The organism is Paraburkholderia sp. EG286B, assembly GCF_040965655.1.
Classification (GTDB): domain Bacteria; phylum Pseudomonadota; class Gammaproteobacteria; order Burkholderiales; family Burkholderiaceae; genus Paraburkholderia.
In genome coordinates, this window is record NZ_JBFRCF010000002.1 from 227,781 (window position 1) to 285,172 (window position 57,392).

Consider the following 57,392-nt stretch of genomic DNA (forward strand, 5'->3'; position numbering starts at 1 on the left):
GCGTCGCGATACTGCGCGAAGCCAGCCATCGGCAGATACGGCTTCGGACCCGGCTCTTCGAGGATTGCCGCCTCGGCCGCGTGAACGGCCTTCATGACGGGCAGACGGCCTTCGTCGTCGAAGTAGATGCCAATGCTCAGATTGACCTTGTTCTGACGCGGGTCCTTCTGGAAGTTCTCGTTGAGCGAGAGGATCGGGTCGCCGGGGTAGGCATCGATGTGTTCGAACATGCTGTTTAACTCTCTGGACGAAATTCGGGACGGTAATGGCGGGCAGCGGTTACGGTGCCGGCACGCCGCGTTGCAGCGCCGGCGCCGACTTGCGGCACCACAGGCGGTAGGCGAGCCCAAGCACGCCCAGCCAGACCGGAATCAGGTACACGGAAATGCGCAGATCCGGAATCAGATACATTACAACGAGAATGCCGCCGAGGAACGCGAGACACACGTAATTCGTCAGCGGATAGCCGAGGCTGCGGAACGTGGTCGTCTGCTCCACGCGTGCCTTCTCGCGGCGGAACTTCAGGTGAATCAGGCTGATCATCGCCCAGTTGATGATGAGCGCGGATACGACGAGCCCCATCAGCAGTTCGAACGCCTTGCCGGGCATGAAGTAGTTGATGATCACGCAGGCGGCCGTGACGAACGCCGACACACCGAGCGCCGCCAGCGGAATGCCGCGCCGGCTCACCTTGAGCAGCGCCTTCGGCGCATTGCCCTGCTGCGCGAGACCATAGAGCATGCGGCTGTTGCAGTACACGCCGCTGTTGTAGACCGAGAGCGCCGCGGTCAGCACGACGAGGTTCAGCACGTTGGCCACGAGATCGCTGTTCATCGCGTGGAAGATCAGCACGAAGGGGCTGCCGCCGGCCACGACCTTCTGCCACGGGTAGAGCGAGAGCAGCACGCCGAGCGCGCCGATGTAGAAAATCAGGATGCGGTAGATCACCTGGTTCGTCGCGCGCGGAATGCTGTGCGACGGATCATCGGCCTCTGCCGCGGTGATGCCGACCAGCTCCAGCCCGCCGAACGAGAACATCACGACCGCCATGGCCATGACGAGACCCGAGACGCCGTGCGGAAAGAAACCGCCGTTGCGCCAGAGGTTCGACACACTCGCTTCAGGACCCGCCGAGCCCGAGAACAGCAGCCAGCCGCCGAAGGCGATCATGCCGACGATCGCGAGCACCTTGATGATGGCGAACCAGAACTCGAGTTCGCCGTACGACTTGACGCTCGTGAGGTTGATGGCGTTGATCACGACGAAGAACACCAGCGCCGAGACCCATGTGGGCAGCGTCGGCCACCAGTAATGCATGTAGATGCCGACCGCCGAGAGCTCGGCCATGCTCACGAGGATGTAGAGCACCCAGTAGTTCCAGCCCGACAGAAAGCCCGCGAACGGGCCGAAATACTTGTCGGCGAAATAGCTGAACGAACCGGCGACGGGCTCGTCCACGACCATCTCGCCCAGTTGCCGCATGATGAAGAACGCAATGATGCCGGCGACGCCGTAGCCGAGCAGCACCGAAGGGCCGGCCGTCTGAATCGTCTGCGCAATGCCGAGGAACAGGCCCGTGCCGATCGCCCCGCCCAGCGCAATGAGCTGGATGTGGCGATTCTTGAGGCCGCGTTTTAGCTGGCCGCGATTTTCACGCGTGTCGTTTGAAACCATGTCTCGTCCTGTCTCCGACTTATCTGCGCGGGGCCGAAGCATCTGGGTAGGACGCCGGCTCCGCTCCACGAAATAAAATTGCGCGCACAACGTTCTGCATCGGCGCGCTGCCGGGCTTGGCGGTATTGGCCGCCAGCCCGATCGGGTGCGCCCAGTGTATAGTTGACGCGGAAAAATATGATTTCATCTCGTACGCAGGCAAACCCTGATTGATACAATTCCCTCTCGCCTCAAACCCATCTCACGCAAGATAAATGCAAAATCTCGCGCTCGATACGATCGACTTGCGGCTTCTCGCCGCACTGCAGGAGCGCGGCCGCGCTTCGAACCTCGAACTCGCGGCCGCGATCAAGCTCTCCCCCGCGCAGACGCTCAGGCGTCACCGGCGGCTCGAGGAGCTCGGCGTGATCCGGCGCTACGAGACACGCCTCGACGCGCAGGCACTCGGCTTCGGCGTGGTCGCCTTCATTCAGGTAACGATGGAGCGCGGGCACATGCGCGAGCTCGTCAAGTTCAAGGAACTCGTCGCGACGTTGCCGCAGGTGCAGGAGTGCTACTCCGTGACTGGCGATATCGACTACGTTCTGAAGGTCGTGGCGCGCGATCTCAAGGCGCTTTCCGAGTTCCTGCTCGATACGCTGATGCGCGCGCCCGGCGTGAACAGCGTGCAGTCGATCGTCTGCCTCGATGAACTCAAGGGGACGAGCGCGATGCCGCTGGAAGCCTGAGACAAGCGCACCAGGTCCGTCTGGCGGGGTTTTTCGGCGAAAACGCAATTTTATCTCATCGGCGGCCCGCTGGCGGCGCCGCAGGACCGGCTGATGAAATAGTCTTGCTAAAAGGCCCATCGTGCTCTAAAAAACAGGCTAGTTAGCATGTCTCCCGGCCACCCTGGACACTGCAACGGGCGGCCTCACAAGCGCGAGCGCGACAGTCCATGAGTCTTCTTGAACTCAGAGGCATTTCCAGGCATTTTGGCGCCATTCAGGCGCTGACCGACGTAACGTTGAGCCTGGAACCCGGCCAGGTGGTCGGACTCATGGGCGACAACGGGGCCGGAAAATCGACGCTGGTGAAGGTCATCGCCGGCAACTTCCCGCCTTCTCACGGCGAAGTCCTCATCGACGGCAAGCCCGTTCATTTCAGCCGCCCCGTGGATGCCCGCGCCAAGGGCATCGAGGTCGTCTATCAGGATCTCGCGCTCTGCGACAACCTCACGGCGGCGGCCAACGTCTTTCTCGGGCGCGAGCCGCGCATCGGCATATGGCCCTTTCGCGTGCTCGATCACGCGGCCATGTACCGGCGCGCCGCCGAATTGTTCAAGGAACTGAAGTCCGAAACGCGCCCGCGCGATCTCGTCCGGCAGATGTCGGGCGGCCAGCGCCAGGCCGTGGCGATTGCGCGCACGCGACTGTCCGAAGCGCGGCTCGTGCTCATGGACGAACCCACCGCCGCGATCAGCGTGCGCCAGGTGGTGCAGGTGCTCGACCTCATCAAACGCCTGTCCGAACACGGTATTGCCGTGATTCTTATCAGTCACCGCATGCCTGACGTTTTCGAAGTCGCCCACCGCGTGGTCGTCATGCGGCGCGGGCGCATGGTTGCGGACAAGCAGATCGAAGCCTCGTCGCCGGAGGAAGTCACCGGCCTGATCACCGGAGCCATCGCCGCCGCGTAAAGCGGCCCGCGCGACAGCGTTGCATGGGGCCGCACCAAGCGCTAAAGCGCTAAGTGCGGCCGACAGGAGACCCGAAATTGAACGATGCGCCGCAAAGGCCGAACCCGATGCCAACACTGTTTGACGATCCCCAATCCGCGAAGACCCATACCCGCTGGAGCGGACTGCTCGCAAGCCAGGTGTTCTGGGTGGTGCTCGCGACGCTCGCGGCCTGCGTCCTGCTCTCGTTCGTCACCTCGACGTTCGCCACCCAGCAAAATCTATTCAACGTCACGCGCAACTTCGCCTTCGTCGCCATCGTCGCGCTGGGGATGATGGCCATCATCATCACGGGCGGGATCGACATTTCGGTCGGCTCGACGATTGGCCTGAGCGGCATCGTGCTCTCCGTCACGATGAACGCGGGCTACCCGATCTGGGCCGGCATCGGCCTCGGCCTGCTCACCGCGGGGGTAGTCGGCCTCGTGAACGGCCTGCTCATCGCGTATCTCAACATGCAGCCGTTCGTCGTGACGCTCGGCATGCTGAGCGTGGGCCGCAGCCTCGCGCTCGTGATCTCCGGGAGCCGGACCATCTTCGAATTCGGACCCGACGGGCACAAGCTCCTCGTGCTCGGTGGCGGAAAAACGCTCGGCGTGGCCAATCCCGTGTGGTTTCTGATCGTCCTCGGCCTGCTGTTCTGGTTCGCCTTCGCCTTCACGCGCTGGGGCCGCTATGTCTTCGCGGTCGGCGGCAACCGTCATGCGGCCAATCTCACGGGCGTGCCGGTTCGGCGCGTGATCTGCTCGGTTTATGTGCTGGGCGGCCTGATGGCAGGCGTCGCGGCCATTCTCGAGGTGGGCTGGCTCGGCGCGGTGACGACAGGCCTCGGCACCGGCGACGAACTACGCGTGATCGCCGCCACGGTGATCGGCGGCACCAATCTCGCGGGCGGCGTGGGCAGCGCGTTCGGCACGATCGTCGGCGCCGCGCTCATCGAAGTGATCCGCAACAGCCTGATCCTGCTCGGCGTCGATTCGTTCTGGCAGGGCACGGTCGTGGGCGGCTTCATCATCATCGCCGTGCTGTTCAACCGGCTAGGCGGCGAGCGGCAAGAAGACTGAACGGAATTCAGGGAGGCGCGGCCGGACTGCATGCGGAACCGCCGGCCGTCAGCCATCACAACAAGCGCGACGCGTCGCGCGAGGTTCCGCAGAAAGCCCAAGGCACGGGCGCGGGCTTTCCTTCCGATGACGAAAACTGTAAGAGACACGCGCGCCGCACACCCGGCGCCGAACAGGAGGAAACCATGAAGAATGCGTGGAAGTATCTCGCTGCGATCGGAGGGCTCGCCATGCTGGCCTCTTCCGCCTATGCAGCCGACAAGACCCTCGCGCTGGTCGTGAAGGGCCTCGACAATCCGTACTTCGACCTCATGCACCAGGGCTGCGACCGGGCCAACAAGGAGCTCAGCAAACAGGGCTACAACTGCTACTACACGGGCCCCGCGACGGCCGCGGACGAAAGCGCCGAAGTGCAGATCGTCGACGACCTGCTGACCAAGGGCGTCGCGGCGATTGCGATTTCGCCGTCGAACGCGCCGGCCATCGCCGAAGTGATCCGCCGCCGTAACGCGAAGATCCCGATCATCACCGCGGACGCCGACCTGCTGCCGAAGGACCAGTCGTTGCGCAAGGCGTATGTGGGCACCGACAACTACGAGCTGGGCGTGAAGCTCGGCGAGCAGCTGAAGACGCTGATGCCCAAGGGCGGCAACATCTGCCTCGTGATGGGCAACCCCGCGGCCGAGAACATCAACCAGCGCGCCCAGGGCACGCGCGACGTGCTCTCGGGCAAGAAAGGCATCAAGAAGCTGGCGGGCGAAAACAACTGGCATGAGATCAGCGCGTGCCCGCTCTACGTGAACGACGACGCCGCGAAAGCGAACCAGATGATGCAGGACACGCTCACCGCGAACGCCGGCACGCTGCGGGCGTTCGTGTTCGAGGGCGGCTGGCCGCTCTTCGCACCCGAGGCGTATTCGCAGGTCGTCGCGCCGATCATGGACAAGATCAGCAGCGGCCAGTTCGTGATCGTTTCAGCCGATACGCTCGGGCCGGAGCTGCAGGCCCTCAAGGACCACAAGGTCAATGCGCTGGTCGGGCAGCGACCCGAGGAAATGGGCTATCAGGCGGCGATGGTGATGCGCGACCTCGCCGAAGGCAAGACGGTGAAGCCGATCGTTCACACGGGCCTCGACGTTTGCACCTGGAAGAATGCGGATACGTGTCTGAAGCATTGAGTGCCGGAAGTAAAAAACCCGCGCCGGCACAACGTGCCGAACGCGGGTTTTTTGCATCGCCAGCAGGCTAGCGGGAAAGCATCATTCCCATTCGATCGTCGCGGGCGGCTTGCCCGAGATGTCGTACACCACACGGTTGATGCCGCGCACTTCATTGATGATGCGGTTCGACACGTGGCCCAGCAGTTCGTGCGGCAGGTGCGCCCAGTGCGCCGTCATGAAGTCGAGCGTCTGCACCGCGCGCAGCGCAACGACATACTCGTAGGTGCGGCCGTCGCCCATCACGCCCACGCTCTTCACCGGCAGGAACACGGCGAACGCCTGGCTCGTGAGCTCGTACCACGACTTGCCGGTTTCCTTGTCGATCGTGTTGCGCAGCGTCTCGATGAAGATCGCATCGGCACGGCGCAGCAGATCCGCGAAATCGCGCTTCACTTCGCCGAGAATGCGCACGCCGAGGCCCGGGCCCGGGAACGGATGGCGATAGACCATTTCATGCGGCAGGCCGAGCTTCACGCCCAGTTCGCGCACTTCGTCCTTGAAGAGTTCGCGCAGCGGTTCGAGCAGCTTGAGGTTGAGCGTCTCCGGCAGGCCGCCCACGTTGTGGTGGCTCTTGATCGTGTGCGCGGCCTTCTTGCCCTTGCCGGCCGACTCGATGACGTCCGGATAGATCGTGCCCTGCGCGAGCCATTTGGCGTCGGTGAGCTTGCCCGCTTCGGTCTGGAACACTTCGACGAACTCCGCGCCGATGATCTTGCGCTTCGCTTCCGGATCGGTCACGCCCGCGAGCTTCGACATGAACGCTTCGCTCGCGTCGACATGGATCACCTTCACGCCGAGGTTGTCGGCGAACATCGACATCACCTGCTCGGCTTCGTTCAGACGCAGCAGGCCGTGATCGACGAACACGCAGGTCAGCTGGTCGCCAATCGCACGATGCAGCAGCGCCGCCGCCACCGACGAATCCACGCCGCCCGAGAGGCCGAGAATCACGTGCTCGTTGCCCACCTGCTTGCGGATCGTCTCGACGGCTTCGTCGATGTAGTGGCCCATCTCCCAGTCGGCCTTCGCGCCGCAGATGCCAAGCACGAAGCGCTCGAGCATCGCGCGGCCCTGCACCGTGTGCGTGACTTCCGGGTGCCATTGCAGGCCGTAGAAGTGGCGCGCTTCGTCGGCCATGGCCGCGATCGGGCACGATTCCGTCGATGCCATCAGCTGGAAGCCCGCCGGCATCTCCGTGACCTTGTCGCCGTGGCTCATCCACACCTTGAGCATGCCGTGGCCTTCGCTCGTGCGGAAGTCTTCGATGCCTTCGAGGAAGCTCGTGTGGTTGCGCGCGCGCACTTCGGCGTAGCCGAACTCGCGCAGGTGGCCGCCGTCCACCTTGCCGCCGAGCTGCTCGGCCATCGTCTGCATGCCGTAGCAAATGCCGAGAACCGGCACGCCCAGTTCGAACACGGCTTGCGGCGCGCGCGGCGTGTCGGTGTCGGTGACCGAGTTCGGGCCGCCGGAGAGGATGATGCCCTTCGGCGCGAATTCGCGCACGAACGCGTCGTCCACATCGTACGGATGGATTTCCGAATAAACGTGGGCTTCGCGCACGCGGCGCGCGATGAGCTGGGTGACTTGCGAGCCGAAGTCGAGGATCAGGATTTTGTCGTGCATGGCTGCGGACGAGACCTAAAAAAGAACGGATACGGAAAGCCGCGCGACAGTTCAAACGCGCGCAGCGTGAATTCATCAGGCCCGGAGCGCCGTGCTACGGCGGCACCGGGTGGCGCAAGTTCGGGTGTGCTTCGGGCGCACTGCGTCTGCTGTTTGGGAGGCCGGGTTTGCGCGCGGCCTCAGCCACGCAGCGGCGGCCTCGGTGCGTCGGCCGCTTCGTCGCGAGCCGTCTCGCGAGCCTGCGCCGGACTGGCGGGCGGCGGCGTAACCGGCGCTGGACGGGGCGTAACCGGCGGAACCGCTGCGGGCGTCACGGTCGGGACCTGCACAACGGGTTCGACCGGCGCTGCCGGCCGCTTTGCCGCTTGCGCACCGCCCCACGCCATCGTTCGCAGAAAGCCCGGCTTCGCGTACGACACCGGCTCTTCGCGACGTTCGGGCTGCGCCTTCTCCGCCTTGCGCTGCTGCGCGGAACTGCCGCTCGCCTGCCCTTTCTGGCGCTTGCGCACCGCGCCCGCGAGCCGGACGCCGCCCAAGCCGAGGACGATCAGCCACACCCCAACCGCACCTGCCACCAACTGGCCAAAACCCGTGAGCTGCGGCGCACGCAGCCCGATCAGCCAGACCAGCATCAGCACGCCGGCAATCCAGTTGACGTGCCCCACGGTGCGGCCCACAGGCAGTGTCATCTCCCCGTGGAAGGCCGCGCGCAGCGCAAGCCACGCGAAACCCAGCAGCACCACGCCGAACGCCTGCCCAACGAGCGCCGGCTGCGTTTGCACCAGTTGCAACGCGTTGTAGACGAGGGTCCAGGGCGTGAGAACGAACAGCACGCCGAACCCCAGCAACGTCAACGCATCGACAATCAGCAGCACGCGCAGCAGCGGCTTCATCGGGGCTTAGTCCACGTGATAGTTGGGCGCTTCCTTCGTGATCTGCACGTCGTGCACGTGCGACTCGTGCAGGCCGGCGCCGGTAATCTGCACGAACTCCGCCTTCGCATGCAGGTCTTCGATCGTACGGCAGCCGCAGTAGCCCATCGAGGCGCGCACGCCGCCGATCAGCTGGAACAGGATCGCGTTGATGGGACCCTTGTAGGCGACACGGCCTTCGATGCCTTCCGGCACGAGCTTGTCGATGTTCGCCGAGTTGTCCTGGAAGTAGCGGTCCGCGGCGCCGTCCTTCATCGCGCCGACCGAGCCCATGCCGCGATACGACTTGTACTGGCGGCCCTGGTACAGGAACACGTCGCCCGGCGACTCTTCGGTGCCCGCGAACATGCTGCCCATCATCACGGCGTTCGCGCCGGCGGCCAGCGCCTTCGAAACGTCGCCCGAGTAGCGCACGCCGCCGTCGGCGATGCACGGCACGCCCGTGCCCTTGAGCGCTTCCGAGACGTTGGAGATCGCGCTGATCTGCGGCACGCCCACGCCGGCCACGATACGCGTCGTGCAGATCGAGCCCGGGCCGATACCGACCTTCACGCCGTCCGCGCCGTATTCGACGAGCGCGCGCGCCGCGTCGGCCGTGGCGATGTTGCCGCCGATCACTTCGACGTGCGGGAAGTTCTTCTTGACCCAGCGAACGCGCTCGAGCACGCCCTTGCTGTGGCCGTGCGCCGTATCCACGACGATCACGTCCACGCCGGCTTGCACCAGCAGCTCGACGCGCTCTTCGTTGTCCGGACCGACGCCGACCGCCGCGCCCGCGCGCAGCTTGCCGTGCTCGTCCTTACAGGCGGCCGGGTGCTCGGTCTGCTTGGTGATGTCCTTGACGGTCATGAGGCCGCGCAGCTCGAACGAGTCGTTCACGACCAGCACGCGCTCGAGGCGGTGGCTGTGCATGAGCGCCTTGGCTTCGACGAGCGGCGTGCCTTCCTTGACGGTGACGAGGCGTTCGCGCGGCGTCATGATCGAGCGCACCGGCTCATCCAGACGCGTTTCGAAACGCAGGTCGCGGTTCGTGACGATGCCGACCAGTTGTGCGCCTTCGACGACCGGGAAGCCCGAAATGCCATGCTGCTGCGAGAGCGCGATGACGTCGGCGACCTTCATTTGCGGCGGAACCGTGATCGGATCGCGCACGACGCCCGACTCGAAGCGCTTCACCTTCGCGACCTCGCGCGCCTGCTCGGCCGGCGTGAGGTTCTTGTGAACGATTCCGACACCCCCCTGCTGCGCCATGGCGATTGCCAGACGGCCTTCCGTGACGGTATCCATAGCGGCCGACACGAGCGGAATGTTCAGGGAGATATTGCGGGTCAGCCGGGTCTTCAGGCTGGTGTCGCGCGGGAGAACGTCGGAAAAGGCGGGGACGAGGAGCACGTCATCGAACGTGAGTGCTTTCTGGATCAGACGCATGGCAAATCCTATAGGCGCAAAAGCAGATTATACGCGATAGCGCCCTGGAAATCATCAGCGCTAACAGTAGCTTAGCGCCGTTTTCGGGATTATTTCCACGCTCCGGCCCTGCCGGTGCGAACCGTGCGGGCGAGCCGCGCCTCCGACCCGAATATCGGACGGCCGATGCAGGATTGAACAAGACGGGTGCGCACGCCTCCAGTTATGCTTCGGGCCGTCCTGTTAATACGGCCCGCCTGGGCCACCCGAAGTTTCTGGAGGCATTACAAATGCAGCGTGGTGTGTTGTACGGCGTGCTCGCCGGCGCATTGTGGGGAACGGTGTTCGTCGTGCCCCGGCAACTGGCGGAGTTCTCGCCACTGCTCCTGAGCGCGGGCCGCTACGCGATGTATGGACTCGTCTCGCTCGCCGCGCTTTTGCCCATGCTGCGCCGCGTCTGGCCGCGCATGACTCGTGCCGATCTCGTCGCGCTCGTGAAGCTCGCGCTGGTGGGCAACGTGCTCTATTACCTGTTTCTCGCGAGCGCCATCCATCTGGTGGGCATCGCGCCTGCCTCGCTGATCGTCGGCGTGCTGCCCGTCACGGTCACGCTGCTTGGCCGCCGCGACCATGGCGCCGTGCCCCTTTCACGTCTGGTCTGGCCGCTTGCGATGATCGCGGCCGGCATCGTCTGCATCAACGTGGACGTGTTCAGCGCAGCCAGCGAGGCAGGCGGCGCGAGCGTCCTCACGCGCATTGCGGGCATTGGTTGCGCCGTCGGCGCGCTCGTGTGCTGGACCTGGTTCGCGGTCGAGAACGCTCGCTATCTGCAGCGCAATGCGCACTTCAGCGGCAACGAATGGTCGGTGCTCTGGGGCGTGGTCACGGGCGCGCTCGGCGGCCTGCTCTGGCTCGGCATTCTCGTCGTGCCGTCGCACTGGGTGCAGGCAACCGTGGCCGCCGGCCGCTGGACCACGTTCTGGCAGTTGAATCTGGTGCTCGCGATCGGCGCCTCGTGGCTCGGCAACGGCCTCTGGAACGCCGCCGCCAAGCGCTTGCCGCTCACGCTGTCTGGCCAGATGATCGTGTTCGAGACGCTGTTCGCCCTGCTCTACGGGTTTATCTACGATCACCGGCTGCCGCGCGGGCTGGAAATCGCGGCGATCGTGCTGCTGGTGGCGGGCGTGAGCTGGTCGGTGCGCCAGCATTCCGGCGGTCCGGAAGACACCGCGCACGGCGACGGCATCGTGCCGGACGGCGATCTGCCAGGCATCGGCAACGAAACCCGCCTCGCGCAACCCGACGTCGACGCCAAGCGAGCCGGCCGCACGACCACCGCCTGAGCGCGCCGGGCCGCAAAAAACCGAATGGGCGAGACAGCGCAAGCTGTCCCGCCCATTGCATTGGTGCGGCAAATCCTTGGCAACCTGGCTCGACGCTTACCGCGAATCCTTGGGCAGCCACTTGCGCCCTTCGATCGAGCCTTCCTTGCGGGTCTTGTCGACGCGGCGCTGGCGCGCCATCTTCGGGTCGACGATCAGCGGCCGGTAGATCTCCACGCGGTCGTGGTCGGCGAGCACGGTGTCGAGCGGCTTGAGCTTGCCGTACACGCCCACCTTGAGCTTCGCCAGATCGATCTCGGGGTGGCGCGCGAGAATGCCGCTCGCGTCGATGGCCTGCTGGACAGTCGCGCCCGCGGGCAGCTCGATGCTGATGAGCGTCTGCGTATCCGGCAGTGCATAGCAGACGTCGATGGAGAGATTCGCGCTCATGGCTTGCCGTAGCGCTGGTCGGCGCGCTTCACGAAGGAGTCGACGAAGGTGTTCGCGATGTGATGGAACACCGGCCCGATGAGCTTTTCGAGAATGATGTTTGAAAACTCGTAATGCAGCGCAAACTCGATCTTGCAGGCGTCGGCGCGCAGCGGCGTGAAACGCCAGTAGCCCGTGAACTTGCGGAACGGGCCATCGGCGAACTCCATGTCGATACGCTCGGGCCGCTTTTGCGAGTTGCGCGTGGCGAAGTGTTGCTTGATGCCCTTGAAGTTGATGTCGATCTTCGCCTCCATGCCGCTCTCGTCCTGACGGCGAATCTCGACGCCGCCGCACCACGGCAGGAAGTTGGGGTAGTCGGCGACGTCGGTGACGAGGTCGAACATTTGTTCCGCCGAATGGCGAATCAACACGGTTTTCTGGACATCCGCCATAAATTGCGCAATGCGTGGCTAGGGTGAAAGCGCCACGGGCTTTCGGAAGCCCGCTTTGCTAAAATCGTAATTTTAAACGAGTTGGGCCAATCCCATTTTCCTATGAGCATCATCGACAACAGAAAAGCGTTCTTCGATTACTTCATCGAAGAACGCCACGAGGCCGGGCTCGTGCTGGAAGGATGGGAAGTCAAGGCCATGCGCGCCGGGCGAGCCAACATCAAGGAAAGCTACGTCGTGATCAAGGACGGCGAACTCTACCTGATCGGCACGCACATCAGCCCGCTGCCCGAGGCCTCGACGCACATCCAGCCGGACCCCACGCGCACCCGCAAGCTGTTGCTCCATCGCGAGGAAATCGACAAGCTGATCGGCAAGGTCGAGCAGCGCGGCTTCACGCTCGTGCCGCTGAACTTTCACTACAAGGGCGGCCGCGTGAAGTGCGAAATCGGCCTCGCCAAGGGCAAGAAGCTGCATGACAAGCGCGAAACCGAGAAGAAGCGCGACTGGGAGCGCGAGAAGGCGCGCCTGATGCGCTCGCCCACCTGATTCTTCCGCAGCAGCAAGCGTTCAGATGGACAACGGGCCGCTCATGCGGCCCGTTGTCATTTGCAGCGGCCTGAGCGCTCATGCGCCCTTCGCCGCCCCGGCCCCGCTGATCTGCCCCTCGCGCAGGCCTGCCCGGTTCACGATCGTCAGCGCTGATGCGATCATCGAGCTTAAGTCGCCCATGTTGCCCGGCACGATCAGCGTATTGCCCTGCTTCGCCAGATTGGCGAAAGCATTCACGTACTGTTCGGCCACCTTGAGGTTGACGGCGTCCATCCCGCCCTGCGCCTGGATCGAATTGCCTATCTTCTGGATGGCCTGCGCGTTGGCCTCGGCCACTGCGAGAATGGCGGCCGCCTGACCCTGCGCCTGGTTGATCGCCGCCTGACGCTCGCCTTCCGACTTCTGGATCGCCGCCTCGCGCGCGCCGGCTGCCAGGTTGATCTGTTCCTGCTTGCGCCCTTCCGAGGCCGCGATGAGCGCGCGCTTTTCCCGCTCGGCGGTGATCTGCGCCTGCATGGCGTGGAGGATTTCCTTCGGCGGCGTGAGATCCTTGATTTCGTAGCGCAGCACCTTCACGCCCCAGTTCGACGCGGCTTCATCGAGCGCCGACACGACGCTATGGTTGATGAAGTCGCGTTCCTCGAAGGTCTTGTCGAGTTCGAGCTTGCCGATCACCGAGCGCAGCGTGGTCTGCGAAAGCTGCGTAATCGCGAACACGAAATTGCTCGAGCCGTACGACGCCTTCATCGGATCGGTCACCTGGAAGTACAGCACGCCATCGACCTGAAGCTGCGTGTTGTCGCGCGTGATGCAGACCTGGCTTGGCACGTCGAGCGGAATCTCCTTGAGCACGTGCTTGTAGGCCACGCGATCCACGAACGGCAACACGATCGTCAGCCCCGGCGTAAGCGTGGCGTGGTACCGCCCAAGCCGTTCGAGCACCCAGGCATGCTGTTGCGGCACGATCTTGATGGTCTGCGCGATCAGCACGACGACGATCACGAGCAGAATCAGGCCGACGACTGGGACTTGCATACGGGACCTCCGTTCGCTTCTGTGTGGTGTATTGGTGTGATTCTGGATTCGGTCCGTCACGCTTGGCGCGCGTCGTCGCGAGCGGCGCCGGGCGCATTGGCTTCGCGCCGCTCGCGCTTCGCCGCCACGACGAGGCAGCTGCCGCGCACCGCCTTGATTTCATAGAGCGGCGCGTCTTCGGGCTCGCCGGGCGCGAGTTCGACGTCCCATTCGGCGCCGCGATACATCGTGCGCGCGCGGCCGTCGCGCCATGCGGCGACGACAAGCGTCGCGCCAATATCGAGGTTCACGCCCGGATCGGTCGAGGCGTCGGTCTTGCGCCGGCGGCGGCCAAAACGCGAGCGCCGCAGCGTGACCACGGCCGCGAGCCCGACCGCCGCCGCGACGAGCAGCTGCACGTCGAGCGGCCAGCCAAGCTCATAGCTGAGCGCGCCGGCGAGAAAGCCGAGCGCGATCATCAACAAGTAGAAGGTGCCGGTCATCAGCTCGGCGACGATGAGCACGCCAGCGGCAATCCACCAGAACAAACCATGCGGACCCACGACGACCTCCCAAAGTAAAACACCCCGGATAGACCGGGGTGTTATAGCACGAAGCTGACACTTTTTTCCGCAGCGTGCAACGACGCACGGGAAGCTGCATCAAGCTCCGTATGCGCCGAGGATTGAATCCCCCGGCACCGCGTTTACTTCGACTGCGACTTCGCCAGCTGCTGCCACGTCTCGACAACCGAGTCCGGGTTCAGCGAGATCGAAGCGATGCCCTCTTCCGCGAGCCACTGGGCGAAGTCCGGATGGTCGGACGGCCCCTGACCGCAGATGCCGACGTACTTGTTCAGACGGCGGCAGGTTTCGATCGCGCGCTTGAGCATGAACTTCACGGCCGGATCGCGCTCGTCGAAGTCGACGGCCAGCAGTTCCATGCCCGAGTCCCGGTCGAGGCCGAGCGTGAGCTGCGTGAGGTCGTTCGAGCCGATCGAGAAGCCGTCGAAGTACTGCAGGAACTCTTCGGCGAGGATCGCGTTCGACGGCACTTCGCACATCATGATCAGCTTGAGGTCGTTCACGCCGCGCTTGAGGCCGAACTTCTCGAGCAGGCCGACGACGCGCTCCGCCTGCTTGAGCGTGCGCACGAACGGCACCATGATCTCGACGTTCGAGAGCCCCATTTCTTCACGCACGCGCTTGAGCGCCAGGCACTCCATTTCGAACGCCTGCGCGAAGTCTTCGGCGATGTAACGCGACGCGCCGCGGAAACCCAGCATCGGGTTTTCTTCGTCCGGCTCGTAGCGCGAACCGCCGATCAGCTTCTTGTACTCGTTCGACTTGAAGTCCGACAGACGCACGATCACAGGCTTCGGATAGAACGCCGCCGCGATCGTGGCGATGCCTTCCGTGAGCTTGTCGACGTAGAACGCGCGCGGCGAGGCGTGGCCGCGTGCCACGCTTTCCACGGCCTTCTTCAGGTCCGCGTCGACATTCGGGTACTCGAGAATCGCCTTCGGGTGCACGCCGATGTTGTTGTTGATGATGAACTCGAGACGCGCGAGGCCAACACCCGCATTCGGCAGTTGCGAGAAGTCGAACGCGAGCTGCGGGTTGCCGACGTTCATCATGATCTTGACCGGAATGGCCGGCAGATCGCCACGCTGCACTTCGCTGACTTCGGTTTCGAGCAGCCCGTCGTAGATGCGGCCTTCGTCGCCTTCCGCGCACGAAACCGTCACGAGCGCGCCGTCCTTCAGCACGTCGGTCGCGTCGCCACAGCCCACCACGGCCGGCACGCCCAGCTCACGCGCGATGATCGCGGCGTGGCAGGTACGGCCGCCACGGTTCGTGACGATCGCCGAAGCGCGCTTCATCACCGGCTCCCAGTTCGGGTCGGTCATGTCGGCGACCAGCACGTCGCCCGGCTGCACGCGTTCCATTTCGGACGGGTCGTGAATCACCTTCACGCGGCCCGCGCCGATCTTCTGGCCGATCGCGCGGCCCGTTGCGAGCACCTGCGACTGGCCCTTGAGCTTGAAGCGCTGCTCGACCTTGCCGGCGGCCTGGCTCTTCACGGTCTCCGGACGCGCCTGGAGAATGAAGATCTTGCCGTCGAGGCCGTCCTTGCCCCACTCGATGTCCATCGGACGCTGGTAGTGCTTCTCGATGATGACGGCGTACTTGGCCAGCTCGATCACGTCTTCGTCGGTGATCGAGAAGCGGTTGCGCTGTTCGTGCGAGACGTCGACCGTCTTCACGCGGCCCGGCTCGCCCGGCTGCGTGAATTCCATCTTGATGAGCTTCGAACCGATCGAGCGGCGGATGATCGGCGCCTTGCCCTGCGCGAGCGTGGTCTTGAAGACGTAGAACTCGTCCGGATTCACCGCGCCCTGCACGACCGTCTCACCGAGGCCGTAGCTCGACGTGATGAAGACGGCGTCCTTGAAGCCCGATTCGGTGTCCAGCGTGAACATCACGCCTGCGGCGCCGCGGTCCGAGCGGACCATGCGCTGCACGCCAGCCGACAGCGCGACTTCGGCGTGGGTGAAGCCCTTGTGGACGCGATAGGAAATGGCGCGGTCGTTGTAGAGCGACGCGAACACGTGCTTGAGGCGATCGAGCACGTCTTCGATGCCGACCACGTTGAGGTAGCTTTCCTGTTGACCGGCAAACGATGCGTCGGGCAGGTCTTCCGCCGTTGCCGACGAACGCACGGCGAACGAGAGCTCAGACGGCGAACCGTTCTGCAGCGTCTCGAAACCGGCGCGGATGTCCGCTTCGAGTTTGGGCTGCAGCGGCGCGTCGATGATCCATTGACGGATCTCCTTGCCAGCTTCGGCCAACGCCTTCACGTCGTCGACGTCGAACGTCTCCAGACGAGCGGCGATCCGTTCGGTCAGGTTGTTATGTTTCAGGAAGTCGCGGAAGGCGAGCGCGGTCGTCGCGAAGCCCGTGGGCACACGCACGCCTGCTTCAGCCAACTGGCTGATCATTTCGCCGAGCGAGGCGTTCTTGCCGCCCACGATCTCGACATCGGTCATCCGCAACTGCTCGAAAGGCACTACATACGCCTGATCCTTGGCAACGGTGTTAGTCATACAAGCCCCTAAGTGTGAAAAAAATTCACGATTGCGCAAGTGGGCTCGAACGCGGTCCGCCCATTGGAAGCGGATTCGCGTCTTGCGCAACCTGTTGGAGAAGCAATCGCTCACGGGGCGCGAACGAATTTCCATTCAATGGAAAAGCACGAAGATGCGCGCGATTCCATGGAGTTAGACGGAATCGCTGCAAATTGACACCAGAATGCACCGCGATAGGCGGCTGTTTGGCGCGGTTGCACTGCAATTGCTTATCCAACAGGTTGCCGCTATTCTACCGTGCCGACTCTGGAATTTGTGCCAGTCGGCGAGAATTGCCCCTCGGTCCCGCCGTACGGGGCTTTCCGGGCGCCCAAGCCTGTCCCGAGCGGCCCTGCAGCTCACGTACCCAGCCTCAACCGATGCCGCCTACCGTATTCATCGTCTCCGACGGTACCGGGATCACTGCCGAAACTTTCGCGCATTCGATCCTGTCGCAGTTCGACCAGAAATTCCGCCTCGTGCGCGTGCCCTTCGTCGATTCGTCCGAAAAGGCCTACTCGACCGCCGAGAAGATCAACGAAGCCGCCGTGCAGGAAGGCCGCCGCCCGATCGTGTTCACGACCCTCGTGGACAGCAACTCGAACGAGATCGTCAAGCGCGCGAATGCGCTCGTGATGGACATGTTCCAGACCTTCGTGGAACCGCTCGAGCAGGAGCTGGAGCTCAAGTCGAGCCACGCCATGGGCCGCGGCCACCAGAACGCCGACACCGACGAATACAAGAACCGTATCGAGGCGATCAACTTCTCGCTCGCGCACGACGACGGCCAGTCGGACCGCAATCTCGCCGACGCCGACGTGATCCTCGTAGGCGTGTCGCGCAGCGGCAAGACGCCGACCAGCCTGTATCTCGCGATGCAGTACGGTGTGAAGGCCGCGAACTACCCGCTAATCCCCGACGATTTCGAGCGCGGCAAGCTGCCGAATGCGTTGCTTTCGCATCGCACGAAGATCTTCGGCCTCTCGATCGATCCGCAGCGCCTCACCGAGATCCGCAACGAGCGGCGCCCGGGCAGCAAGTACGCCGCACTGGAAAATTGCCGCTATGAGGTCAACGAAGCCGAGGCGATGATGCGGCGCGAAGGCATCAAGTGGCTCTCGTCGACGCACAAGTCGATCGAGGAAATCGCCACCACGATCCTGCAGGAAATCCGCATCGACAAGCCGTCGTATTGAAACGCCCGGCCTGAAACGAAAAAGCCCGCGTCCGAGCGGGCTTTTTTATTGCTCGCCAGCGCGAGCGTCAACGTGCGTGGCGCTGCTGCCGGCATTGCTCGAACACGCACACGGCCGCCGCCGCCGCGACGTTGAGCGACTCCATGCCGCCCGGCTGCGGAATCGTCACGCGCAGCGCGGCCGCGTCGCGCCATACCTGCGAGACGCCCGCGCCTTCGTTGCCGAACACCCACGCGACCTGACCCGTGAGATCGGCCTCGTCGATCGCCTGCGCGCCATGCGAATCGGTGATGACGACCGGCACGCCGAGCATCTCGACGAGCGCTTCGGCCTCCACGTTCTCGAACACCTGCAAGAGGAAATGCGCGCCCATCGCCGAGCGCAGCACCTTCGACGACCACACATAGGCCGTACCCGGCGTGCAGAACACCTTGTCGATGCCGGCCGCCGCCGCGCTGCGCAGGATCGAGCCGACGTTGCCGGCGTCCTGCAAGCCGTCGAGCACGAGGCAGGTCGATGCGATGCGCTCGGGCAACTGCGTCTCGGGCATATCGACGAGCAGCAGCAGCCCCACGCCGTGCACCACGTTCGAGAGTTGCCCGAAGAGCGCATCGGGCAGTGTGATGACACGGCGCTCGTCCACGCGGGCGACGATGGCCTGCGCTTCTTCATGCGCGAGCGCGCCTTCGGTCACCACGCAGTATTCGGGTTGCGTGCCGCCGTCGAGCCACGCGCTCGCGAGATGGAAGCCTTCGAGCAAGGCCTGATGGCTGCGCCGCTGCTGATGCGTCGAGCCGGCGAGCGCCTTGAGGCGCTTGTAGAGCGGATTGTCGCGCGAGGTAATGGCTTTCACGGGCAGCTCTGGCGGGTCAAATGAGGATCGGGAGATGGAAAAACGGCGGCGCCGGCACTACGCGAAACGGCGCAGGCTCGCGCGAGACGCCGTCAGCGGCTCAAGGCAGCGGCGCGAAGGCGTCGTCTGTTTCGAGGCCGGCGACGTCGCTGACCACCGTCGAAGCACCGGGCAGGACGATGCCGTGCAGTACATACGCGTCGCGCACGGGCGCGAACGAGCGCCGGTGGTGCTCGCACGGACCATGCACGCGCAACGCTTCGAGGTGCTGCGGCGTGCCGTAGCCCGCATGGGCGTCGAAGCCGTAATACGGATGGAACTGGTGCAGATCGACCAGCATGCGGTCGCGCGTGACCTTCGCGATGATCGACGCCGCCGAAATACTCGGCACGAGCGCGTCGCCGCCGATCACGGCCTCGCTGCGCACCGGCATCACCGGGCAGCGATTGCCGTCGATCTTCGCGAGCGTTGGCACGATGCTCAAGCCTTCGACCGCACGCCGCATCGCCAGCATCGTCGCGTGCAGGATGTTGAGCGTGTCGATTTCCTCGACGCTCGCCGACGCGACGCACCACGCGAGCGAGCGTTCGACGATGCGCTCGTAGAGCGTTTCACGCACCTGCGCCGTCAGCACCTTCGAATCGTTGAGCCCGCGAATCGGCCGCGCCGGATCGAGAATCACGGCCGCCGCGACCACGGGCCCGGCGAGCGGCCCGCGGCCGGCCTCGTCCACGCCGCAGATCACGTCGTCCGGCGATTCGAACAGCAGTCCGGCCTGGCGCGCCGCCTTGCGACGCGCGGCGAGTTTGAGCGCCGCTTGCGACGGCGGCTTTTTCTCCGCCTGCGCTGTCGTGCGCCTTGCCGTGCGCTTGATCGTGCCCTCGCTCATGCCCGCCCCTTTCGGCCTTCGACGATGCTCGCGACCACCTCGGCCGCGCGCTCCGCGGTGTTCTGGCGCAGGGTCAGATGCATCTGCGTGAACACCTCGGTGAGCGTGCGCCGGTTTGCTTCGTCCTGCAACTGCGTGAGCGTCGCGTCGGCAAGCGCCTCCGGCGTCGCGAAGTGCTGCAGGATTTCCGGCACGACGAAGCGGCCCGCGAGTATGTTCGGCAGGCCCACGTACGGCAGATAGGCCTGGCGGCGCATGATCTGCCCGGTGAGCCAGGGCACCTTGTAGGAGATGACCATCGGCTTCTTGAGCAGCGCCGCTTCGAGCGTGACCGTGCCGCTCTTCACGAGGATCGCGTCGGCGGCCGTCATGGCGAGTTGCGACTGGCCGTCGATGATCGTGAGCGCGAGACCCTGATGCGCGTTCGCGAGTTCCTGCAACTGCGCGTGGATGGCCGGCGTTGCCGCCGGCATCACGAAACGCAGCGCCGGCTCCCGCCGCTGCATGATCTGCATCGCGTCGAAGAAGGTCGGGCCGATCAGGTGGATTTCCGAGCGGCGGCTGCCCGGCAGCACCGCGATCACCGGGCCGCTTTCCGGCAGGCCCAGCGTGCGGCGCGCGCCGGGCATGTCCGGTTCGAGCGGAATCTCGTCGGCGAGCGGATGGCCCACGTACGATGCCGCCACCCCGGACTTCTCGAGCAGCGCCGTTTCGAACGGGAACACGCACAGCATGTGATCCACGGCCTTCTGGATCTTCTTGATACGACCGCCGCGCCACGCCCAGATCGACGGGCAGACGAAGTGGATCGTCGGAATGCCCGCGTCGCGCAGCGCGTGCTCGAGGCCGAAATTGAAGTCAGGCGCGTCCACGCCGATGAAGGCGTCAGGCGGTTCGGCCAGCAGCTGATGCTTGAGCTCGTTGCGGATGCGCAGAATCTCGGGAATGTGGCGCAGCGCCTCGACGTAGCCGCGCACCGAGAGCTTTTCCATCGGCCAGTGCGCGTCGAAGCCGGCGGCCGTCATGCGCGGGCCGCCAATTCCGTAGTACTGCGTAGTGTCGGGCAAGCGGGCTTTGAGACCCGCGAGCAGCGATGACGCGAGCAGGTCGCCGGACGGCTCGCCGGCGACCATTGCGAGGCGCAGCGGACGCGTTGTCAGCGCCATCGATCAGCGAATGATGCCGCGTTGCGACTGCTCGACGAAGTCGAGCAGCGCCTTCACGTGCACGTCGCCGTCGCCGCCCGCCTGCGCGAGGTCGGCGAGCTGCACCTTCGCCTCTTCGAGCGAGAGCCCGTTCTTGTAGAGCGTGCGATACGCCGAGCGCAGCGCGGAAATCGCGTCAGCCGAAAAGCCGCGACGGCGCAGACCTTCGACGTTGATGCCGTGCGGCACCGCCTTGTTGCCGGCGGCGATCACGAACGGCGGCACGTCCTGCACGAGCGCCGAGGCGCCGCCGACCATCGAATGCGCGCCGATGCGCACGAACTGGTGCACGCCGGTCATGCCGCCGACGATCGCGTGGTCTTCGACGAACACGTGGCCCGCGAGCTGCGCGTTGCTCGACATGATGACGTTGTTGCCCAGACGGCAGTCGTGGCCGACGTGCACGTAGGCCATGATCCAGTTGTCGTCGCCGATGATCGTGACGCCGGTGTCCTGCACCGTGCCCGTATGCAGCGTCGTGAACTCGCGGATGGTGTTGCGGCTGCCGATCACGAGCTTGGTGGGCTCGCCCTTGTACTTCATGTCCTGCGGACGGCCGCCGATCGACGCGTAGTGGCCGATCGTGTTGTCTTCGCCAATCGTCGTGTGGCCTTCCAGCACGCTATGCGAACCGACCTTCGTGCGTGCACCGATGGTGACGTTCGCACCGATGACCGCGAACGGTCCGATTTCGACCGATTCGTCGATCTGCGCGCCCGACTCGACGACCGCAGTGGGATGGATCCTGCTCATTCGTCCTCGCTCTCCGATTCTGTTTCCGTGCGCCGGCGCCTCGAGGTCAAGGCGCGCTGCGGCATGCGGCGGCGCTGCTTATTGCGCCGCGTCCATTTTCTTGACGGTGCACATCAGTTCCGCCTCGCAGGCCACGGAGCCTTCGACTTCGGCCACCGCCTTGAACTTCCAGATGCCGCGCATGTAGCGCTCGAACGTCACGTTGAGGATGAGCTGGTCGCCCGGCTCGACCACGCGCTTGAAGCGCGCGCCGTCGATGCCCACGAAGTAGTACAGCGTATTCTCGAAGTCCTGCTCTTCCTCCGAGAACGTGAGCAGCGCGGCGGTTTGCGCCAGCGCCTCGAGAATCATCACGCCGGGCATGACCGGACGCTGCGGGAAGTGTCCCGTGAAAAAGGGCTCGTTGACCGTCACGTTCTTCAACGCCTTGATGCTCTTGTGCGGCTCCAGCTCGATGACCCGGTCCACCATCAGGAACGGATAGCGGTGCGGCAGCAGCGTGAGAATCTTGTGGATGTCGAAGTTGAGTTTTTCGATGTTCATGGTGGTTCTGCTCACGCAGGAATTGCGCGTGTGACTTTCGATTTCGATATTCGAGGCGCCGGACCAAACTCGCCCGCGCTGACGCGAAGTATGCGCCACGCCCGGGCTCCCGTGCATGCGTATTGCCCCGGGCGGGAAGCCCCGGGCGGGAAGCCCCGGGCGGGAAGCCCCGGGCGGAGGCCCCCTGCGGGGAACCCCCAGGCGAGCAGCTTTGGCCGTCCGCTACGCAAAGCGGCGCGCCGCTCCCGCGACACGCCGCCCGCTACCTCGATACTGCTTTCTTATTCGCCCTGCGGCTTCTGGGCTACCGCCGCCTCGAGCGCCTTGATACGGTCGCGCAGCTTGTCGATGTTACGCAACAGCGCGGCGCTCTTGTTCCAGTCGGCGTGATCGACCGCCGGGAAAGCGCTCGTGTAGATGCCAGCCTTCGGCAACGACTTCGAGACGCCCGACTTCGCGGTGACGATCACGTAGTCGCCCAGCGTGACGTGCCCCGCGATGCCCACTGCGCCGCCGATCATGCAATGACGCCCGATCGTCGTGCTGCCCGCAATGCCGGCGCAGCCCGCGATGACCGTGTACGCGCCGATCCGGCAGTTGTGGCCGATCTGCACGAGGTTATCGATCTTCACGCATTCTTCGATGATCGTATCGGCCATCGCGCCACGGTCGATCGTGGTGTTCGCGCCGATCTCGACGTCCGGCCCGATGGCCACGCCGCCCACCTGCGGAATCTTGACCCAGCTACCCGTGCGCGCGTCGCCTTCGCCCGTGAAATCGGGGGCGAAACCAAAGCCGTCCGAGCCGATCACGGCGCCGGCATGCACGATGGCGCGCGGGCCGAGCTTGCAGCTGTGGTAGACGGTCACGCCCGGATACAGGTGCGAGCCCTCGTCCACCTGGGTGCCGCGGCCGACGAAGACGTTCGCGTCGAGCCGTACGTTTTCCCCGATCACGGCGCCCGCTTCGACCGTGACGTTCGGGCCGATCACCGCGCTCGCGGCAACCTGCGCCTTCGCGTCGACGTGGGCGCTGGCGTGGATGCCCGGCTGCGCCTTCGGCGCGGCGAGGTCGATATACGCCTGCGCGACACGCGCGAAGTAAGCATACGGATTCGGTGTGACGATGAAGTTGCGTCCTTCGCGCGATGCGAGCTTCTCGAGGTCGCCGGGGCTGATGAGCACCGCGCCCGCGCGGGTCGTCCCGACCTGCGCGAGATACTTCGGATTGGCGAGGAACGCGAGCTGTTGCGGACCGGCCTGGTCGAGCGGCGCCAGCGAACTGACGCGTTGCGTCGCATCGCCCACCACTTCGCCGCCGAACCGCCCGACGATGTCCTCAAGCGTAAATGCCATGCGCGTGCTGCTCCTGCCTTAGTTGCTTTTCGTTGCCTTAGTTGCTGCTGCTAGCGCCAGCGCTATTCGCTGCGAGCGCCTTCAGCACCTGGTCGGTGATGTCGATGCGCGGGCTCACGTACACCGCTTCCTGCACGATCAGGTCGTAATGCTGCTGCTCGGCGATCTGCTTGATCACCTTGTTCGCCCGGTCGAGCACCGCCGCCAGTTCCTCATTGCGGCGCTGATTCAGGTCTTCGCGGAATTCGCGCTGCTTGCGCTGGAAGTCGCTGTCGAGCGCGGACAGGTCGCGCTGCTTCGACGCGCGATCGGTCGGCGACATCGACGGGCCGTTCTTGTCGAGCGAATCGGACATCGACTTCAGGCGCTGCGCCATGTCCTGCAGATCCTTGTCGCGCTTGGCGAACTCGGCTTCGAGCTTGGTCTGCGCGGCCTTCGCGGGAGCGGATTCGCGCAGGATGCGATCGGAGTTCACCGCCGCGATCCTGGCTTCCTGCGCCTGCGCCACGCCCATGCCAAAACCGAGGAGCGCCAGCGACACGGTAATCGCCCCGATCGACCGTCTGGAAAACATACCCGTTAGCAAAGTCATCCTCTCGTTTCCTGGATTCCGGCGTCGTGCGCTGCGCGCGCAACGAACGCCGGGCAAAACATACGTCAGAATGCCGTCCCGATCTGGAACTGGAACTTCTGGTACTGGTCGCCCGTGTGCTTGGTCACCGGGAAGCCCAAGCTCAGCTTGAGCGGGCCAATCGGCGAAATCCACGCGAGACCGAAACCGTAGCTGTAACGCAGGCCGTTCGCGCCAATGCTGTCGCCTTCCGTGCCCCAGACGTTACCACCATCGACAAACGTGAAGACGCGCAGCGTGCGGTCGTAGCCCGTACCCGGCAGCGGGAAGGTCAACTCGACGTTGCCTACGATCATCTTCGAACCGCCGATCGGGTCGTTCGTCTTGGCGTCGCGCGGACCCAGCGAGCTCGGCTCGTAGCCACGCACCGAACCGATACCACCGGCGTAGTAGTTCTTGAAGATCGGGTACGGCTTCCCGCCGAGGCCGTTACCGTAGCCGCCCTGGAAGTTCAGGCCCAGCACGAAGCCGCGCGCGAACGAGTAGTAGTACTGCGCCTGAATGTCGGCCTTGTAGTACTGCGTACCGCCAACCGGCGTGCCGTACTCGGCGTTCGCCTGCGTGAAGTAGCCCTTGCTCGGCACGAGCGCGCTGTCACGCGCGTCGCGCGACCAGCCCACCGTGAGCGGCACGTTGTTCGACACGCGGCCAAACTGGTGCACGTAGTCGATATAGCTCTGCGGCGTGTTCGAGTCGATGTCGAGCGTGTCCTGCTCGAAGCCGGCGCCGAAGTAGACCGTGTCGACTTCCGAGAACGGGATGCCGAACTTGAGGTCGCCGCCCATCGTGATGATGCGGAAGCTCGAATCGGTCGAGTAGTACAGCGGCTGGTACGTGCGGTAGTAGACGTCGGTAATGCGCTTGATGCCGTCCACCGTGAAGTACGGGTCCACCTGTGTGAGGGCCAGCGTGCGGTACGTCTTCGCGGTGTTCACGTTCAGCGAGAGCGAGGTGCCCGAACCGAACACGTTGTCCTGCGACACGCCCGCCGACAGCACCACCTTGTCCGTCGACGAGAAGCCCGCACCCAGCGTGATCGCGCCGGTCGGCTTTTCGGCGACCTTCACGTTGACGTCCACCTGGTCGGCCGTGCCTTCCACGGGCACCGTGGTCACGTCGACGTCGGTGAAGTAGCCCAGACGGTTGATGCGGTCCTTCGACAGCGCGAGGCGGTTCGAATCGAACCACGAGCTTTCGAGCTGGCGCATTTCGCGGCGCACGACTTCGTCGCGGGTGCGGGTGTTGCCCACCACGTTGATGCGGCGCACGTACACGCGGCGGCTCGGATCGACCTGCAGCGTGAGGTTGACCGTGTGGTTCGCCTGATCGATCTGCGGCAGCGCATTGACGGTCGCGAACGCGTAACCGTACTCGCCGAGCTTGTCGACGATGGCCTTGGTCGTGGCCTGCAGCTTTTCGGCCGAAAAGGTATCGCCCGGCTTGATCTTGATGAGTTTCTTGAGCTCGGCCTCGCGGTCGAGCAGGTTGCCCGACAGCTGGATGCCCGACACCTTGTACGGCTCACCTTCGTGAATGCCGATGGTGAGGTACATGTCCTTCTTGTCGGGCGAGATCGAGACCTGCGTCGAGTCGATGTTGAACTCGAGGTAGCCGTGGTTCAGGTAGTACGAGCGCACGTTCTCGAGGTCGCCCGTGAGCTTTTCCTTCGAGTAGAGGTCGTTCTTCGTGTACCACGAGAACCAGTTCGGCGTGGACAGCTGCATCTCCGAGAGGAGCGTGCCGCTGCTGTACGTCTTGTTGCCGATGAAGTTGATCTGGCGGATCTTCGCGCTCGGACCTTCGACCACCGAAAACAGCAGACCGACGCGATTGCGGTCGATCGGCGTGACCGTGGTCGTGACCTCGGCGGCGTAGAAGCCGCGCGTGAGGTACTGGCGCTTGAGCTCCTGCTCGGCCTTGTCGACGAGCGCCTTGTCGTAGTAGCGGCCTTGCGAGAGGCCGACCGCGCGCAGCGCCTTCGTGAGGTTGTCCTTGTCGAATTCCTTGATGCCCGCGAAGTCGATCGTGCCGATGGCCGGGCGCTCCTGCACCTGCACCACCACTACGCCGCCTTCGGTGGCGATCTTCACGTCGTTGAAGAAGCCCGTCGCATACAGTGCGCGGATGGCCTCGGACGCCTTGTCGTCGGTGAACGTGTCGCCCTGCTTGATCGGCAGATAGGCGAACACCGTGCCCGGCTCGACGCGTTGCAGCCCTTCGATGCGGATGTCCTGAACCACGAAAGGCGTCGTTGCTGCGTGGGCAACGAGTCCATGTGCGGCGATCGCCGCGGCCGCAACCGTTTTTGGAACCAAGCGATGAGGTCTAAACAACGTGCTTCCCCAATTATGTATAGCTGCATCAGGTCAGGCGGCCCGCCCACGGACGCCGCCAGACATCTTTAAAAATGGATTAACCGAGCCAGATCGTTGAACAACGCGATCGCCGACAGTGCGACGATGCAGGCAAGTCCCGCGCGCTGCAGTACGAGCTGCCAGCGGTCCGAGACGGCTTTGCCCGTTACGGCTTCAACCGCATAATATAACAGATGCCCCCCGTCCAATACCGGAATTGGGAGCAGATTCAATACGCCGAGGCTGATGCTCACGAGAGCGAGGAACGACAGGAACGCTGACGGACCGAGTCTCGCGCTCTTGCCGGCGTAGTCGGCGATCGTCACCGGGCCCGACAGATTCTTCAGCGAGGCTTCGCCCGTGATCATGCGGCCGAACATCCGCAGCGAATACACGGCGATGTCCCACGTGCGATGCGCACCGAGCCGCACGCTCTCGAGCGGCCCGTAGCGCACATCCACGGAAGGCGCCTGCGCCGAGAGCGCCGCGCCGATTCGGCCCACTTCCTCACCCGTCTGCGCGTCGCGCTGCAGTGTCGGCGTGACCGTGAGCGTGAGCGTCTGCTGCGCGTTCTGGCCAGCCTCGCCGCGCGCGACCGTGAGCCGCACGGGCTTGCCCGCACGCGCCTTCACCCAGGCGATGAAAGTGCTTGCGCTGTCCACGGGCCGGCCGTCGACGGCGCGCAGTTGATCGCCCGCCTGCAGTCCGGCATGTTGCGCCGCACTACCCGCTTCCACGGCCGCCACCTTGAGCGTGTTGCCGCCCGCCTCGAGCCCGAGCTTCGCCATGAAGTCGTCGTCGAGATCCTTGCTGGTCAATTGCGAGAGATCGAGCGGGAAATCGTAGGTGCCTTCGCCATCACGCGCGGCAAGGACGACATGGCCCTGGTCGAACGCCGTCGCGAGCAGTTTCCAGCGCAGGTCCGACCACGAACGCACGGGCTCGGTGCGGCTGCCGTTTGCATCGCTCACCGAAAGAATCGTTTCGCCGCCCTGGAAGCCGGCCCGAGCCGCCGCGGTTTGCGCGGGCGGCGCCGCGACGATGGCCTTCTGCTCGGTCACGCCGCTCGCGTAGACCACCGAAAAGAGTGCGACGGCCAGCACGAAGTTGGCGATGGGGCCCGCCGCGACGATTGCAATGCGCTTGCCGACCGACTGGCGGTTGAACGCGTGCGGCAGATCGCTTGCGGGAATCTGGTCGGGCGACTCGCGCTCGTCGAGCATCTTCACGTAGCCGCCGAGCGGCAGCGCCGCGATGGTCCACTCGGTGCCGCTCTTCTTGCTGACCCACTGGACGAGCGGCCGGCCAAAGCCGATCGAGAAACGCAGGACCTTCACGCCGCACAGGCGCGCGACGCTGTAGTGCCCGTATTCGTGCACGACGACCAGCACGCCGATCGCCACGACGAATGCGACCAGTTCGGTAAGCAGGTTCATGAGCGCCTCCTGGGCTGGAAGCAGCGCACCGGTGCGGGAGCGGCCCCGAGGTCAGGCTTGCGTGCCTGAGGGGCCGCCTGGGCCCTTCCGCAAGCCCCTCGCTGACCTGTCAGGCCGGCACCGGCAGGCTGTCTATGATGGTGTGAGCCGCGCGGCGGGCCGCCGCGTCGACTTCGAGCACGACTTCGAGACTCGACGCGTTGCGGTTCTCGAGTGCGTTCAGTACGGCATCCACCGTCTGGGCGATGGCCATGAAGCCGATGCGCCGGTTCAAAAATGCTTCGACTGCCACTTCGTTCGCCGCGTTGAGCGCCGCGCTCGCCACGCCGCCGGCGGCCAATGCATGCATCGCGAGTGCGAGACACGGAAAGCGCGCGTAGTCGGGCTTCTCGAACGTGAGCGTCGCGATCTGCGCGAGATCCAGCTGCGCGACGCCGGAGTCGACGCGGTCCGGGTACGCCAGCGCGTGCGCAATCGGCGTGCGCATGTCGGGGTTGCCTAGTTGCGCGAGCACCGAACCGTCGGCGTACGAAACCATCGAGTGGATCACGCTCTGCGGGTGGATCAGCACGTCGATGCGCTCGCCCGGCAGGTCGAACAGATAGTGCGCCTCGATCACTTCGAGGCCCTTGTTCATCATCGTGGCCGAATCGACGGAGATCTTGCGGCCCATCGACCAGTTCGGGTGCTTGCAGGCCTCGTCGGGCGTCACGTTCACGAGCGTCGAGGGCTCGCGGGTGCGGAACGGGCCGCCCGAGGCGGTCAGGATGATCTTCGTGACGCCGTCGCGCTCGGCGTTTTCGCGCGGGAAGCATTGGAACACGGCGTTGTGCTCGCTGTCGAGCGGCAGTAGCACGGCGCCGCTGTCGCACACGGCATCGATGAAGATGTCGCCGGACATCACGAGCGCTTCCTTGTTGGCGAGCAGGATCTGCTTGCCGGCCTTCGCCGCCGCGAGCGTGGGCGCGAGACCCGCCGCGCCGACAATGGCCGCGACCACCGTGTCGCAGCCATCGCTCTTCGAGACTTCGACGAGCGCCTGCGGCCCGTACGTCACGACGGTCTTCGAGCCGGCCGCGCGCAGATTGCGCTCGACCTGGGCGGCGGTGTCGGCGTCGCCGACCACGGCCACTTCGGGGGCGAAGCGCAGGCATTGTTCGACGAGCTTCTCGCCGTTGCGATGCGCAGTGAGTGCATAGACCGAGAAGCGTTGCGGATGACGCGCGACGACGTCGAGCGTGCTGTCTCCGATCGAGCCCGTGGAACCGAGCAGTGTGAGTCGTTTTTGCATATTCAAATCTCTAACCGGGCGTCCTGGCCAGGCGCCTTTAGCCGAGCAGCAGCATGGCAAGCGGCAGCACGGGCAGCAGTGCGTCGATGCGGTCGAGGACTCCGCCGTGGCCCGGCAGGAGCCCGCTCGAATCCTTCACGCCGGCCTGGCGCTTCAGCATCGACTCGAACAGATCGCCGATCACGCTGAACGCGACCAGCACCGTAAGTACGAAAAGCGCACGACCGAGCCCGATCTGGGCGGCGAGCGCGGAATACAGCGTGGGTTCGAACGCGTGCAGCGCGATTGCCGCGCCGGACACCACCATCACAGCGGCCCAGCCGCCCACGGCGCCCTCCCAGGTCTTGCCGGGGCTGATCGAAAGCGCAAGCTTATGCTTTCCGAATGCCTTACCTGCAAAGTATGCGCCGATATCGGCCAGCCAGACCACGAGCAACAGGGACAAAACGAACGCCACACCGGCCGTGCGCGCGGCCACGAGGGCGTGCCAGCAGGCCGCGAAGACGACGAGACCGGCGGCCAGCAGGAAGGCGCGCCACGCGCCGGCGGCGAGCACCGGCTTGCGCAGCAGCACGTAAGGACCGGCGATGATCCAGAACACGCCCGCGGCCTGAAAGAGCGGCCGGGGCGCCGGCAGACGCGTGCTGAGCGCCACGGCGGCCGCCGCGATCACGGCGTAGACGATCGAGCCGGCCGCGCCCGCCTTCAGGAGGCGCGCCCACTCCCACGCGGCGAACACGACTACGACGCCGATCAGCGCGCCGAACGCCGCCACGGGCGCGAACAGCGTGATCGGCAGGAAGACTGCCAGCAGGACGAGCGCCGTAATGACGCGGGTCTTCAGCATGAAAGGGAATCGGCGTTCTGGGCGACGACCTGCGCGCTCGTGCGGCCGAAGCGGCGCTCGCGCTCGGCATACGACGCGATGGCGCGGCTGAGCGCTTCGGCGTCGAAATCCGGCCAGAACGTGTCGGTGAAATAGAACTCGGCGTAGGCGAGTTGCCAGAGCAGGAAGTTGCTCACGCGCTGCTCGCCGCCCGTGCGGATGAAGAGGTCCGGTTCGGGCGCGTAGGCCATGGCCAGATGCTGGGACAGCGTGTCTTCGGTGACGGGAACCGGCTGGCCCGTGGCTGCCGCTTCCTCGACCAGCTTGCGCGTGGCCTGCAGGATATCCCAGCGGCCGCCGTAGTTCGCGGCGATCGTGAGGGTGAGACGGGTGTTGCGCGCGGTTTTGGTTTCCGCGCGGCGAATCAGGTCCTGGATGCGCTCGTTGAACATCGACAGGTCGCCGACCACGCGCAGGCGGATGCCGTTCGCGTGCAGGCGCGCCACCTCGCGCTCGAGCGCGGTGACGAACAGGCGCATGAGGAACGACACTTCGTCGCTCGGGCGGCGCCAGTTCTCGGAACTGAAGGCGAAGAGCGTGACGTATTCGACGCCGCGCTCCACGCACGATTCGACGACCGAACGCACGGCATCGACGCCGCGCGTATGGCCCGCGACGCGCGGCAGGCGCCGCTGGGTTGCCCAACGGCCATTGCCGTCCATGATGATCGCGATGTGGCGCGGTACGGCCGCCACGTCGGGCACGCGAACGGTTGAGCTGGTATAGGTCATGGCCGTCGGACTGTAACTGCGATAAAAAAGGGAAACCGCCGGAAGTCAGGCGAATCTGGAAGCCCTGAGGCCTCAGACCGTCATGATCTCGGCTTCCTTCGTTTGCACGAGCTTGTCGATCTCGGTCACGAAGCGGTCAGTCAGCTTCTGGACTTCGTCGCTGCCACGGCGCTCGTCGTCTTCGGAAATTTCCTTGTCCTTCACGAGCTTCTTGAGCTGCTCGTTGGCGTCGCGACGCAGGTTGCGCACGGCGACCTTCGCCGTTTCACCTTCGTTCTTGACGACCTTCGTGAGCTCCTTGCGGCGCTCTTCGGTCAGTGCGGGCATCGGCACGCGGATCAGGTCGCCGTGCGTGGCCGGGTTCAGGCCGAGATCCGACTCGCGGATCGCCTTTTCGATGACCGGCACCATCTTCTTTTCCCACGCCTGCACGCCGATCGTGCGCGCGTCGACGAGCGTGAGGTTCGCGACCTGCGAAATGGGCACGGGCGAACCGTAGTAGTCGACCTGGATGTGGTCGAGCAAGCCGGTATGGGCGCGGCCCGTGCGGATTTTCGCCAGATCGCTCTTGAACGCGTCGATCGAGCGCTGCATTTTCTGCTCGGCGCCCTTCTTGATGTCAGCCACAGCCATTTTGATACCTCCGAACCTTCATAACGGAACGAGCCCGCCAGCGCGCTGATGGGCGGCGCGGCCCGTGTTCGAACCTCTCGTGAAACGAGAGTTTACACGTGGACGAGCGTACCTTCGTCTTCGCCCAGAACGATGCGCTTGAGCGCACCCGGCTTGACGATGGAAAAAACCCGGATCGGCAGCTTCTGGTCGCGGCACAGCGCGAACGCGGTGGCGTCCATCACCTGCAGGTTGCGGCCAATTGCCTCATCGAAGCTGATCGTCGAGTAGCGCGTCGCGGTCGGGTCCTTCTTCGGGTCGGCCGAGTAGACGCCGTCGACCTTGGTGGCCTTCAGCACGACTTCGGCGCCGACTTCCGAGCCGCGCAGCGCAGCAGCCGTGTCGGTGGTGAAGAACGGGTTGCCCGTGCCGGCCGCGAAGATCACGACCTTGCCTTCTTCGAGCTGGCGAATCGCGCGGGGGCGGATGTACGGCTCGACGACCTGGTCCATGCGCAGCGCCGACTGCACGCGCGCTTCGATGCCCGCGTGACGCATGGCGTCCTGCAGCGCGAGCGCGTTCATCATCGTGGCCAGCATGCCCATGTAGTCGGCCGTTGCACGGTCCATACCGGCCGCGCCGCCCGCGACGCCGCGGAAAATGTTGCCGCCGCCGATCACGACTGCGAGCTGGGTGCCCAGACGCACCACCTCGGCCACGTCTGCCACCATACGTTCGATCGTGGCGCGATTGATGCCAAAGGCATCATCGCCCATCAGGGCTTCGCCGGAAAGTTTGAGCAGGACGCGTTTATAGGCGGGTGTGGGCATGGAGGTATCCAGGATCGCGCGCAAAGGGCAATAACTTGAAACTGTAGGGGTGAAATACGGCTTCGGGCAAGCGCCGCCAGAAATAGCGAAGATTTCCGACGCCGCGCACGGCGGGGGACTACCATGCGCGTCGCCGCTACGCTGCCCGCCACGGCGGATTGCTCCGCCACGGCTTACAACTCAGCAAACTGCGGTGCTAACTGCGGTACTGCAACAACTGCGATTGCCGCCTGCCGTGCTGGGCACGGCGAGGCAGGCTTAACCGTCTTATTGCTGCTTTGCAGCAGCGACTTGCGCGGCCACTTCGGCAGCGAAGTCGTCCTGGCGCTTCTCGATGCCTTCGCCGACCACGAAGAGGGCGAACTTCTGCACCGTCGTGCCAGCAGCCTTGAGCATCTGCTCGATCGTCTGCTTGTCGTTCTTAACGAACGGCTGGTTCAGCAGCGAGACTTCCTTCAGGTACTTCTGGACCGAACCTTCGACCATCTTCGCGACGATCTCAGCCGGCTTGCCCGATTCGGCGGCCTTCTGCTCGGCGATGCTGCGCTCCTTGGCGATCAGGTCGGCCGGCACGTCGTCCGACGACAGCGAGACCGGCTTCATCGCGGCGATGTGCATCGCGACGTCCTTGCCCACTTGTTCGTCGGCGCCCGTGTACTCGACCAGCACGCCGATGCGCGTGCCGTGCAGGTACGCAGCCAGCTGGTTGGCGGTTTCGAAACGCGCGAAACGGCGGATCGACAGGTTTTCGCCGATCTTGCCGACCAGCGCGAGGCGCACTGCGTCGACCGTCGAGCCGTCCAGCGCCAGCGCCGACAGGGCGGCGACGTCAGCCGGGTTTTGCGTGGCGACGAGTTCGGCGATCTTCTTCGAGAAGCCGATGAAATCGTCGTTCTTCGAAACGAAGTCGGTTTCGCAGTTCAGCTCGACGATCGCGCCGGCGCCGCCGCCGATGAACGACGAGATCACGCCTTCAGCCGTGACGCGCGAAGCGGCCTTGCTGGCCTTGTTGCCGAGCTTCACGCGCAGCAGTTCTTCGGCGCGCGCCAGGTCGCCGTCGGCTTCCGTCAGCGCCTTCTTGCATTCCATCATCGGCGCATCGGTCTTCGCGCGCAGTTCTGCCACCATGCTTGCGGTAATTGCCGCCATCATTCGCTCCTTGAGTCTGTCTGGTACACGCCGCCCGCCTTTCGACGCGGCCGGCAGAAATTCGTTTCCGTCTGAGCCTGCCGTGAAACGCTTTTTTACAGCTGCTTCTACAGGGCTACGGTGCCGCTCATATGACGCGGCAACGAAAGTCGCGGCTTAAAAAAAAGGGGCCTATGGAAAGCCCCCTTTTCTTGCCGGACACGGGGCAGCTTACGCCTCCGAGTTGACCTCGACGAACTCGTCGTCGCCGTCGTTGCCGCGCGCGGCGACAACCACGTCGTTGACCGCGTTCGCACGGCCTTCGAGGATCGCGTCAGCCACGCCTTGCGTGTAGAGCGCAACGGCCTTGCTCGCGTCGTCGTTACCCGGGATCACGTAATCGATGCCTTCCGGCGAGTGGTTCGTATCGACCACGGCGATCACGGGGATGCCCAGCTTGTTCGCTTCCGTCACGGCAATCTTGTGGTAGCCGACGTCGACCACGAAGATCGCGTCCGGAATGCCGCCCATGTCCTTCACGCCGCCGATCGACTTTTGCAGCTTGGCGATTTCGCGTTCGAACAGGAGCGCTTCCTTCTTGCTCATTTTCTCGAGCTCGCCCGCTTCCACGGCTGCTTCCATGTCCTTCAGGCGCTTGATCGAAACCTTCAGCGTCTTGAAGTTGGTCAGCATGCCGCCGAGCCAGCGTGCGTTCACGAACGGCATGCCAGCGCGCTGCGCCTCTTCGGCGATCGTGTCGCGCGATTGACGCTTCGTGCCGACGAACAGGATCGTGCCGCGGTTCGCTGCCAGTTGACGCACGTACTTCAGCGCGTCGTTGTACATCGGCAGCGTTTTTTCGAGGTTGATGATGTGAATCTTGTTGCGATGACCGAAGATGAAGGGGGCCATCTTCGGGTTCCAGAAGCGCGTTTGGTGACCGAAGTGGACACCGGCTTCCAGCATCTGGCGCATGGTAACTGCCATGAGAAATTCTCCGCTAGGGTTTGGGTCTGAAGCCGGCTGCCGTATCGGTGCGCCCTCCCATTCCGGAGATCGACGCGCCCGACACCCTGGGTGCGCCGGCTTGCGAGTGTGCTGCCTGAAGAAGATGCTTCCGAATGTTCTTCGCGCACCCGCCAGAATCCATCTTTGGCAAGGCGCTCCGCGGCAACGGCGGATCCAGCCTTTCCCACGAACCTCGAACGCGAATTCGAAGGATATGGGAAGCGACTTAGCCGAAGAGTATAGCACGCAACCTGCCCCTTACTCAAGACAGCTATTACCCGCGGAATACGGCGCCGAGCGTGGGCGCCGTATCCCACCCCGCCTTCTCAAAAGTCAGCGACCCCTGGCATTAGGTGCGATAATTCAATATTCGACTGCATTTCCGGGCGCATATCATGGCCATTTCGATCAAGAACGAACAAGACATCGCGCAAATGCGCGTCGCCTGCCGGCTGGCGAGCGAGGTGCTCGATTACATCACGCCGTTCGTCACCGCGGGCGTGACGACGGGTGAACTCGACCGCCTGTGCCACGAGTACATGACCAACGTGCAGGGCACGGTGCCCGCGCCGCTGAACTATCAGCCGCCGGGCTATCCGCCCTACCCGAAGGCGATCTGCACATCCGTGAACGACGTGATCTGTCACGGTATTCCGGGCGACAAGGCGCTGAAGAACGGCGACGCGCTCAATATCGACATCACCGTCATCAAGGAAGGCTATTTCGGCGACACGAGCCGCATGTTCATCGTCGGCGAAGGCTCGATCCTCGCGAAGCGCCTCGTGCAGACCACCTATGAATGCATGTGGCTCGGCATCGACCAGGTGCGTCCCGGCGGCCATCTGGGCGACATCGGCCACGCCATTCAGCGCTACGCCGAAAGCCAGGGCTACAGCGTGGTGCGCGAATACTGCGGCCACGGCATCGGCACGGTGTTCCACGAAGACCCGCAGGTCCTGCACTATGGCCGCCCCGGCACCGGCATCGAACTCGTGCCCGGCATGATCTTCACCGTCGAGCCGATGATCAATGCCGGCCGCCGCGACATTCGCACCATGCCGGACCAGTGGACCGTCAAGACGAAGGACCGCAGCCTCTCGGCACAGTGGGAACACACGGTACTCGTGACCGAAACGGGCTACGAGGTCCTGACGGTCTCGGCGGGCACGCCCGCGAAGCCGGCCATCGTCGCGCAGATGGCGGGCACGGCGGCCTGAGCGCCGGATAAAGTGCCGGAAAGCGCTTCGTGGCGCGATCCGGCGCAAAATGGATGCACTCGTAGAAACCGGCCTGCGCCTCGGGGCAGTACGCTCAACGCGAGCGATGCACCCAATGCGGACGCCGCCCGGCGCCCGCAGCACGATGAGGCAGCCTGCCAGGCAGCCGACGCATTAACCGACGAACCAACGCGGCCAGCCGCCCTCGCGAGGCCTGTCGCGCGCACGAGCAGCCGCCCGCCCAACCACGCCAGACACGACCCGAGCCCATGAGTGTTCCCGCTGTCGCCGTTCCCGATACGTCGTCGCTGAAGTCCGACTACAAGGCCGCCAAGGCCCAGTTGCTCGAGCGTTTCAAGACCGCGACCAATGTCGACTCGCTGATGCGCGCCCTCGCCCGCACCACCGACGACACCTTGCGCAGCGCCTGGAACCTGTGCGAGCTGCCGGCCACGCTGGCGCTCGTGGCGGTGGGCGGCTTCGGGCGCGGCGAGCTCGCGCCCTGGTCCGACGTCGACATCCTCGTGCTGCTGCCGGACGACGAGCCGCTCGCGCCGCTCGAAGAACGCATCGAGCGTTTTATCGGCCTTGCGTGGGACCTCGGACTCGATATCGGCAGCAGCGTGCGCAGCGTCACGCAATGCCTCGAAGAAGCCGTCAATGACGTCACCGTGCGCACGTCGCTTCTCGAGGCGCGCCGCATCACCGGCAGCGCGACGCTCTTTGGCGACTTCGCGCAGCGCTATCGCGACGCCATGGACCCGCGCGCATTCTTCCAGGCGAAGGTGCTCGAAATGCGCCAGCGCCATGCGCGCTTCCAGGACACGCCCTATTCGCTCGAACCCAACGTCAAGGAAAGCCCCGGCGGCCTGCGCGACCTGCAACTGATCCTCTGGATCACCGAGGCCGCCGCCTTCGGCAGCAGCTGGAAGGAGCTGGACCAGCGCGGCCTCGTCACCGGGCGCGAGGCGCGCGAACTGCGCCGCAACGAAGCATTTCTCAAGGCGCTGCGCGCGCGCCTGCATGTGATCGCGGGGCGCCGCCAGGACATCCTCGTGTTCGACCTGCAAACGGCCGTGGCCGAAAGCTTCGGCTACAAGGCCAGCAGCGCGCGGCGGGCGAGCGAGCAGCTCATGCGCCGCTACTACTGGGCCGCGAAGGCGGTCACGCAGCTGTCCACGATCCTGATCCAGAACATCGAGGCGCAGCTGTTCCCGAGCACGAGCGGCATCACGCGCACACTCTCCGAGCACTTCGTCGAGAAGCAGGGAATGCTGGAAATCGTCAGCGACGACGTGTTCGAACGCGAGCCGCACGCGATTCTCGAAGCGTTCCTGCTCTACGAGCAGGTGCCCGGCGTGAAGGGCCTGTCGGCACGCACGCTGCGCGCCCTCTACAACGCGCGCGAGACCATGGACCAGCGCTGGCGCCGCGACCCGGAAAACCGCCGGCTCTTCATGGAGATCCTCAAGCAGCCGGCCGGCATCACGCACGCCATGCGGCTCATGAACCAGACGAGCGTGCTCGGGCGCTATCTGCTGAATTTCCGCCGCATCGTCGGGCAGATGCAGCACGACCTGTATCACGTCTACACGGTCGATCAGCACATCCTGATGGTGCTGCGCAATATGCGCCGCTTCGCCGTGGCCGAGCATGCGCACGAGTATCCGTTCTGCAGCCAGCTCATCGCCAACTTCGAGCGCCCGTGGGTGCTGTACGTCGCGGCGCTGTTCCACGACATCGCCAAGGGCCGCGGCGGCGACCACTCGGAGCTCGGCATGGCCGACGCGCGGCGCTTTTGCCGTGAGCACGACATCACGGGCGACGACGCGGAGCTGGTCGTCTGGCTCGTGCAGCAGCACCTGACGATGAGCCAGGTCGCCCAGAAACAGGACATCACCGACCCCGAGGTCGTGAAGCGCTTCGCCGAGCTGGTCGGCACGGAGCGGCGTCTTTCGGCGCTCTACCTGCTGACGGTCGCCGACATTCGCGGCACGAGCCCGAAGGTCTGGAACAACTGGAAAGGCAAGCTGCTCGAAGACCTCTACCGCTCGACGCTCGCCGTGCTCGGCGGCGCCAAGCCCGACGCGCACTCGGAACTCAAGACGCGCCAGGAGCTGGCGCTCGCGCTACTGCGTCTCGAGACCGTGCCGGAGCACGCGCACCGCGCGCTCTGGGACAAGCTCGACGTCGGCTACTTCCTGCGTCACGACGCCGCCGACATCGCCTGGCAAACGCGCGTGCTCTACCGCCACGTCGAGGCGCCGGAGCCGGTCGTGCGCGCACGCCCGTCGCCGATCGGCGAGGCGCTGCAGGTGCTCGTCTATGCGCAGGACCGCCCCGACCTGTTCGCGACGATGTGCGCATACTTCGACCGCAGCGGCCTGTCCGTGCTCGATGCGCGCGTGAGCACCACGCGTCACGGCTACGCGCTCGATAACTTCATCGTCGCCCACACCGAGGGCGACGTGCATTACCGCGATATCGCGAACCTCGTCGAGCAGGAACTCGCCGCGCGCCTGAAGGCGACGGGCAATGCCCTGCCCGAGCCGTCGAAGGGCCGTCTCTCGCGCCTGTCGCGCACCTTCCCGGTGACGCCGCGAGTCGACCTGCGGGCCGACGAGCGCGGCCAATACTACATCCTGTCCGTGTCGGCGAACGACCGGCCGGGCCTCCTCTATTCCATCGCGCGCGTGCTCGCGGAGCATCATGTCGGCGTCCATGCGGCGCGGATCAATACGCTCGGCGAACGCGTGGAAGACGTGTTTCTGCTCGACGGTTCGGGACTCTCCGACAACCGCCAGCAGATTCACGTCGAAACCGAATTGCTGCGCGCGATCGCAGTTTGAATGACCCAAGCGAAATACCAGATCCATGCGAGCCAAACTGACAGCCAAACATCCGCGCCCGACCACTCCGGAACGCGCCCCCGTCCGCCGCGGCAGCACGACCGCGCGTAAGCCGGTGCGCCCGGCGGAGGTGCGGGCGACGGACGCTCGGCCGGCATCGGCCGCGAAGACGCCTGCCGGGAAGCCCGTGCGCGCCTCCTCTACCGGGCGCGCCACGCCTCGCACCGGCGATACGCGCCCGGGCGAGCGCCCGGCGCGGCCGGCTCGCGAAGGCGGATTCGGTGACGAGCGCCGCCCGGTCCGTCGCTCGGGCGATGAGGCGCGTGGATTTGCGCGTGGCCGTGACGAAGGCGGCGAGCGCCCCTTTGCGCGCCGTGCCGAAGGCGATGACCGACGCCCGCCGCGTGGCCGTGAGGAAGGTGGCGCACGCTCCTTCGCACGCCGCCCCGAGGGTGACGACCGACGTCCGCCGCGCAGCCGTGGAGAAGGTGGCGAACGCTCCTTCGCGCGCCGTGCCGAGGGTGATGATCGTCGTCCGCCGCGTAGCCGCGAAGAAGGTGGCGAGCGTCGCTTCGAACGACGCACCGAAGGCGATGATCGCCGCCCCGCACGTGGCCGCGATGAAGGCGGCGCACGCTCCTTCGCGCGCCGCCCCGAGGGCGATGACCGTCGCCCGCCCCGCAGCCGCGACGAAGGCGGTGCACGCTCCTTCGCGCGCCGCCCCGAGGGCGATGACCGCCGCCCGCCCCGCAGCCGCGAAGAAGGCGGCGCACGCTCTTTCGCGCGCCGCCCCGAGGGCGATGACCGCCGCCCGCCTCGCAGCCGTGACGAAGGTGGCGAACGCCGCTTCGAACGACGCACCGAAGGCGATGACCGACGCCCCGCACGTGGCCGCGAAGAAGGCGGTGCACGCCCCTTCACGCGCCGCCCCGAAGGCGACGACCGCCGCTCGCCCCGCAGCCGCGAGGAACGCGGTGCACGCTCCTTCGCGCGCCGCCCCGAGGGTGATAACCGCCGCCCTCCGCGCAGCCGCGACGAAGGCGGTGCACGCCCCTTCACGCGCCGCCCCGAAGGCGATGACCGCCGCCCGCCGCGCAGCCGCGAGGAAGGTGGCGAACGTCGCTTCGAACGGCGCACCGAAGGCGATGATCGCCGTCCGCCGCGCAGCCGCAGCGAAGGCAGCGAGGGACGCTTCGCCCGCCGCACGGACAGCGACGAGCGGCGCCCCGCACGCACCCGTGACGAGGGCACGGAGCGCCGTTTCGCGCGCCCGGTGAAAGCCACCTCGCGCGATGACCGCGAAGGCGGCGGCGGCCGCAAGACCGCCAGCCCGGTCAAATCGGCCGGGAAAGCCCCACGCCGCACCGATGACGCCGACTCCGCACCACGCCGCGCGCCGCGCGAAGAAGTCGATGGCGACAACACCCTGCGCCTGTCCAAGCGCATGTCCGAACTGGGCCTGTGCTCGCGCCGCGAAGCCGACGAATGGATCGAAAAGGGCTGGGTGTATGTGGATGGCGAAGTCGTCGACACGCTCGGCGCCAAGGTCACGCCGAATCAGCGCATCGAAATCGATCCGGCCGCGCTCGCCGCGCAGGCGCGCCAGGTGACGATCCTGCTGCACAAGCCCGTGGGCTACGTGTCGGGCCAGGCCGAGGACGGCTATGAGCCCGCCGCCACGCTCATCACCGGCGAGAATCATTGGGACGGCGACCACTCGGGTATCCGCTTCTCGGCGAAGCATCTGCGCACGCTCGCGCCCGCCGGCCGGCTCGACATCGACTCGACCGGCCTGCTCGTGCTGACCCAGGACGGTCGCGTGGCCAAGCAGTTGATCGGCGAGAGCTCGGACATCGACAAGGAATACCTCGTGCGCGTCACCTACGACGACATCGAGACCGAAATCGACCAGCACTTCCCGCCCGAGTCGCTCGCACAGTTGCGCCACGGCCTGTCGCTCGACGACGTGCCGCTCAAGCCCGCGCAGGTGAGCTGGCAAAACGGCGAGCAGTTGCGTTTCGTGCTGCGCGAAGGCAAGAAGCGCCAGATCCGCCGCATGTGCGAACTGGTCGGCCTCAAGGTCGTTGGCCTCAAGCGCGTGCGCATGGGCCGCGTGCTGCTCGGCGCGCTGCCGCAGGGCCAATGGCGCTATCTGGCCGCCGACGAAGCGTTCTAACGCCACATCGGCGTCAAACGCCGCACTGAATGAAAAACGGGAGCCATCCGGCTCCCGTTTTTCTTGATGCTTCGATCTTCAGTCGTCGCTGTTCGGGTCGAGTTCCGGAAACAGGACATCGGTGAAGCCGAACTTCGAGAAGTCGGTAATGCGCATGGGGTACAGCTTGCCGATCAGGTGATCGCATTCGTGCTGGACGACCCGTGCGTGAAAGCCCTCGGCCACCCGCTCGATGGGCGTGCCGTACTGATCGAAGCCGTCATAGCGGATCATCGAAAAGCGGCTCACGGCGCCGCGCATGCCCGGCACCGACAGACAGCCCTCCCAGCCCTCTTCCATGTCGTGCGACAGCGGATGGATGACCGGGTTGATGAGCACCGTTTGCGGCACGGCCGGCGCCTCGGGATAGCGCTCGTTCTGCTCGAAACCGAAGATCACCACCTGCAGGTCGACGCCGATCTGCGGGGCGGCGAGTCCGGCGCCGTTGGCCGCGTGCATGGTGTCGAACATATCGGCGATGAGTTCGTGCAACTCGGGCGTGTCGAAGTGATCGACTGGCCTCGCTATGGCAAGCAGGCGCGGATCGCCCATTCTGAGAATTTCGCGAATCATGTCGTTTGCCCCTCCAGGAGCTTGCGCATTCCTTCTTCGTCGAGCACCGGCACGCCGAGTTCCTCGGCTTTTGCGAGCTTGCTGCCCGCGTCGGCGCCCGCCACCACATAGTCAGTCTTCTTCGACACCGAGCCGGCCACCTTCGCACCGGCTGCTTCCAGCATCTCCTTCGCCTCGTCGCGCGAGAGCGTGGGCAGCGTGCCGGTGAGCACCACCGTCTTGCCGGCCAGCACGCCCACCGGCGCCTTCGGCGCGGGCGGGCCTTCCGCCCATGTTACTTTGCCCGGCGCGCGCAGTTGCTCGATCACTGTGCGGTTATGCTCTTCCGCAAAAAACTCGTGGATCGCGAGCGCGACGATAGGGCCCACATCGTTCACTTCGAGCAATTCTTCGACCGACGCGCTCATGATCGGATCGAGCGAGCCAAAGTGCTTCGCAAGATCCTTGGCCGTCGATTCGCCCACGTGCCGGATGCCGAGCGCGTAAATGAAGCGCGCAAGCGATGTGGCCTTGGCCTTCTCGAGCGAGTCGAGCAGGTTCTGCGCCGACTTGTCCGCCATGCGCTCGAGCTGCGCGAGCGTGCCGAAGCCGAGATTGAACAGATCGGCGGGCGTGCGCACGAGGCTCTGGTCGACCAGCTGGTCGATGATCTTCTCGCCCAAGCCGTCGATATCGAGCGCGCGGCGCTGGGCGAAGTGCCAGAGCGCCTGCTTGCGCTGGGCCGGACAGAACAGGCCGCCCGTGCAGCGTGCGATCGCCTCGTCGGGCAGCCGCTCGATGCGCGATCCGCAGACCGGGCATTCGGTCGGCATCACGAATTCGTGGGCGTCGGCCGGACGGCGGTCCATGAGCGCGCTGACCACCTCGGGAATCACGTCGCCGGCGCGTCGCACGATCACCGTGTCGCCGATGCGGATGTCCTTGCGCCGCACCTCGTCTTCGTTGTGCAGCGTGGCGTTGGTCACGGTCGCGCCGCCGACGAACACCGGCTCGAGCCGCGCCACCGGCGTAATCGCGCCCGTGCGGCCGACCTGAACGTCGATGGCCAGCAGCTTCGTGAGCGCCTCCTGGGCCGGGAACTTGTGCGCGAGCGCAAAGCGTGGCGCACGCGAAACGAAGCCGAGCGCGTCCTGCTCGTCGCGGCGGTTCACCTTGTAGACCACGCCGTCGATGTCGTACGGCAGGCCGTCGCGCTTCTCGCCTACGGCGCGGAAAAATTCCAGCAGGCCTTGCGCGCCCTTCACGACCGCACGCTCGGCATTGACCGGCAGGCCCATTTCCGCGTACCAGTCGAGCAGGTCGCTATGGGTGGCCGGCATCGGCTCGCCCTCAAGCACGCCAATGCCGTAGGCGAAAAACGACAGCGGCCGCTGCGCCGTGATTTTCGGATCGAGCTGGCGCAGGCTGCCCGCCGCCGCGTTGCGCGGGTTCGCGAATTCCTTGTGGCCGGCGTCGCGCTGACGCTGGTTCATGCGTTCGAAGTCGCGGCGGAACATCAGCACCTCGCCGCGCACGTCGAGCACCTTCGGCACCCGCTTGCCCTTCAGGCGCAACGGCAGCGAGCGGATCGTGCGCACGTTCTCCGTGACGTTCTCGCCGGTCGCGCCGTCGCCGCGCGTGGACGCCTGGACGAACACGCCGTCGACGTAGCGCAGCGAGATGGCGAGGCCGTCGAACTTGAGTTCGGCGGCGTATTCGACCTCGACGACGCCGGCGCCCTCGATCTTGCCGAGCGCGTCGGCCACGCGCTTGTCGAACGCGACGATGTCCTCATCGGCAAAGCCGTTGTTGAGCGACAGCATCGGCACGTCGTGGACCACGGGCTCGAAGCCCCCGGCGACTTCGCCACCCACGCGCTGAGTGGGCGAATCGGGTGTGATGAGGTCGGGGTGCTCGGCCTCGATTCTCTGAAGTTCGCCGAACATCTTGTCGTATTCCGCGTCGGGCAGCTCCGGCTGGTCGAGCACGTAGTAGGCGTGATTCGCACGCTCGAGTTCGGCGCGCAACCACACCGCGCGCTGCGCAGCGGTGGCTTCTTCGGGAGGACGGGCGGGAGTACGGACCATGCCTTGGGCAACTCGCTGTTGAAAATGATTTCGGACGTCAGATTATCTCAGGAAGCGGCACCTGTCGCATCGGCCGAGCGGCCATCTTCGTGCGCCGCCGAACGGGCCTCGCCAGCGTCCTGGCCGAACGGCGAACGCCGCCTCCGTTGCATTGACGCCCAGGTCCTGCAAGACGAACCCAAATGCACTGCAACACGCGTGCCGATGCCCGTTACGCTGTACCGCCTGCGCGCAAAAAAGGCGCGGCACCCTTAGGGCGTCGCGCCTTGCGTATTGGCCGCCTGCAGGCCTGCGGCGTTACTGGCTGAACAGTCTCCGCGTGGCCGGGGAGCCGGCTGGAATGCCGGCCTGCTCCAGCTTCGCGTAGAGTGTCATGAGCTGCTTGTCGATCGACTGCAGCACCGATTCCGGCAGCGGCCGGCGCTGGTCGTCGACCACGCGCCCGCCAATGCGCTCGGCGAGCGACTTCGCGTAGTCGCACATCAGGCGGAACGGCAGGATGTCTTCGTCGGCCACGGGCACGTCGAGGATCAGCGTGATCAGCTCGCCGCCCTTGTACGTGAGGTCGTCGCGCAGGAAGTTGGTATCGCCGAACTGCAGCATGAAAACCGGGCTCTGCTTCGCGTCGAGCTTCACGAAGCGCGTGCCGTCGCGCGAAAGCAGCAGGCCGTCCTGCGCCGCCACCGCCTGCACGTAGTTTGCCGACCACGGCGCGCCATCCGACATCACGTTCACGGAAAGCTGCGCGTCGCATTGCGCCGCGAAGCCGTCCAGCTCGCGCGCCATGGCGACCGTTTCCATCATGTCCGGGAACTCGGGCGCGGCGTCGAGCGCGTCAGCGAACTGCTGCACGCCGGTCACGAATTCCGAGAACTCGAGTTCGTTGAGCGGGCCGTTGCGGTTCGCGAGTTGCGCAGCCGCGCGCAGTTCTTCGTAGCGCACGCCGCTCTGGAGCAACTCCCAGCCGTCGCCCCCTTCGGGCTTGCCTTCGATGTGAACCGGCTTGCTGCCAGCGCGGCGCAGCCGCTGCGCAAACGGAATCACCCGCTCGCCCGCCATCGGCGCACCCAGCCGGATCGGCACGATGCAGTCGATGCGACGGTCGACCACGGCGGGCGGCGCCGAAGAGATCGTCGTGGCGGCCGGCATGACCGGCTCGATGCGCCCGGCTTCGTCGGCGTCGTCCTTCGCGGATTGCGGGGCAGCCGCACTTGCAGCCGGCGCCTTGTCAGCAGCCTTGTCGGCAGCCTCCTCCGCACCGGATTCGGCCTCCGGAAAGCCGTTGGGCGTCGTCGTTTCCGCCTGGATGTCGGCCGGCGTGTCGAGCGGCGCCGCGGTCCCGAAACCCGGCTCCACGCGCTCGGCTTCCGTGCTGCCCGCGAGCGACGGCTCGCGGCGCGACGGCGCACGCGCCGGTTCGATGAACGGACTCGGCTCCTGGAACTCGTCGCGCTGCGGCGCTTCGACCGCCTCTTCGGGCATCGGGCGCGGCATGCGCCGGCGCACCCTCGCGCCCTGCCACGCGTTGTACACCACCACGCCCCCGACGACCACGGCGCCCGCGCCGATCAACCCGAGAGTCAACTCATCCATGCATGCTCCATCAGCAATTCTTATTCGACGGCGCGCGCACTCTGTGCGCCGTTGCTCTGGCGAGCGCATTGCGCGCGGCGGCTGCCTCACCGATGGCGCCGCCGGCCGCGCATCGCGCGCCGTCCGTTAGACCGTATAAATCGATTAGACCGTATTTTGGGCGAAACCCGCCGCAGTTTCCATGTCGACCGCGACGATGCGCGAAACGCCCTGTTCCTGCATCGTCACGCCAATGAGCTGCTGCGCCATCTCCATGGCGATCTTGTTGTGCGAAATGAACAGGAACTGTGTTTTGTCCGACATCGCGCGAACAAGGTTCGCGAAACGCTCGGTGTTCGCGTCGTCGAGCGGCGCGTCCACTTCGTCGAGCAGGCAGAACGGCGCCGGGTTGAGCTGGAACATCGCGAACACGAGCGCCGTGGCCGTGAGCGCTTTCTCGCCGCCGGAGAGCAGGTGAATCGTCGAATTCTTCTTGCCAGGCGGTTGCGCCATCACCTGCACGCCGGCGTCGAGAATCTCGTCGCCGGTCATGATGAGCTTCGCCTGACCGCCGCCGAACAGGCGCGGGAACAGCTCGCCGAAATGACGGTTCACTTCGTCGAAGGTGCCCTGCAGCAGCGTGCGCGTTTCCTGGTCGATCTTGCGGATCGCGTCTTCGAGCGTTTCGATTGCGCTCGTGAGGTCGGCCGACTGCGCGTCGAGGAAGGTCTTACGCTCCTTCGCCGCGGCCAGTTCGTCGAGCGCGGCCATGTTCACGGGCCCAAGCGCCGTGATCGCGTTGTTGATGCGCGTGACCTCACCTTGCAGATACGACGGCTTCATATCGGCCGTGAGCTTTTCCTGCAGCGCGGCCTCGTCGACGCCCGCGGCCTGCAGCTGCTCGACGAACTGCTCGCCGTTCAGGCGCGCGGCCTGCTCCTTCAACTGAAGCTCGGTGATCCGGTCGCGCAGCGGCTGCAGCGCGCGCTCCGCGGCGAGGCGCGTTTCGTCGGCGGCGCGCAGCTTCGCGCTCAGGTCGTCGAGTTCGGCGCGCGCGGCGCGCAGCGTGTCTTCCTTCTGCGCGCGAATTTCCAGCGCGTCCTGCAGGCCCGTGTGCGCGGTCTGCTCGTTGATCGTTTCCAGCTCGGCGCGCGCGTCTTCGAGCGATGCGGCCACGCGTTCGCTCTGATCGTGCGCGACCTGAATGTTGCGCTTCAACTCCTCGATGCGGTTCGCCATGTTGCGCGCGGCAAAGCGCGCGTCGGCCGCCGCGCGTTCGAGGTCGCGCGCCTCGTTGCGCGCCGCGCCGAGTTCCTCGTCGAGCGCCTCGAAGGCGAGCTGGTTGTCCTCGAAGCGGGCCTGCAACTCGGCGAGTTCCACGTCGTGGCGCTCGAAGTTCGCTTCCGATTCGGCGCGCAACGCGCGCTGCTCTTCGATCTGCGTGCGGATCTCGCCGAGCTCTTCGCGAATCTGCGTACTGCGCGCCGTGTAGCGCTCATGCGCCTGGGTCAGCTTCAGCACGTCCATCTGCAGCGCGTGCACGCGCTGGGTCGCGCGTTCGGCCTGCTGGCGGACATCGGTGAGCACCTGGGCAGCCTGCGTGTGCGCCGCTTCCGCGCGCACGACAGCCGTGCGGGCGTCGTCGGCGAGCAGAGTCTGGGCGCGCACCTGACGCTCGAGATTCTCAATTTCCTGCTGACGCGCGAGCATGCCGGCCTGCTCGGTGTCGGCGGCGTACAGCTGCACACTCACGCGCGTGACCATATGACCGGCCTTCACGACGAACGCGCCGCTGCCGGGCAACTGCGCACGCTGGGCGAGCGCCTCGGCGAGATCGCTCGCGACGTAGGTCGAGCCGAGCCATTCGGTGAGCACCGCGCGCAAGCCCGCATCGTCGATACGCACGAGCGAGAGCAGCGGCGTGAGGCCCGCGGGCGCAGCGGGCGCCTGACCCGCGGCCGGCGGCGAATAGAACGCGAGCTTGGCAGGCGGCGCGTCGCTCGCGAATGCCTTCACCCAGTCGAGGTTCGACACCTCGAGCGCAGCGAGCCGCTCGCGCAGCACCGATTCGAGCGCCGTTTCCCAGCCCGCCTCGACGTGCAGCTTCTTCCACAGCCGCGGCAACGCGCCCAGTTCGTGACGTTCAAGCCACGGCTGGATCTTGCCTTCCGTCTGCACGCTTTCCTGCAACTGCTTGAGTGCGGCGAGACGGGCTTCGAACTGGTGGATCTGTGCGTTTTCTGCCTGCACGCGCTCGTGCGCGGCACGGCGTTCCGCGTCGAGGCGCGGCACCGTTTCCTGAGCGTCGGCGAGACGCGCCTGCGCTTCGTGCAGGACTTCCTCCTGCTCGGCCAGCTGCATGCGCAGCTCTTCGAGCTGGGCTTCGTCCGGCGCGTCGAGGCCGCCTTCCTCCGACTTCAGACGCTCGTGGCGCTGCTGAAGCTGCTGGAGCATCTGGTCGGCGTTGCGTTGATGCGCGGCTTCGAGCTTGATGGCCTGCTCGGTGCGCGCGATGCCCGCGCGCTCGTCGTTCAGTTGCGCCTGTGCGTCGCGCCAGCGGTTTTCGAGCGCGGGCAGCGCTTCCTGCTTCGCCGCCGCATCTTCCTCGGCCAGCGCCGCCTTTTCCTCGGCGATCGCCAGCTGTTCTTCGGCGTCTTCGATATCGTCCTGCGCCTTCTGCGCCTGGACCTGCCATTGCTCGCGCTGCGCGGTGAGCGCGGCGATCTGCGCCTGCACGCGGTTGCGCGACTCGACGATGAACTTGATCTCGGCCTCGAGACGGCTCACCTCGGCGTTCGCTTCGTAAAGCGCGCCCTGCGCGCCCTGCATGGCGTCGCTCGCCGAGTAGTGGGCCACGCGCAGCGTTTCGAGCTGCGCTTCCACTTCGCGCAGCTGAGCCGTATGGCGCTCCAGGTCGATCTGCGCCTGCTCGATCGCGCGCTGCTGGCGTTGCTGCTCGCCCGCTGCCTCGTTCTTGCGCAAGAGCCACAGAAGGCGCTGCTTTTCCTCGCCCTCGGCCTGCAGCTCGCGGTATTTCGTGGCGACGACCGCCTGGCCCTCGAGCTTTTCGAGGTTGCTGGACAGCTCGCGCACGATGTCCTCGACACGCGTGAGGTTCTCGCGCGTGTCGTGCAGGCGGTTCTCGGTCTCGCGGCGGCGTTCCTTGTATTTCGACACGCCCGCGGCTTCTTCGAGGAACACGCGCAGCTCTTCGGGCTTTGCCTCGATGATCCGCGCGATCATGCCCTGCCCGATGATCGCGTAGGCGCGCGGGCCTAGGCCCGTGCCGAGGAAAATGTCCTGGATATCGCGCCGGCGCGCCGGCAGGTTGTTGATGTAGTAGCTCGACGTGCCGTCGCGCGTGAGCACGCGCTTCACGGCGATTTCGGCATACTGGCCCCACTGCCCGGCGGCGCGGCCATCGGCGTTGTCGAACACCAGTTCGACGCTCGCGCGGCTGCCCGGCTTGCGCGCGGTGGAACCGTTGAAGATGACGTCCTGCATCGACTCGCCGCGCAGCTCGGACGCCCGGGATTCACCCAGCACCCAGCGCACCGCGTCGATGATGTTGGATTTCCCACAGCCGTTTGGCCCGACCACCCCGACGAGTTGGCCCGGAACCTGGAAATGCGTGGGATCGACGAAGGATTTGAAGCCAGCGAGTTTAATCGAGGTCAGACGCACGGCGATATCGCTGTTTGAATAGTGGTGAACGGGACCGCCCGTGCCGTACCTCGCTTGCCGCCGCGCATCCGCAACCGATCGCGCGACGGCGGAGTGCACACTGGGCAGCCGCCACGGCTCGCCGTACGAACGCGCATGCGCGCGTGCGGCCGACGGGAATCAGCGGCAATCATACCATCGCACGCGCGCCATTCCGCGCGCGGGAAGGCCCTGGGCCCGTGCCGCCGCCTGTGTTGCCGCCGCCGTTGCCATCGTCGCCGCCGGGGCCGTTGCCGTCGGCGTCGTCCGCGTCATCGGTGCGGCTCGCGTCGGCGTGGGTCATGACGCTCGCATCGGCGCTCGCGTGCGCGCCGCGCTTGCGCGCGTCCTGCGCCCGGTGCACCCAGCTCGACAGCAGGGAAGCCAGCACGATGCACGCGCCGCCCGCCCATTCGCGCGGGCCCGGCGTCTCGCCGGCGAAGAGCCACGACGTGAGCGCCGTCACGACGATCTCGAACAGCATGATGATGGAGGCACGGTTCGCCGGCACGCGGGCGAGCCCGTACTGTACGAGCATGTTGTTGCTGCCGAGCACGATGCCAAGCGCGAGCACGAGCAGCACGACACGCGCAAGGTGCTCGCCCGCCGGTGCGGCCGACATCGGCTCGAAACAGGAGGTCAGCGCGCCGAACAGCGCCGCGCCCGCGAAGATCACGGCCGTGCGCATCTCAGGCTTCATGTGCGGCAGCACGCGGCTCGTCTTCACGACCAGCACGTTGCTCATCGCGAAACCCATGCCGCCGATGAGACCCGCCCATTCGGCCGCGTTGGCGGGCAGCGGCACGCCGAGCCGCGGCGACCAGAGCATCAGCACCGCACCGAGCAGCGAAAGCGCCGCCAGCGCGCCGCCCGCCCAGTTCAGGCGCTCGTGCAGGATGAAGTGCGCGAAGATCGCCGTCCACGCCGGGGTCAGATAAAAGAGCAGCAGCACGCGCATCACTTCGCCGTGGATCGCGCCCCACACGAAACCGACGTTGGTCACGCCCGCGGCAAGTCCGAGCATCGGCAGCACCCAGTGCCAGCGCACGCTCGCGAGCGAGCGCCAGCGCAGCACCAGCACGAAGAGACAGCCGGCCGCGCTCGTTGCCGCGCTGGAGGCCGTACCGGTGAGCCCGGCGGCCGCCAGCATGCGCAGCGGATACCAGACAAAACCCCAGACGGACGCGCCAATCATGATGGCGAGCGTCGGCCACGCGGCGCGCAAGCCCGTGCTGTGGCTCATGGCTCGCGCTTCCCGTGGCCCGGCCGCGGGTTCGCGGCACGTGCGCCGTGGTTCGAAACGTCGTTCGAGAATTTCATGCTTTTCCTTTATTTCGTCGCCCGGCAGGCACCGGCGGCGCCGGGGCGGGATCCGGCCGGCGCCCGCAGCAGCAGCGGCGCCACGCTATAATCGACCGCTTGCAGCCGCAAGGCCGCGCCGCGCATCCGTGTTGTTTCGCCCAGCGCGGCGCGACCGGCTCGCCGGCCCGCAGTGGCCACTCCCATCCTGCGCGCCACGCCATCCGTCTTTCGCTCACGCCTGTCCAGCCCCAAGTGAATCCGCTACTCGACACCCTTCAGTCCTATCCCTTCGAAAAGCTGCGCGTGCTCTTCAAGGACGTCACGCCGAACGCCGGCCTGCGCCACATCAGCTTCGGGATCGGCGAGCCGAAACACCCGACGCCGGCGCTGATCCGCGACGCCATCGTCGCGTCGCTCGACGGCCTCTCGTCGTACCCGGCCACGGCGGGCACCCCGGCACTGCGCGAATCGATCGCGAACTGGGTAAAGGCGCGCTACGGGCTGCCGGCCATCGATGCGAACACGGAAATCCTGCCCGTGTCCGGCTCGCGCGAGGCGCTGTTCGCGCTCGCGCAGGCCGTGATCGACCCGACGGCGGGCGTGAAAGACCCGGCAAAGCGGGCGATCGTACTCTGCCCGAACCCTTTCTACCAGATCTACGAAGGCGCCGCGCTGCTGGGCGGCGGCGAGCCGTACTTCGTGAACAGCGATCCGGCCCGCAACTTCGCCTGCGACTATTCGCAGGTTCCCGAAGAGGTCTGGGCGCGCACGCAGCTGCTGTACGTGTGCTCGCCCGGCAATCCCACGGGTGCCGTGATCACGCTCGACGACTGGCGCGAGCTGTTCGCGCTTTCCGACCGCTACGGCTTCGTGATCGCCTCGGACGAGTGCTACTCGGAGATCTACTTCGACGAAGCCACGCCGCCGCTCGGCGGTCTCGAAGCGGCACACAAGCTGGGCCGCGGCTTCGAGCGCCTCGTCATGCTGTCGAGCCTTTCGAAGCGCTCGAACGCGCCGGGCATGCGCTCGGGGTTCGTCGCCGGGGACGCCGCCATCCTCAAGCAGTTCCTGCTGTACCGCACCTATCACGGCGCGGCCCTGTCGCCGGTCTGGCAATCCGCCAGCATCGCGGCCTGGGGCGACGAGGCGCACGTGCGCGAAAACCGCGCGAAATACGTGAAGAAGTTCTCGACCGTCACACCCATGCTCGCCGACGTGCTCGACGTGAAATTGCCCGACGCCGCGTTCTACCTCTGGGCCAACGTCGCGCGCACCGGCCTCACGGACACCGCGTTCGCCCAGCGTCTCTACGCCGACTATAATGTGACGGTTCTGCCCGGCTCGTTCCTCGCGCGCGAGGCGCACGGCACGAATCCGGGCAAAGACTTCGTGCGCATGGCGCTCGTCGCCGACGTCGAAGAGTGCATCGAGGGCGCGCAGCGCATCGTCGAGTTCTGCCGCTCGCTCAAACCGTAAAGCCTTTTTCGTGCGCGCCGGGGTCCCGCACCTCGCGGCGCGCAACACCGCTTTCAACCATCAATCTCACGAAATCACCACCATGTCGCAACAACTTCAGCAGATCATCGACACCGCCTGGGAAAACCGCGCCGACTTCTCGCCCAAGTCGGCTCCGAACGACGTGCGCGAAGCCGTCGCCCACGTCATCGCCGAGCTGGACAAAGGCGCGCTGCGCTGCGCCGAGAAGAAGGACGGCGACTGGGTCGTCAACCAATGGGTGAAGAAGGCCGTGCTGCTGTCGTTCCGCCTGGAAGACAACGCACCGATGCCCGCCGGCGGCTACAGCCAGTTCTACGACAAGGTGCCCTCGAAGTTCGCCAATTACACGGCCGAAGATTTCGCCGCGGGCGGCTTCCGCGTCGTGCCGCCGGCCATCGCGCGCCGCGGCTCGTTCATCGCGAAGAACGTCGTGCTGATGCCGTCGTACACCAACATCGGCGCGTATGTCGATGAAGGCACGATGGTCGATACGTGGGCCACGGTCGGTTCGTGCGCGCAGATCGGCAAGAACGTGCACCTCTCGGGCGGCGTCGGCATCGGCGGCGTGCTGGAGCCGCTGCAGGCCAACCCGGTCATCATCGAAGACAACTGCTTCATCGGCGCGCGCTCGGAAGTCGTGGAAGGCGTGATCGTCGAAGAGAACTCGGTCATCTCGATGGGCGTGTACCTCGGCCAGTCGACCAAAATTTACGACCGCGAAACCGGCGAAGTCTCGTACGGCCGCATCCCGGCAGGCTCGGTCGTGGTCGCGGGCAACCTGCCCTCGAAGGACGGCTCGCACAGCCTGTACTGCGCCGTGATCGTCAAGAAGGTCGACGCGAAAACGCGCGCCAAGGTCGGCCTGAACGAGCTGCTGCGAGGCGACTGATGGCGAAGTCGGCCAAGACCGTCGTTTACGGCATTCCGAACTGCGACACCGTGAAGAAGGCCCGCGTGTGGCTCGAAGAGCACGGCGTCGAGTTCGAGTTTCACGACTTCAAGAAAGCGGGCGTCTCGAATGCGCTGGTCCAGGACTGGCTCAAGGACGTGTCGCTCGATCAGCTCATCAACAAGCGCGGCACGACCTGGCGCGGCCTGTCGGATGTGCACAAGGCCGAAGCCGACACGACCGCCGGCGCGATCGCGCTGATGATCCACAAGCCGTCGATCATCAAGCGGCCCGTCGTCGTGGTGAACGGCCGCGTGAAGACGCTCGGCTTTTCCGCCGACCAGTATGCGGAGCTGTTCGCTTGAGCGCCGCATGAGACCGGTGCGCCTGAACTGCCCCATGGCAGGTCGGGCACACGGTCATGACAAGTTGTTGCCGGCCCCTGCTCCATCAGCGGCGCCGGCATTTTTATTGAAAGTGGTCTTTTTATGTCCGCCACCCTCGCCCTTACCGAAGCCCTGATCGCGCGCGCGTCCGTCACGCCCGACGACCAGCACTGCCAGCGCATCATGACCGAACGCCTTGGCGCGCTCGGCTTCGCGTGCGAAACGATCGAATCCAACGGCGTGACCAACCTGTGGGCCGTCAAGCGCGGCACCGCGGGCGCGCAAGGCCCACTGCTCGCCTTCGCGGGCCACACCGACGTCGTGCCCACCGGCCCCATCGAGCAATGGAGTTCGCCGCCGTTCCAACCCTCGCATCGCGACGGCGTTCTCTATGGCCGCGGCGCCGCCGACATGAAGACTTCGCTCGCGGCCTTCGTGGTGGCGAGCGAAGAGTTCGTGGCGGCGCATCCGCAGCATCGCGGCGCCATCGCGTTCCTCATCACGAGCGACGAAGAAGGCCCGGCCACCGACGGCACCGTGAAGGTCGTCGAGGCGCTGCAGGCGCGCGGCGAGAAGATGGATTACTGCATCGTGGGCGAGCCGACTTCGACGCATACGCTCGGCGACTGTGTGAAGAACGGCCGCCGCGGCTCGATGTCGGGCAAGCTCGTCGTGAAGGGTGTGCAGGGGCATATCGCCTATCCGCATCTCGCGAAGAACCCGGTGCATCTGCTGGCGCCCGCGCTCGCCGAACTCGTCGCCGAAAAGTGGGACGACGGCAACGAGTACTTCCCGCCCACCACGTGGCAGGTGTCGAACCTGCACAGCGGCACCGGCGCGAGCAACGTGATTCCGGGCCACGCCGACGTGATGTTCAACTTCCGCTTCTCGACCGCGAGCACGGTGGAAGGCCTGCAGCAGCGCGTCCACGCGATCCTCGACAAGCACGGCCTCGAATACGACCTGCACTGGAGCGTGAGCGGCCTGCCCTTTCTCACGCCGCGCGGCGCGCTCTCGAACGCGCTCGAAAAGGCGATCCACGACGAAACCGGCGTCACGAGCGAACTGTCGACCACGGGCGGCACGTCCGATGGCCGCTTCATCGCCCGCATGTGCGAGCAGGTGGTGGAGTTCGGGCCGCCGAACGCCAGCATCCACAAGATCGATGAGCATATCGAAGTGAAATTCATCGATCCGCTCAAGAACGTCTATCGCCGCGTGCTCGAACAACTGATCGCCTGACCGGCCCACCGAACACGCTCTGGAGTCCAGAACATGACCCATCCGCTCGCCGCCACCTTCGCCACCGTTCGCGACCTGTTGCGCTACGGTGTCTCGCGCTTTTCGGCCGCGCAACTCGCATTCGGCCACGGCTCGAACAACGCCTACGACGAAGCCGCGTACCTGATCCTGCACACGCTGCATTTGCCGCTCGACCTGCTCGATCCGTTTCTCGACGCGCGCCTCACGAGCGAGGAAATCGACAAGGTGCTCGGCGTGATCGAGCGCCGCGCGACCGATCGCGTCCCCGCCGCCTATATCACGCAGGAAGCGTGGATGCACGGCCTGCGCTTCTACGTCGATGAGCGCGTCATCGTGCCGCGCTCGTTCATCGGCGAGCTGCTCGCAGACGGCCTGCAGCCCTACGTGGAAGATCCTGAACAGGTCACCGCGGTGCTGGAGCTGTGCACCGGCTCGGCGAGCCTTGCGATTCTCGCGGCGCACGCGTTTCCGAACGCCGACATCGACGCCGTCGATCTGTCCGCGCCCGCCCTCGAAGTCGCGCGGCGCAACGTGCACGAACACGCTCTCGACGAGCGCATTGCCCTCTTCGAAGGCGACCTGTACGCGCCGCTGCCCGAGCGCCGCTACGACGTGATCATCACGAACCCGCCCTACGTGAATGCCGACTCGATGCAGGCGCTGCCGCCCGAGTACCGCCACGAGCCGGAAATGGCGCTCGCGGGCGGCGCGGACGGCATGGACATCGTGCGCCGCATCGTCAAGGAAGCACGCAACTGGCTCACCGACGACGGTGTGCTGGTGATCGAGATCGGCAACGAGCGCGAGAACGTGGAAGCGGCGTTCGGCGGCCTCGATCTCGTCTGGCTCTCGACGAGCGCCGGCGACGACCAGGTCTTCCTGATTCAGGCCTGCGACCTGCCGGTCTGATCGTCCTGTGCGTCTTGTCCGAGCGAGCCGCGGCGCCCGAGCGCCGTGTCTCGCCGCGTGCAGGACCGGGACGATCGCCGTCATCGCAGCGGGTTCGGTAAGATTGAGCCCTCCGGCCGTGCGCTTCCCGGCGCGGGCCGGTCCTGCGTCCGGCTGAAGGAGCGTCCCACGCATCTATGCGATTCGACTGGTCACACCTCGGTACGCTGCTCGCGCTCATCCATCTGCTTGGACTGATCGCAGCGTGCCACGCCATCCTCAACACGCGCACCTCGCAAGGCGCGATTGCCTGGGCCGTCTCGCTCGCGACGATGCCCTACCTCACGCTCGTCCCGTATCTCTTTCTCGGCCGCAGCAAGTTCGCGGGCTATGCGGACGCGCGGCGCCTGCGCAACGAAACCTTGCGCTCGCGCGCCCACGCGCCCGACTGGGACAAGCTCGTCTCCGCGGGCGAATGGCCCGCCGACGAGCTGGGCGTACGCGTGATCCGCACGTTCGCGCGCCTCGGCGGGATGCCGCTCGTGCCGGGCAACGCCGTGCGCACGCTCGTGAACGGCGAAGCGACCTTCTCCGCCATCTTCGATGCGATCGAGCAAGCCCGGCACTACGTGATCGTGCAGTTCTTCATCGTGCGCGCCGACGCGCTCGGCGACATGCTCAAGGACGTGCTGCTCGACTGCACGAAACGCGGCGTACGCGTGTACTTCCTCTACGACAGCATCGGCTCGTTCGACCTGCCCGCCAGCTACGTCCACGAATTGCAGGACTCCGGCGTGGAAGTGCACCCGTTCTCCACGAAGCGCCACTTCGTGAATCGCTTCCAGCTCAACTTCCGCAACCACCGCAAGATCGTCGTGGTAGACGGCCAGCACGCGTTCGTGGGCGGCCACAACGTGGGCATCGAATATCTGGGCGCGAACGCGCGGCTTTCTCCGTGGCGCGACACGCATATCGAGCTGCGCGGACCGGCGGTCGCCAACGTGCAGTTCGCCTTCACCGAGGACTGGTACTGGGCCACCCAGCAGCTGCCCGGCTGCGAGCCGCCCACGGTCGTGCCGCAGGATGGCGACGATATGTATTGCCTCGTCCTGCCCACCGGGCCGGCGGACCGCCAGGAGACCTGCTCGCTGTTCTTCGTCGAGGCGATCAACGCCGCGAAAAAACGCCTGTGGATCACGACGCCCTACCTCGTGCCCGACGAGGCCGTGTTTTCGGCCCTGCGCCTCGCAGCGCTGCGCGGCGTGGACGTGCGCATCATGATCCCGAGCCGGCGCGACCATTATGTGGTCTTCGAGGCGTCGATGCTGTACGCCTTCGATGCGGTGCGCGCGGGCATCCGCATCTTTCGCTACAAGCCGGGCTTCCTGCACCAGAAGGTCGTGCTGATCGACGACGTGGCTGCCGCCATCGGCAGCGCGAATCTTGACAACCGGTCGTTTCGCCTGAACTTCGAGATCATGGTGCTGACCGTGCATCGCGGCTTCGCGGCCGAAGTCGAAGCGATGCTGCTGCGCGATTTCAACGAGACGTTCGAGATCGATCGCAGCGAGTACCGCGACGCGCCCGCGTGGCGCAAGATCACGATGCATCTCGCGCGGCTCTTCGCGCCGATTCTCTAGCGCACCGGTGCCGCCAGGCTGCGCTCAGAGCTGCTTTTCGATGTCCGCCGCAATGGCCTCGGGTTTCGTCATCGGCGCATAGCGCTTCACCACGTCGCCGTTGCGATCGACCAGAAACTTCGTGAAATTCCACTTGATGGCGCCGAGCCCGAGCAGCCCCGGCGCCTCGCCCGTGAGCCAGCGATACAGCGGATGCGCGTTCGCCCCTTTCACGTCGATCTTTTCGAACATCGGGAACGTGACCCCGAAGTTCTTCTCGCAGAAGCTGCCGATCTGCGCGGCGTCGCCGGGTTCCTGCTTGCCGAACTGGTTGCACGGAAAGCCGAGCACCGCGAGCCCGCGCGCCGCGTACTGGTCGTAGAGCGTTTGCAGACCCGCGTACTGCGGCGTGAAACCGCATTCGCTCGCAGTATTGACGATCAGGAGCACCTTGCCCGTATAGCGCTCGAGGCTCACCGGCTCGCCGCCGCCGAGCGGTTGCGCCGAAAACGAATAGATCGATGTCATCTGGCTCTCCCGTGGAAAAGCGCCAGTCTACGTGAGAAAACGCGCAATTAGCACCCGACCAGACGGCTAGCCGTCCGGCCAATGTCGGCTGCAGCGCGCCCAGGCTGCGCGCCCCGGTCTGCGCGCCCCGGTTTAAAATACCGCCTTCTTTGGTTTTCTTCCCGCCGGCGCCGTCGTGATCCGCTTCAACCAATTCAGTCTTGCCCGCGGCACCAAGCCGCTTTTCGAACAGACCTCGTTCACGCTGAACCCGGGTGAAAAGGTCGGTCTCATCGGCGCGAACGGCGCGGGCAAATCGACCCTGTTCGCCGTGCTGCGCGGCGAACTGCACGCCGACGCCGGCGACTTCTCGCTGCCGCCGTCCTGGCGCATCGCGCACGTCGCGCAGGAAACTCCGGCGGTCGACCGCACCGCGCTCGACTACGCGCTGGACGGCGACGCCGCGCTGCGCGACATCGAGGCCCGCATCGCCGCGGCCTCGGCGGCGCACGACGGCGCGGCGGAAGCCGAAGCGCACGGCGCCTTCGCCGACGCCGATGGCTACACCGCCCCCGCGCGAGCGGAAGCGCTGCTGCTCGGCCTGGGCTTC

General features: G+C 65.7%; 50 protein-coding genes (2 of these 50 cut by a window edge). 18 read left to right on the forward strand and 32 right to left on the reverse strand.

Annotated elements, in window-relative coordinates:
• A protein-coding gene (locus AB4Y42_RS04400) for an amino acid aminotransferase (RefSeq protein ID WP_368693501.1) crosses the window boundary here: on the reverse strand, positions 1-230 show its 5' end (the start). The gene continues 967 nt to the left of window position 1, outside the view; only the first 230 of its 1,197 coding nucleotides appear in the window; it begins with the start codon at positions 228-230; the stop codon falls past the left edge of the window.
• A 49-nt stretch (positions 231-279) separates the two neighbouring features.
• A complete protein-coding gene (locus AB4Y42_RS04405; RefSeq protein WP_368686113.1) occupies positions 280-1,674 on the reverse strand; it encodes an amino acid permease in 1,395 nt (464 codons plus the stop codon).
• Positions 1,675-1,928: 254 nt separating this feature from the next.
• On the opposite strand from AB4Y42_RS04405, the gene AB4Y42_RS04410 reads away from it, so the two are divergent.
• The 4 genes from AB4Y42_RS04410 (at position 1,929) to AB4Y42_RS04425 (ending at position 5,633) form a co-directional block, all read left to right on the forward strand.
• Positions 1,929-2,402, forward strand: a complete 474-nt coding sequence (locus tag AB4Y42_RS04410) for an Lrp/AsnC family transcriptional regulator (RefSeq protein WP_368693502.1) — start codon at positions 1,929-1,931, stop codon at positions 2,400-2,402.
• Positions 2,403-2,611: 209 nt separating this feature from the next.
• Positions 2,612-3,352 carry an ATP-binding cassette domain-containing protein gene (locus tag AB4Y42_RS04415; RefSeq protein WP_368686114.1) on the forward strand — a complete coding sequence of 247 codons (741 nt, stop codon included), beginning with the start codon at positions 2,612-2,614 and terminating at the stop codon, positions 3,350-3,352.
• Between the two features lie 107 nt (positions 3,353-3,459).
• Positions 3,460-4,455 carry an ABC transporter permease gene (locus tag AB4Y42_RS04420; RefSeq protein ID WP_368693503.1) on the forward strand — a complete coding sequence of 332 codons (996 nt, stop codon included), beginning with the start codon at positions 3,460-3,462 and terminating at the stop codon, positions 4,453-4,455.
• A 185-nt stretch (positions 4,456-4,640) separates the two neighbouring features.
• Complete coding sequence (locus AB4Y42_RS04425; RefSeq protein WP_368693504.1) at positions 4,641-5,633, forward strand: sugar-binding protein; 993 nt, start codon at positions 4,641-4,643, stop codon at positions 5,631-5,633.
• 81 nt (positions 5,634-5,714) lie between these two features.
• On the opposite strand, the gene guaA is transcribed toward AB4Y42_RS04425, so the two are convergent.
• The 3 genes from guaA to guaB form a co-directional block, all read right to left on the reverse strand.
• Complete coding sequence (gene guaA, locus AB4Y42_RS04430) at positions 5,715-7,298, reverse strand: glutamine-hydrolyzing GMP synthase (RefSeq protein WP_133181242.1); 1,584 nt, start codon at positions 7,296-7,298, stop codon at positions 5,715-5,717.
• A gap of 179 nt (positions 7,299-7,477) precedes the next feature.
• Positions 7,478-8,191: a hypothetical protein gene (locus tag AB4Y42_RS04435; protein WP_368693505.1), complete on the reverse strand. Its 714-nt coding sequence runs from the start codon at positions 8,189-8,191 to the stop codon at positions 7,478-7,480.
• A 6-nt stretch (positions 8,192-8,197) separates the two neighbouring features.
• Positions 8,198-9,658 carry an IMP dehydrogenase gene (gene guaB / locus AB4Y42_RS04440; protein ID WP_368686118.1) on the reverse strand — a complete coding sequence of 487 codons (1,461 nt, stop codon included), beginning with the start codon at positions 9,656-9,658 and terminating at the stop codon, positions 8,198-8,200.
• Positions 9,659-9,927: 269 nt separating this feature from the next.
• Here guaB and AB4Y42_RS04445 point away from each other — a divergent pair, with 269 nt between their 5' ends.
• Positions 9,928-10,980 (forward strand): DMT family transporter, encoded by a 1,053-nt coding sequence (locus AB4Y42_RS04445; protein WP_368693506.1) that lies wholly within the window; start codon positions 9,928-9,930, stop codon positions 10,978-10,980.
• Between the two features lie 96 nt (positions 10,981-11,076).
• Here the strand turns inward: AB4Y42_RS04445 and AB4Y42_RS04450 are convergent, their stop codons facing one another.
• Both AB4Y42_RS04450 and AB4Y42_RS04455 read right to left on the reverse strand, forming a co-directional pair.
• Positions 11,077-11,409 (reverse strand): RnfH family protein, encoded by a 333-nt coding sequence (locus tag AB4Y42_RS04450; RefSeq protein WP_368686120.1) that lies wholly within the window; start codon positions 11,407-11,409, stop codon positions 11,077-11,079.
• Entirely contained in the window at positions 11,406-11,843 is a 438-nt protein-coding gene (locus AB4Y42_RS04455) for a type II toxin-antitoxin system RatA family toxin (RefSeq protein WP_042265786.1), read from the reverse strand. The genes AB4Y42_RS04450 and AB4Y42_RS04455 overlap by 4 nt, the downstream gene beginning before the upstream one ends.
• A gap of 102 nt (positions 11,844-11,945) precedes the next feature.
• Between AB4Y42_RS04455 and smpB the strand changes: the two genes are divergently transcribed.
• Positions 11,946-12,392, forward strand: a complete 447-nt coding sequence (gene smpB / locus AB4Y42_RS04460; protein WP_069265630.1) for an SsrA-binding protein SmpB — start codon at positions 11,946-11,948, stop codon at positions 12,390-12,392.
• A gap of 78 nt (positions 12,393-12,470) precedes the next feature.
• Here the strand turns inward: smpB and AB4Y42_RS04465 are convergent, their stop codons facing one another.
• The 3 genes from AB4Y42_RS04465 to ppsA all read right to left on the reverse strand — a co-directional run bounded on the left by AB4Y42_RS04465 (position 12,471) and on the right by ppsA (position 16,515).
• Positions 12,471-13,430: an SPFH domain-containing protein gene (locus AB4Y42_RS04465; RefSeq protein WP_069265629.1), complete on the reverse strand. Its 960-nt coding sequence runs from the start codon at positions 13,428-13,430 to the stop codon at positions 12,471-12,473.
• 56 nt (positions 13,431-13,486) lie between these two features.
• Positions 13,487-13,972: an NfeD family protein gene (locus AB4Y42_RS04470; protein ID WP_368686121.1), complete on the reverse strand. Its 486-nt coding sequence runs from the start codon at positions 13,970-13,972 to the stop codon at positions 13,487-13,489.
• Positions 13,973-14,115: 143 nt separating this feature from the next.
• Positions 14,116-16,515: a phosphoenolpyruvate synthase gene (gene ppsA, locus AB4Y42_RS04475; protein WP_368686122.1), complete on the reverse strand. Its 2,400-nt coding sequence runs from the start codon at positions 16,513-16,515 to the stop codon at positions 14,116-14,118.
• Positions 16,516-16,916: 401 nt separating this feature from the next.
• Here ppsA and AB4Y42_RS04480 point away from each other — a divergent pair, with 401 nt between their 5' ends.
• Positions 16,917-17,732, forward strand: coding sequence for a pyruvate, water dikinase regulatory protein (locus AB4Y42_RS04480; RefSeq protein ID WP_028204047.1), 816 nt, complete (start codon positions 16,917-16,919; stop codon positions 17,730-17,732).
• A gap of 67 nt (positions 17,733-17,799) precedes the next feature.
• On the opposite strand, the gene AB4Y42_RS04485 is transcribed toward AB4Y42_RS04480, so the two are convergent.
• The 16 genes from AB4Y42_RS04485 to rpsB form a co-directional block, all read right to left on the reverse strand.
• Positions 17,800-18,585, reverse strand: coding sequence for a TrmH family RNA methyltransferase (locus tag AB4Y42_RS04485; protein ID WP_368686124.1), 786 nt, complete (start codon positions 18,583-18,585; stop codon positions 17,800-17,802).
• A gap of 100 nt (positions 18,586-18,685) precedes the next feature.
• Positions 18,686-19,474 (reverse strand): ribonuclease HII, encoded by a 789-nt coding sequence (rnhB, locus tag AB4Y42_RS04490; RefSeq protein WP_368693507.1) that lies wholly within the window; start codon positions 19,472-19,474, stop codon positions 18,686-18,688.
• The gene (lpxB, locus tag AB4Y42_RS04495; protein ID WP_368693508.1) at positions 19,471-20,640 is read right to left on the reverse strand and encodes a lipid-A-disaccharide synthase; all 1,170 of its coding nucleotides are present in this window, start codon (positions 20,638-20,640) and stop codon (positions 19,471-19,473) included. Before lpxB ends, rnhB begins: the two co-directional genes overlap by 4 nt.
• Positions 20,641-20,643: 3 nt before the next feature.
• Positions 20,644-21,432: an acyl-ACP--UDP-N-acetylglucosamine O-acyltransferase gene (gene lpxA / locus AB4Y42_RS04500; RefSeq protein ID WP_342921362.1), complete on the reverse strand. Its 789-nt coding sequence runs from the start codon at positions 21,430-21,432 to the stop codon at positions 20,644-20,646.
• A 78-nt stretch (positions 21,433-21,510) separates the two neighbouring features.
• A complete protein-coding gene (gene fabZ, locus AB4Y42_RS04505) occupies positions 21,511-21,975 on the reverse strand; it encodes a 3-hydroxyacyl-ACP dehydratase FabZ (RefSeq protein WP_028204052.1) in 465 nt (154 codons plus the stop codon).
• A gap of 281 nt (positions 21,976-22,256) precedes the next feature.
• Positions 22,257-23,330 (reverse strand): UDP-3-O-(3-hydroxymyristoyl)glucosamine N-acyltransferase, encoded by a 1,074-nt coding sequence (gene lpxD, locus AB4Y42_RS04510; RefSeq protein WP_368686127.1) that lies wholly within the window; start codon positions 23,328-23,330, stop codon positions 22,257-22,259.
• Between the two features lie 37 nt (positions 23,331-23,367).
• The gene (locus tag AB4Y42_RS04515) at positions 23,368-23,916 is read right to left on the reverse strand and encodes an OmpH family outer membrane protein (protein WP_368686341.1); all 549 of its coding nucleotides are present in this window, start codon (positions 23,914-23,916) and stop codon (positions 23,368-23,370) included.
• 71 nt (positions 23,917-23,987) lie between these two features.
• Positions 23,988-26,294, reverse strand: a complete 2,307-nt coding sequence (gene bamA / locus AB4Y42_RS04520; protein WP_368686128.1) for an outer membrane protein assembly factor BamA — start codon at positions 26,292-26,294, stop codon at positions 23,988-23,990.
• Positions 26,295-26,362: 68 nt separating this feature from the next.
• On the reverse strand, positions 26,363-27,751 hold the full coding sequence (gene rseP, locus AB4Y42_RS04525) for an RIP metalloprotease RseP (protein WP_368686129.1): 1,389 nt from the start codon (positions 27,749-27,751) through the stop codon (positions 26,363-26,365).
• Positions 27,752-27,860: 109 nt separating this feature from the next.
• Complete coding sequence (locus tag AB4Y42_RS04530) at positions 27,861-29,042, reverse strand: 1-deoxy-D-xylulose-5-phosphate reductoisomerase (RefSeq protein ID WP_368693509.1); 1,182 nt, start codon at positions 29,040-29,042, stop codon at positions 27,861-27,863.
• 37 nt (positions 29,043-29,079) lie between these two features.
• On the reverse strand, positions 29,080-29,889 hold the full coding sequence (locus AB4Y42_RS04535; protein WP_368693510.1) for a phosphatidate cytidylyltransferase: 810 nt from the start codon (positions 29,887-29,889) through the stop codon (positions 29,080-29,082).
• Entirely contained in the window at positions 29,883-30,659 is a 777-nt protein-coding gene (locus AB4Y42_RS04540; protein WP_368686132.1) for an isoprenyl transferase, read from the reverse strand. The genes AB4Y42_RS04535 and AB4Y42_RS04540 overlap by 7 nt, the downstream gene beginning before the upstream one ends.
• Before the next feature lie 72 nt (positions 30,660-30,731).
• Complete coding sequence (gene frr, locus AB4Y42_RS04545) at positions 30,732-31,292, reverse strand: ribosome recycling factor (RefSeq protein ID WP_368686133.1); 561 nt, start codon at positions 31,290-31,292, stop codon at positions 30,732-30,734.
• A 92-nt stretch (positions 31,293-31,384) separates the two neighbouring features.
• The gene (gene pyrH, locus AB4Y42_RS04550) at positions 31,385-32,101 is read right to left on the reverse strand and encodes a UMP kinase (RefSeq protein WP_028204061.1); all 717 of its coding nucleotides are present in this window, start codon (positions 32,099-32,101) and stop codon (positions 31,385-31,387) included.
• Positions 32,102-32,368: 267 nt separating this feature from the next.
• Complete coding sequence (tsf, locus tag AB4Y42_RS04555; protein WP_069265617.1) at positions 32,369-33,250, reverse strand: translation elongation factor Ts; 882 nt, start codon at positions 33,248-33,250, stop codon at positions 32,369-32,371.
• 210 nt (positions 33,251-33,460) lie between these two features.
• Positions 33,461-34,216, reverse strand: a complete 756-nt coding sequence (gene rpsB / locus AB4Y42_RS04560) for a 30S ribosomal protein S2 (protein WP_133181278.1) — start codon at positions 34,214-34,216, stop codon at positions 33,461-33,463.
• A gap of 416 nt (positions 34,217-34,632) precedes the next feature.
• On the opposite strand from rpsB, the gene map reads away from it, so the two are divergent.
• From map to AB4Y42_RS04580, 4 genes are all read left to right on the forward strand, one after another.
• Entirely contained in the window at positions 34,633-35,454 is an 822-nt protein-coding gene (gene map / locus AB4Y42_RS04565; RefSeq protein ID WP_069265615.1) for a type I methionyl aminopeptidase, read from the forward strand.
• Between the two features lie 269 nt (positions 35,455-35,723).
• On the forward strand, positions 35,724-38,303 hold the full coding sequence (locus AB4Y42_RS04570; RefSeq protein ID WP_368693511.1) for a [protein-PII] uridylyltransferase: 2,580 nt from the start codon (positions 35,724-35,726) through the stop codon (positions 38,301-38,303).
• A gap of 281 nt (positions 38,304-38,584) precedes the next feature.
• Positions 38,585-39,580, forward strand: coding sequence for a hypothetical protein (locus AB4Y42_RS04575; protein WP_368693512.1), 996 nt, complete (start codon positions 38,585-38,587; stop codon positions 39,578-39,580).
• A complete protein-coding gene (locus tag AB4Y42_RS04580; protein ID WP_368693513.1) occupies positions 39,577-40,479 on the forward strand; it encodes a pseudouridine synthase in 903 nt (300 codons plus the stop codon). Before AB4Y42_RS04575 ends, AB4Y42_RS04580 begins: the two co-directional genes overlap by 4 nt.
• A 78-nt stretch (positions 40,480-40,557) precedes the next feature.
• Here the strand turns inward: AB4Y42_RS04580 and def are convergent, their stop codons facing one another.
• The 5 genes from def to AB4Y42_RS04605 form a co-directional block, all read right to left on the reverse strand.
• Positions 40,558-41,091 carry a peptide deformylase gene (gene def / locus AB4Y42_RS04585; RefSeq protein WP_368693514.1) on the reverse strand — a complete coding sequence of 178 codons (534 nt, stop codon included), beginning with the start codon at positions 41,089-41,091 and terminating at the stop codon, positions 40,558-40,560.
• Positions 41,088-43,157, reverse strand: coding sequence for an NAD-dependent DNA ligase LigA (gene ligA, locus AB4Y42_RS04590; protein ID WP_368686138.1), 2,070 nt, complete (start codon positions 43,155-43,157; stop codon positions 41,088-41,090). The genes def and ligA overlap by 4 nt, the downstream gene beginning before the upstream one ends.
• A gap of 297 nt (positions 43,158-43,454) precedes the next feature.
• Positions 43,455-44,750: a cell division protein ZipA C-terminal FtsZ-binding domain-containing protein gene (locus AB4Y42_RS04595; protein WP_368693515.1), complete on the reverse strand. Its 1,296-nt coding sequence runs from the start codon at positions 44,748-44,750 to the stop codon at positions 43,455-43,457.
• 144 nt (positions 44,751-44,894) lie between these two features.
• Positions 44,895-48,413 carry a chromosome segregation protein SMC gene (gene smc / locus AB4Y42_RS04600; protein ID WP_368693516.1) on the reverse strand — a complete coding sequence of 1,173 codons (3,519 nt, stop codon included), beginning with the start codon at positions 48,411-48,413 and terminating at the stop codon, positions 44,895-44,897.
• A gap of 169 nt (positions 48,414-48,582) precedes the next feature.
• Entirely contained in the window at positions 48,583-49,674 is a 1,092-nt protein-coding gene (locus tag AB4Y42_RS04605; RefSeq protein ID WP_368693517.1) for a DMT family transporter, read from the reverse strand.
• A gap of 311 nt (positions 49,675-49,985) precedes the next feature.
• Here AB4Y42_RS04605 and dapC point away from each other — a divergent pair, with 311 nt between their 5' ends.
• From dapC to cls, 6 genes are all read left to right on the forward strand, one after another.
• The gene (gene dapC / locus AB4Y42_RS04610; RefSeq protein WP_368686142.1) at positions 49,986-51,209 is read left to right on the forward strand and encodes a succinyldiaminopimelate transaminase; all 1,224 of its coding nucleotides are present in this window, start codon (positions 49,986-49,988) and stop codon (positions 51,207-51,209) included.
• Between the two features lie 82 nt (positions 51,210-51,291).
• Positions 51,292-52,119: a 2,3,4,5-tetrahydropyridine-2,6-dicarboxylate N-succinyltransferase gene (gene dapD, locus AB4Y42_RS04615; protein ID WP_028204072.1), complete on the forward strand. Its 828-nt coding sequence runs from the start codon at positions 51,292-51,294 to the stop codon at positions 52,117-52,119.
• Entirely contained in the window at positions 52,119-52,484 is a 366-nt protein-coding gene (locus AB4Y42_RS04620; RefSeq protein WP_028204073.1) for an ArsC family reductase, read from the forward strand. The genes dapD and AB4Y42_RS04620 overlap by 1 nt, the downstream gene beginning before the upstream one ends.
• A 123-nt stretch (positions 52,485-52,607) precedes the next feature.
• Positions 52,608-53,747, forward strand: coding sequence for a succinyl-diaminopimelate desuccinylase (dapE, locus tag AB4Y42_RS04625; protein ID WP_368686143.1), 1,140 nt, complete (start codon positions 52,608-52,610; stop codon positions 53,745-53,747).
• A gap of 33 nt (positions 53,748-53,780) precedes the next feature.
• A complete protein-coding gene (gene prmB / locus AB4Y42_RS04630) occupies positions 53,781-54,677 on the forward strand; it encodes a 50S ribosomal protein L3 N(5)-glutamine methyltransferase (protein ID WP_368686144.1) in 897 nt (298 codons plus the stop codon).
• 176 nt (positions 54,678-54,853) lie between these two features.
• Complete coding sequence (gene cls / locus AB4Y42_RS04635; protein WP_368686145.1) at positions 54,854-56,296, forward strand: cardiolipin synthase; 1,443 nt, start codon at positions 54,854-54,856, stop codon at positions 56,294-56,296.
• A 24-nt stretch (positions 56,297-56,320) separates the two neighbouring features.
• Here cls and AB4Y42_RS04640 read toward each other — a convergent pair whose 3' ends face one another.
• Entirely contained in the window at positions 56,321-56,803 is a 483-nt protein-coding gene (locus AB4Y42_RS04640) for a glutathione peroxidase (RefSeq protein WP_324141169.1), read from the reverse strand.
• Positions 56,804-56,978: 175 nt separating this feature from the next.
• On the opposite strand from AB4Y42_RS04640, the gene AB4Y42_RS04645 reads away from it, so the two are divergent.
• Positions 56,979-57,392, forward strand: partial view of an ATP-binding cassette domain-containing protein gene (locus AB4Y42_RS04645; protein ID WP_368686146.1) — the start only. The gene runs 1,536 nt beyond the window's last position; 414 of the gene's 1,950 nt are visible here — the first part of the coding sequence; it begins with the start codon at positions 56,979-56,981; the stop codon falls past the right edge of the window.

What these genes read in the sequence shown, in the direction of transcription:
- AB4Y42_RS04595 (WP_368693515.1), bottom strand. Translation starts at nt 44,750, where the DNA reads ATGGATGAGTTGACTCTCGGGTTGATCGGCGCGGGCGCCGTGGTCGTC.
- frr (WP_368686133.1), bottom strand. Translation starts at nt 31,292, where the DNA reads ATGGCTGTGGCTGACATCAAGAAGGGCGCCGAGCAGAAAATGCAGCGC.
- prmB (WP_368686144.1), top strand. Translation starts at nt 53,781, where the DNA reads ATGACCCATCCGCTCGCCGCCACCTTCGCCACCGTTCGCGACCTGTTG.
- AB4Y42_RS04570 (WP_368693511.1), top strand. Translation starts at nt 35,724, where the DNA reads ATGAGTGTTCCCGCTGTCGCCGTTCCCGATACGTCGTCGCTGAAGTCC.
- ligA (WP_368686138.1), bottom strand. Translation starts at nt 43,157, where the DNA reads ATGGTCCGTACTCCCGCCCGTCCTCCCGAAGAAGCCACCGCTGCGCAG.
- AB4Y42_RS04445 (WP_368693506.1), top strand. Translation starts at nt 9,928, where the DNA reads ATGCAGCGTGGTGTGTTGTACGGCGTGCTCGCCGGCGCATTGTGGGGA.
- dapE (WP_368686143.1), top strand. Translation starts at nt 52,608, where the DNA reads ATGTCCGCCACCCTCGCCCTTACCGAAGCCCTGATCGCGCGCGCGTCC.
- rseP (WP_368686129.1), bottom strand. Translation starts at nt 27,751, where the DNA reads ATGAACCTGCTTACCGAACTGGTCGCATTCGTCGTGGCGATCGGCGTG.
- rpsB (WP_133181278.1), bottom strand. Translation starts at nt 34,216, where the DNA reads ATGGCAGTTACCATGCGCCAGATGCTGGAAGCCGGTGTCCACTTCGGT.
- AB4Y42_RS04465 (WP_069265629.1), bottom strand. Translation starts at nt 13,430, where the DNA reads ATGCAAGTCCCAGTCGTCGGCCTGATTCTGCTCGTGATCGTCGTCGTG.
- AB4Y42_RS04435 (WP_368693505.1), bottom strand. Translation starts at nt 8,191, where the DNA reads ATGAAGCCGCTGCTGCGCGTGCTGCTGATTGTCGATGCGTTGACGTTG.
- AB4Y42_RS04420 (WP_368693503.1), top strand. Translation starts at nt 3,460, where the DNA reads ATGCCAACACTGTTTGACGATCCCCAATCCGCGAAGACCCATACCCGC.
- cls (WP_368686145.1), top strand. Translation starts at nt 54,854, where the DNA reads ATGCGATTCGACTGGTCACACCTCGGTACGCTGCTCGCGCTCATCCAT.
- AB4Y42_RS04640 (WP_324141169.1), bottom strand. Translation starts at nt 56,803, where the DNA reads ATGACATCGATCTATTCGTTTTCGGCGCAACCGCTCGGCGGCGGCGAG.
- AB4Y42_RS04540 (WP_368686132.1), bottom strand. Translation starts at nt 30,659, where the DNA reads ATGACCTATACCAGCTCAACCGTTCGCGTGCCCGACGTGGCGGCCGTA.
- AB4Y42_RS04410 (WP_368693502.1), top strand. Translation starts at nt 1,929, where the DNA reads ATGCAAAATCTCGCGCTCGATACGATCGACTTGCGGCTTCTCGCCGCA.
- AB4Y42_RS04535 (WP_368693510.1), bottom strand. Translation starts at nt 29,889, where the DNA reads ATGCTGAAGACCCGCGTCATTACGGCGCTCGTCCTGCTGGCAGTCTTC.
- guaA (WP_133181242.1), bottom strand. Translation starts at nt 7,298, where the DNA reads ATGCACGACAAAATCCTGATCCTCGACTTCGGCTCGCAAGTCACCCAG.
- AB4Y42_RS04415 (WP_368686114.1), top strand. Translation starts at nt 2,612, where the DNA reads ATGAGTCTTCTTGAACTCAGAGGCATTTCCAGGCATTTTGGCGCCATT.
- lpxD (WP_368686127.1), bottom strand. Translation starts at nt 23,330, where the DNA reads ATGGCATTTACGCTTGAGGACATCGTCGGGCGGTTCGGCGGCGAAGTG.
- pyrH (WP_028204061.1), bottom strand. Translation starts at nt 32,101, where the DNA reads ATGCCCACACCCGCCTATAAACGCGTCCTGCTCAAACTTTCCGGCGAA.
- map (WP_069265615.1), top strand. Translation starts at nt 34,633, where the DNA reads ATGGCCATTTCGATCAAGAACGAACAAGACATCGCGCAAATGCGCGTC.
- AB4Y42_RS04530 (WP_368693509.1), bottom strand. Translation starts at nt 29,042, where the DNA reads ATGCAAAAACGACTCACACTGCTCGGTTCCACGGGCTCGATCGGAGAC.
- AB4Y42_RS04455 (WP_042265786.1), bottom strand. Translation starts at nt 11,843, where the DNA reads ATGGCGGATGTCCAGAAAACCGTGTTGATTCGCCATTCGGCGGAACAA.
- guaB (WP_368686118.1), bottom strand. Translation starts at nt 9,658, where the DNA reads ATGCGTCTGATCCAGAAAGCACTCACGTTCGATGACGTGCTCCTCGTC.
- lpxB (WP_368693508.1), bottom strand. Translation starts at nt 20,640, where the DNA reads ATGGCGCTGACAACGCGTCCGCTGCGCCTCGCAATGGTCGCCGGCGAG.
- smpB (WP_069265630.1), top strand. Translation starts at nt 11,946, where the DNA reads ATGAGCATCATCGACAACAGAAAAGCGTTCTTCGATTACTTCATCGAA.
- AB4Y42_RS04425 (WP_368693504.1), top strand. Translation starts at nt 4,641, where the DNA reads ATGAAGAATGCGTGGAAGTATCTCGCTGCGATCGGAGGGCTCGCCATG.
- AB4Y42_RS04450 (WP_368686120.1), bottom strand. Translation starts at nt 11,409, where the DNA reads ATGAGCGCGAATCTCTCCATCGACGTCTGCTATGCACTGCCGGATACG.
- dapD (WP_028204072.1), top strand. Translation starts at nt 51,292, where the DNA reads ATGTCGCAACAACTTCAGCAGATCATCGACACCGCCTGGGAAAACCGC.
- AB4Y42_RS04605 (WP_368693517.1), bottom strand. Translation starts at nt 49,674, where the DNA reads ATGAGCCACAGCACGGGCTTGCGCGCCGCGTGGCCGACGCTCGCCATC.
- lpxA (WP_342921362.1), bottom strand. Translation starts at nt 21,432, where the DNA reads ATGAGCAGGATCCATCCCACTGCGGTCGTCGAGTCGGGCGCGCAGATC.
- rnhB (WP_368693507.1), bottom strand. Translation starts at nt 19,474, where the DNA reads ATGAGCGAGGGCACGATCAAGCGCACGGCAAGGCGCACGACAGCGCAG.
- ppsA (WP_368686122.1), bottom strand. Translation starts at nt 16,515, where the DNA reads ATGACTAACACCGTTGCCAAGGATCAGGCGTATGTAGTGCCTTTCGAG.
- AB4Y42_RS04480 (WP_028204047.1), top strand. Translation starts at nt 16,917, where the DNA reads ATGCCGCCTACCGTATTCATCGTCTCCGACGGTACCGGGATCACTGCC.
- AB4Y42_RS04405 (WP_368686113.1), bottom strand. Translation starts at nt 1,674, where the DNA reads ATGGTTTCAAACGACACGCGTGAAAATCGCGGCCAGCTAAAACGCGGC.
- fabZ (WP_028204052.1), bottom strand. Translation starts at nt 21,975, where the DNA reads ATGAACATCGAAAAACTCAACTTCGACATCCACAAGATTCTCACGCTG.
- AB4Y42_RS04620 (WP_028204073.1), top strand. Translation starts at nt 52,119, where the DNA reads ATGGCGAAGTCGGCCAAGACCGTCGTTTACGGCATTCCGAACTGCGAC.
- tsf (WP_069265617.1), bottom strand. Translation starts at nt 33,250, where the DNA reads ATGGCGGCAATTACCGCAAGCATGGTGGCAGAACTGCGCGCGAAGACC.
- def (WP_368693514.1), bottom strand. Translation starts at nt 41,091, where the DNA reads ATGATTCGCGAAATTCTCAGAATGGGCGATCCGCGCCTGCTTGCCATA.